This window comes from Rhizobium sp. Leaf453 (assembly GCF_001425605.1).
Lineage (GTDB): Bacteria > Pseudomonadota > Alphaproteobacteria > Rhizobiales > Rhizobiaceae > Pararhizobium.
In genome coordinates, this window is record NZ_LMRG01000012.1 from 889 (window position 1) to 58,559 (window position 57,671).

Here is a 57,671-nt window from a genome sequence, read left to right on the forward strand (position 1 = left end):
ATTCAACGTGTCGATACTCGTTAGACATAAGCCTGTCCTCAAGCCTGTGCTTGAGCCTTTCTGCTTATGCCGACTGTCCGGTCGAAATGGGGGGCAGTTCACCGAGCAAATCCGACCGGGACCCCTCAGCAAAAAAAAGTCGACCCTGTCCAGTCCAGAACAGGTTCCACAGTGCCAAGAGGCTGCTCTCAGCACTTGCCTAAAGGTCGCGGGGAAGGTCTTTCCGTGCACAAGCGGAAAGTCAGGCGTCGTGCTGCTGCACGCGTGCGCCGATCCTCGTCGAAACAAAGGCCCATGCGCGTCGGTTGCTGAAAGTTTGATTTAGGGTGCCTTCGACAATTGCCATGCGTTTTTAACATTATTGCGGCAACCGGAAATGGTCATCGATATTGCGGCGGTGGCGGGTCTCCTTGTGCCAGCCGATGGCCTTACGATAGCTACCGAAAAGCTGGCTTTCGCGAACGTCCTCGGCGGTCAGTCCATGCACGGCTTCGGCGTCAGGATCGACATAGAGCGCATCGACGGGGCAGTAGACTTCGCACATGAAGCATGTTTGGCAGGAGGATTGCCGCAGGATGACCGGCGGGCCTTCGGGCATCGCTTGGAAGACATTGGTGGGGCACACCTGGACGCAGAGATTGCAGTCGGTGCAGGTGTCGGTGTCGAGAACCTCGATCATTATTCGGCTGCCTCCCTGTAAACGCCCGGATCGATCGTCTCTCGCCTGACTGTGATCGTGTCGAGGCCGCTGACGACGAGGCGGTGATGCTGGGCGGGGTCCTGTTTCGGAAAATCCTCGCGGCGATGCATGCCGCGACTTTCGGTGCGCGACAGGGCGGCGCGGTACATGAAGCGGGCGGTAGCGGTCATTGCCTGGGCCTGCCTCAACTGGAGTGCCTGGCTTTCATCGGTGACAGTCGCCGAGGAAATGCTGTTCCACAGACGGTTAAGCCTTTCGAGTGCGGCCGAGAGAACGGCGTGGGTACGAAAATAGTTGACGTCGAGCGGGAAGACTTCCTCCTGCACGGCCTTGATGATGGCTTGCGGATCGACAGAACTGGTGCTTATCGCGGAAGCGGATTGCCGTTGCGTGACATCGGCCGTTGCCGTCTTTCCAAGGGCAAAGGAGGCGGCCGAAGCACCGGCAAAGGAGCCGGTCGAAATCGCCCAGGCGGCGTTGTGGCTGCCGCCTCCCGTGAAGCCGCCGCAGATCGGCTCGCGGGTGGCGTTATCGCCGGCCGCATAAAGACCGGGAACAGTGGTAGCACAGTCGAGGCCGGTGAGCCTGAGACCTCCGGTGCCGCGCACGGTGCCTTCAAGCCGCAGCTTGACCTCAAAGAAGTCGGTGAAAGGGTTGATGCCGCGCCGGTCGAAGGGCACGAAGAAATTCGGCTGGGCGCGACGCAGGATCGCTTTCACCTCATCCGTTTCAGCGAGATCGAGCCGGGCATAGACCGGCTCGGTGAGGAGCACGCGTGCGATGATCGAGCGGCCACGGGCGGAGCCTGCGCCTTCGATCAGGCTGTGATCCCTGCGGTAGAATTGCGCGAAGCGATAGAGCGCCGTCTTGGTGATTGAGGCGAAGGTCGGCGAGATGGCATAGGCCGAGGAGAATTCCATGCCGGAGAGTTCCGCACCCGCTTCCGCGCCCATCAGGTAGCCGTCGCCGGTCAGCACGTCGCAGCCGAGCGCCTTGCTCATGAACGCGCAGCCGCCTGTTGCCAGCACGACGGCGCCTGAATGCACGGTCCAGTGGCCGCCTTCCTGACGGCGCAGGCCGGTTGCGCCAACGACGGTGCCGCCATCCGTCAGAAGCTGCGTGGCTGGATGATGATCGAGAATGGTGATGCCGGCATTCTTCACCTTGCGGCGCATCAGCCGCATATATTCCGGCCCCTGAACGGAGATCCGCTGCTGCTCGCCCTTTTCATCGACGGGGAAGGGATAGCCCCAGTCCGCCAGCCGGTTGACGCTCTCATAGGTCTTGTCGAGAACGGGCACCATCCATGACCGTTCGGACAGATAGCCGCCCATCGCCTCGCGGCTCGCCATCGCGGCCTCCCGTTCGTCCGCATCCGGCGGCACGTACCAGATCTGAGTCCCGGCAGAAGCGGTCGCGCCGGAACTGCCGCAATAGCCCTTGTCGACGAGCACGACCGTTGCTCCGGCTCCGGCGGCTTCGAGTGCTGCCCAGCAGCCCGCCGGCCCGCCACCGATGACGAGGACATCGCAGTCGATCTCCGTTGCGTCCGAAAAAGATGAGCGGTTTTCCTGAAACGGCTGGTTCATGGCAGGTATCCTTTCAACGAAATCTCGTTGCGATTTAAATCTATGCATTGCATAGGTTTTTCCATTGTTTTGCCGGAGTGCTCCCGATGTCGCTTGCCAGCCTTGCCATGTATGTCAGCCCGCCCCCGGTCGAGCGGGCGACGCAGCTTTTCTGGGAGGCACTGGGGGAGCGTCTTCGTGGTTATGGGCTTGATGCGCCGGCGGCACTGGACGGCAATGTCCGCTACGATGAAGCCTGGCTTCGCCCGGATCTGTTGTTCGGCCAGACCTGCGGCTACCCTTATGTCCGGCATCTGCGCGGCAAGGTGCAGCTGGTGGCATCGCCGGTTTATGGGTTGCCCGGTTGCGACGGGCCGCTCAAATGCAGCTTCATCATCGTCAATTCCAGTTCGCTGGTCGCCTCGGTCGAGGAACTGAGGGGCAGCCGCGCGGCGATCAATGAACCTGGCAGCAATTCCGGCTACAATCTCTTCCGCCATTTCATCGCGCCGCATGCGGTCGAGGGACGCTTCTTCTCCTCGGTCATCGAGACTGGCGGCCATCGGGCAAGCATCGACGCGGTTTCGAGCGGCGAGGCGGATATCGCTGCGATCGATTGCGTTACGTTCGGCAACACGCTGCGCTTCGATCCCGAGCGCGTCGCCGGTGTGCGTATCCTGGCGGAAACCGCCAAGGGGCCGGGCCTGCCCTTCATCACGTCCGCATCGACCCCGGCCAAGGATCTCGTCATCCTGCGCCGCGCGCTGGACGAAACCATTTCCGACCCTGATCTGGCGCAAGTTTGCGACACGCTCTCGCTGCGCGGCATCAGCCTGCTCGGTGATGCCGATTACGAAGTGCTGGCGGAGCTGGATCGGGAAGCGGCTCGCCATGGCTACCCTGCAATCGCCTGAGGCGTGACAACAGGCGCCGTCGCCAGCGGGAAGTGGCAGGCGACGCTGCGCTCGCCGGAGGCCTGCAGGGTCGGGACGTCAACCGCACATTTCGGCTGGGCCAGCGGACAGCGCCTGTGAAAGCGGCAACCGCTCGGTGGATTGCTTGGGCTCGGCAGCTCGCCGGACAACACGATGCGCTCCCGCCTTCGGCTCACATCAAGTGTGAGATTGGCCGAGAGCAGCGCTTGGGTATAGGGATGGGCCGGCGCGCGAAACAGCGCCGCCGTCGGCCCGCTTTCGACGATTTGGCCGAGATACATCACTGCCACCCGGTCCGTGACCCGGCCGACCACATTGAGATTGTGGGAGATCAGCAGATAGCTCAAGCCTAGCCGATCCCGTAGCGCCCGCAAGAGGTTGAGCAGTTCGCCCTGCACCGAGATATCGAGTCCTGCCGTCGGTTCGTCCGCAACGATGATCGAGGGTTCGGCCGCAAGTGCCCGCACCAGCGCAACACGCCGCGCCTGACCGCCGCTCAGTTGGTGCGGATAGCGGGAGAGAAGCTGCTCGCCGAGCCCGATGCTTTCAGCGAGGTCCACGATCCGCGCCCGGCTTTCGGGCGTATAGGTTCCACGGATTTTCAAAGGCTCGGCCAGAAGCGAACGCACCGTCATGCGCGGAGAAAGCGAAGCGGCGGGGTCCTGAAACAGCAGCTGGATTTTTCGCTGCAACGCCTGCCGGCGCTGGTTCGAAACATCCTGTAGCGTCTCGCCTTCGATTGTAAGCGTGCCGCCCGCCAAGGGCTGTAGCCCGACGATGGCGCGGGCGACGGAGGATTTGCCGCAACCGCTTTCGCCGACCAGGCCCAGCGTCTCGCCGCGCCGCAATTCCAGCGAAACGCCATCCACGGCGGTCAACCGGTCGTAACGGATAACGGCATCCTTCAAGGTGAGGGCGGTCATCAGGCAGCCTCCAGCCAGCAGGCATAGGGGCGGCCATCGCCGGCGTGTCGCTGCGGCGGTTTCTCGCTGCAGCGGTCATGGCGGGCGGGACAGCGACCGGCGAAGATGCACCCTTTCGGGCGGCGGGACGGATCGGGCACGTTGCCGGGAATGGTCGCAAGATCCTGGGAGGGATCGAAGGCCGCGAAGGGATCAATCTCGCAGGCCAGCAGCGCGCGGGTATAGGGATGGCGCGGACGGTGCAGCACATCGGCCACCTTGCCGCTTTCCACCACCGTCCCCGCATACATTACGACCACGCTGTCGCAGAGCTCGGCGATCAGCCCCATGCTGTGACTGACCACCAGCATCGAGGCAGAAGTGCGCTGCCGCAGGCGGTGCAGCACGTCGACCACTTGCGCCTCAATGGTGGCATCGAGCGCCGTCGTCGGCTCGTCGGCGATCAGCAGCTTTGGCTCTACCAGCAGCGCCATGGCGATCACCACACGCTGGCGCATGCCGCCGGAGAACTCATGCGGGTACCGGTGCATCCGGGCTGCCGCATCCTGAACGCCGACATCGGCGAGCACGGCTTCCGCCCTTGCCCAGAGAGCCTTTCGGCTCGCCTTCTGAAAGCGGCGGCGCTGGATATCGACAAGCTGCGTGCCGATGGTGAACATCGGGTTCAGCGCCGTCATCGGGTCCTGGAATATCATGGCGATATCGGCGCCGCGCAGGCTCGCAGTCTCGCGCGCGGCAAAATCCTGCGTCCGTCCGTCGAAAGCGGCGTAAGCAGCGGAAACTTCGGCATTGTCGGCCAACAGGCCGAGCAGGGCGAAGGCGACGGTGGACTTGCCGCTGCCGCTTTCACCGGCAAGGCCGACGGACTGGCCATGGCCGATCTCGATATCGACGCCATCGAGAATATGGGCGGAGCGCCCGCTGCCGCGATAGGAGACGTTGAGGTTTTCAATGGTGAGGAGGGTCACAGGGTCTTCCTCAGTTTCGGGTCGAGCGTGTCGCGCAGCGCTTCGCCAAGCAGGGCGAAGCCGAGCGTGGCTAGGATCAGCGACAGGCCGGAAAAGGTGGCGAGCCAGGGAGACTGGTCGAGATAGGTGTAGCCATCGTTCAAGAGGTTTCCCCAGCTGGCGAGCGGCGGGCGCACGCCGAGCCCGAGGAAACTCAGGCCCGCCTCGATAGTGATGACGACGGGGATATCCATGCAGGCGAGCACGAAGATCGGGCCGATGATGTTGGGCATCACATGATGCAGGATCACCCGCCATGTCTGAGCGCCCAGCACCTTTTCCGCCTCGATGAACGGGCTGTTGCGGATGGCAATGGTCTGGGCGCGGGCAACGCGACCGAAATGGGGAATGAAGACGATACTGACAAGCAGCACGACATTGCCGAGACCGGGACCTAAGACAGCGACCAGCGCCAGCGCCAGAATGATGCTTGGAAACGAGGTCACAATATCGAAGATGCCGACGATGACGAGATCGACCGCGCGGGGCGAAAGCGCCGATATGATGCCAAGAACAACCCCGGCCGTCAGCGAAATGGCAATCACTGACAGGGAAATGCCGAGTGCCACTCTCGCGCCAAAGATCAGGCGGCTCAGGATATCGCGGCCGAGATGGTCGGTGCCGAGCCAGTGCTGCAGCGAGGGGTCCATGAGGCGGCTGGCGGGGGCGATCGCGTTTGGCCCGTAGGGCGCGATGACAGGCGCCGCGATCGCGACAAGACATAGGAGTGTTACCGCGAAAAGCGCAAACGTGCCGCCGGGGCGGCGGGAGAGATCGACAAGTGCCGTCATGTCACTGCCCCCGACCGGAAACGAGGCGGGCGCGCTCGCGCGGATCGATCAGGCTCTGGGAGAGATCGGCGATGAGGTTGGTCAGAACATAAAGCAGCACGATGATGAACACGCCGCCCTGAACCACGGGATAATTGCGGGTGCGGATCGCGTCATAGATCAGCGAGCCGAGGCCGGGGCGATTGAAGATCACTTCGGCGAAAACCGCGCCGCCGAGAAGCTCGCCAAACCCCATGCCTAGCACGGCAACGGTCGGGAGCACGGCCGGTTTCAGGGCATATTTCATCAGGATTTTCGCTTCGCTGACGCCGTAGGCGCGCAGCGTGCGGATATGGCTTTCGCTGAGCACTTCCAGCAGCGAGGAGCGCAACAGGCGTGCGATGTAGCCAACCCAGCCGGCGGCTAGGGCCGCAGTCGGCAGCACAAGATGCCAGAGTTGATCGGCGAGATCGCCGCTTTCGCCGGCGCCGAGAACCGGAAACCAGCGCAGCGTCACGGAAAACACCATCAGCAGGAAAACCGAAACGACAAAACTCGGCGTCGATATAAAGCCAACGCTCAGGAACGCGATGAGCCGGTCTACCTTGCCACCCGGCCAGCGCGCTGAAAGCAGCGCCAGCGGCACGCCAAGCACGACGGCTGTGACCATCGCCGAGATTGCGAGCGCCGCCGTGTTCGGCAGCGCGGCGAGAACGAGGTTGAGAACCGGTCGGCCGTTGAACACATCTTCGCCGAGATCACCGGAAAACAGCCGACCGAAGAAGGCAAAGGCCTGTTCGACCAGCGACCTGTCGAGGCCGATGCGGGCGTTGAGCGCGGCCACGGCTTCCGGCGTTGCGCGCGAGCCGAGGATGACAGTCGCGGGATCGCCGGGGATCAGCCGCGTCAGTGCCAGAAGAAGCACAACCGAGCCGGCAACGGCGAGAAGCGCCGTCGCCAGCTTGAAGGCGAGATGAATTTGGAGGGATGCGCTCCTCATCGCAGCGCATCCCGATTTTCAAAAGCTGTCACCGGATCAGGCCGTCGCTTCCGTAAACGCCGTGTAGAGCCAGTTGTTGCCGTTTGGCAGCACGCCGGGTTTCAGCCACTTGCGCGAGGCGAAGGCGTTGAGGTTGTGGGTGATCCAGATGAAGGCCGCGGATTCGTCGAGCAGCTTTTGCGCCTCGATATAGATCTTCTCGCGTTCGGCCGGATCGACGGTGACGCCACCCTTTTCATGAAGCGCGTCGAACTCGGCGTTTTTCCAGCGCTGCCAGTTCCACTGGCCGACCTGAGCGGACGTGAACCACTGCGTCTGGAAGCCCGGATCGAACTTGCCGTTGTACTTGATCAGCGACAATTCGAGATCCTTGCTGGCGTCGTTTTCGCCCAGCGCCCAATAGGCGGCCGATTCCAGCGCCTCGATCTCGACCTCGATGCCGACTTCGGCGAGGTTTGCCTGGATGATCTGGGCGATCGCCTCATAGCGGGCATTCGCCTCGATCGTCAGCTTGGTCTTGAAGCCGTCGGCATGGCCGGCTTCAGCCAGCAGGGCCTGCGCTTTTTCCAAGTCGCGAGCGTGAACCGGCGCGTCCTTCCAGTAACCAAGCAGGCTCGGGGCGAGCAGTGCATTGGCGCGCGGATAAAGACCGGAATAGGCGCCTTGCAGGATCGCGTCGATATCGACGGCATAACGCAGCGCCTGGCGCACGCGGATATCGTCGAACGGCGCCTTCTCGATGTTGGGGCCGAACCAGACGTAGTCGATGGCGGGGATTTCGGTGACGCTCGCATCCGGCAGTGCCGCAAGCGCCTTGCCGTTTTCCGGGTCGATGGCGGTGAAATCGATCTCGCCGGACTGGAAGGCGATTTCCGAGGTCTTCTGCTCACCGATCGGCTTGCCGACGATCTGCTGGAAGTGCGGCTTGATCGGCCCCTTGTAGTCCGGATTGATCTCCAGCACGAAGCTCTCACGCGGGGTCCATTCCTTGAGGATGTACGGTCCGCTGCCAACAAGCTTGGTAGCAATCGCCTTCTCGCCAAGTGCTTCGAAAGCCTTCTTTGAGAGAATGCGGCCGGAGCCGTCGGCAAGTGCGATGGTGTAAAGCGCGGGGGCCGGGTTCTTCAGGATGATGCGGCCTTCAAGCGGACCCGTGACCTCCACGCGATCGAGCGCCGACCAGTCCTTGGCATAGGTCACCGGCTTGCCTTCGCTATCCGGCTTGATGAAACGCTCGAAGGAGAATTTCACGTCTTCCGCCGTCAGGTCGCCATAGCCACCGGTGAAGGCGAGGCCGCTGCGCAGCTTGAAGCGGATTTCGGTGTCGCTCACCTGCTCCAGTTCTTCAGCCGCGTCGAGTTCCCACTCGGTCGAACCCGGCTTGAACGAGATCAGGCCCTGCTGCACCGACCAGATGACGTTAAGGTCGATGGGTCCGGAGCGGTTTGCCGGGTCGAGGTTGGACAGATCCTTCTCGACCCGGACGGTGATCTTGGTGTGGTCTTCAGCGGCAAAGGCGGGGTGAATGCCGCCGAGCGCGACAACGGTGGCGATGGAAGCGCTACCGAGCAGTACCTGCCGGCGCGTGGGGTTAAATGTCATGGGTTGTCCCTCCGGGTTCATGAACCCCGGCCGAGGGCAGGGGCTTCAATTCGATGGGACGATTAAAGCCAATAATCTATTAATTACATAGAATAAATATTTTCCGGTTGCGGGTTTCGGCGCAATCAGTTTTCCTTTTTTCACCGGCTCCCCGCAAAGCCATGCGGCGCGGGTGATTGCCGCTTCCATCTAATATTGGCGATTGAAATCAATCACTTTTTTCCACCGGAACAGCTTCATGTCACATCTGCCATCGCAGACAGATCTCTCCACCGTCGCCCGCATCGAATGGCAGACGGTGGCACTCGCGCTCGTCATCTATGGTGGCTTCTTCGCCGCCACCTGGTTCTGGCAGTCGCTGCCGCTTGTCGTCGTGATTGCTCTCGGCGGATGGCTGATCGCCTGGCATGGATCGTTGCAACATGAGGTGATCCACGGTCACCCGACCCGCCGCCGCGTCATCAATGACGCCATCGGCTGGCCACCTTTGTCTCTCTGGCTGCCCTATACCATCTATCGCGAGGGCCATCTCACCCATCACCGCGACGAGCACCTGACGGACCCGATCGAAGATCCGGAATCGTCCTACTTCACCCAAACCGCTTGGGAGCGGATGGGCAGCTTCGGCCGCCTGCTCGCCGCCTGGAACACGACGCTCTTCGGCCGTCTGACGCTCGGACCATTAGTGATGATCGTCAATTTCCTTGCTGAAGAGGCAAACTTGATCCTCAAAGGTGACCGGCAGCGCGCAGCATTGTGGACGCGGCACACGCTTGGTGTCGCCGCCGTCCTCTTCTGGGTGCTGTGGGTGTGCGTCATGCCGCTCTGGCTTTATCTCTTCGGTTTCGTCTATGTCGGCGCGGCGCTCAGCCGCCTACGCTCCTATGCCGAGCACCGCTATGCCGATCATCACGACGAGCGCACGGCCATCGTTGAAAACAGCCCGCTCTTCGGCTTGTTGTTTCTCTACAACAACCTGCATGTACTGCATCACCAGCGGCCGGCACTTCCTTGGTATCGCATCCCCGGCCTCTATCGCCGACACAGGAATACGCTGGTCGCGATCAATGGCGGGCTTGTCTATGACGGCTATTGGGAGATTGCCCGCCGCTTCCTGCTGAAGCCTCACGATGATCCACGTCATCCGCGATATCTGAAGGTGAAAGGTGAACCTGCGAATGAGATCGGAGGCGCTTGGCTTGTGGCAGGCGGCGAAGCTGGCGTCAAAAGCAGTCCGTGAAAACCATCCAAGGATACGATCTTTCTTGAAATGAAATTCCCTTTCGTTTCCGCAAATTGCTGTGAATCGCGATATCACGGAAGGGCAGGGGTAAATAATATCACGTCATGACGCCGATGATCGGCATCGATACAGGAGAGTGAAATGAGCCGTTCCAAAACCCGCAACCTCGTGCTGACGACGGCGCTTGCGGCTGCCCTTGCGTGGGTGAGCCCCGTTCTGGCTGCGGAAAGCGACCCGGATGCGACCGTGAACATCGGGTCGCTCTATGAGCCCCAGAACCTCGATAACACCGCAGGTGCTGGTCAGGGCATCAATGAAGCCTTCAACGGCAACGTTTATGAAGCGCTGTTCCGGCTGACGGATGCGGGCACGGTCGAGCCATCGCTCGCCAAGGATACGAAGGTCAGCGAAGACGGCCTGACCTACACTTTCACGCTGCAGTCGGGCGTGACTTTCCATTCCGGCGCGCCGCTCACCTCGAAAGATGTCAAGTTCTCGATCGAGCGCGTTACGGCCGAAGCGTCGAAGAGCTCACGCAAGAACAGCCTGAAAACCATCACCGGCGTCGAGACGCCGGATGACGCGACGGTCGTGGTGAAGCTCGCCTCGCGTTCGATCTCGCTGCCCTACAATCTCAGCTACGTTTGGATCGCCAACGACGAGGCAACGGACTTCCAGTCGAAGGAAGACGGCACCGGCCCGTACGCGTTGCAGGAATGGCGTCGCGGCTCCTCGCTCGCTATCGCCCGTTTCGATAAATACTGGGGTGAAAAACCGAAGAACGCGGAAGTGGTCTTCCAGTATTTCACCGAGGCGACCGCGCTGAACAATGCACTCCTGACCGGCGCGGTCGATATCATCACCTCTGTCCAGAGCCCGGATTCGCTAGCCCAGTTCAAGGACAATCCGGAATTTACCGTCAGCGAAGGCAAGTCCACGACGAAGCTGCTGCTCGCCTACAATGACCGCGTTGCCCCTTTCGACAACGTGAAAGTCCGCAAGGCGCTTGCCCGTGGCATTGATGATGCGAAACTGCTGAAGGCCGTCTGGGGTGATTATGGCACGCTGATCGGCTCCTTCGTGCCGCCGACGGACGCCTGGTACGCCGATCTGACCAAGGTCGATGCCTATGACCCGGAAAGCGCCAAGGCCCTGCTCAAGGAAGCCGGCTATCCCGATGGCTTCACCTTCACCATCGACACGCCGAACTACGACCCGCATCCGATCGCCGCACAGTTCATCCAGAGCGAACTGGCAAAGATCGGTGTAAAGGTCGAGATCAACGTCATCACGGCCAACGAATGGTACACGAAGGTCTACAAGGCCCATGACTTCCAGGCGACCCTGCAGGAGCACGTCAATCACCGCGATATCGTCTTCTACGGCAACCCGGATTTCTACTGGGGCTACAATAACCCGAAGGTTGTCGACCTGATCAAGCAGGCCGAAGCAAGCGCCACAGAAGCAGAACAGACGGAAAAGCTGAAGGAAGCCAACACGATCATCGCCGAGGATGCAGCCAGCAACTGGTTCTACCTCTATCCGCAGATCGTCGTTTCCAAGGCAACGGTGAGTGGCTATCCGCTGAACGGCCTCAACTCGCAGTTCTTCGCCTACGGCATCACCAAGGCTGAATAACTGCGGCGAAACCGGATGCTCGACACAGGACGCCGCCCGGCCTATATGCTCGGACGGCGTCCGCGCATGAGAGGTCAAGACCATACTTTCCTACATTCTCCGCCGATCCGTCATTCTGGCGTTGTCGGTCGTCATCACAGCCGTCATCCTGTTCGTCTTGCTGCGTCTTCTGCCGGGTGACCCTGCCAATGCGCTGGTGTCCGTCGGGGCGGACGCGGCGCAGATCGAGGCCGCGCGCAAGCAGGTGGGCTCCGACCTGCCGCTCTACGAACAATTCCTGCGTTTTGCCGGAAGCCTCGCGCGCTTCGATCTCGGCCAGTCCTTCGTGAGCGGTGCGCCAGTGCTGGATGAAATCGGCAAGCGGCTGATCGTCACCGTACCGCTGACGCTGATGGCCTTTGTCGTTGCGATCGCGATCGCTGTTCCGCTCGGCATCCTCTCCGTCATCCGCCAGAACAGGTGGTATGGCGCGCTAATTTCGGTCATTTCCCAGCTCGGTATTGCCATTCCCGTGTTCTGGATCGGCATTCTTCTGGTGACGGTCTTTGCCGTCAATCTCAGGCTATTTCCCTCAGGCGGCTTTCCGTCACGCGGCTGGCTCGTGCCCGGCAAAGCGCTTCAGTCGCTCGTTCTCCCGGTTGCCACCATCGCTATGGTGATGTCGGCATCCCTCATCCGCTATGTGCGCTCCGCGACCCAGGATGTGCTCGGCAGCGATTACCTGCGCACAGCCCGCGCGCTCGGCGCCACATTCACGGAAGCGCTGATCCGCCATGGCATTCGCAATGGCGCCGTGCCGGTTATTTCGGTTCTCGGCATCGAACTGGCCTCGACCCTGCTCGGCGCCGTCGTTGTGGAGCGGGTCTTTGCGCTGCCGGGGCTTGGCTCCATGCTGTTGCTCGGTATCGAGCAGCGCGACTATCCCAATGTGCAGGGCGTGTTGTTTGTTTCGACATTGCTGGTGCTGCTTGTCGGCTTCGCAGCTGACCTGATCCAGCGTCTGATCGATCCGCGTCTGCGCGGCCGGATTTCGGGAGGTGGAGCATGAGCGCTTCCGATCCCGTCATCTCAGCAGAAAATGCGCCTCGCCAAGCAAGTATTCCATGGCTGCTTGTGGCGGGCGGTATTCTCGCTGGCATGCACTTGCTAGTAGCCCTGCTTTCCCTCGTCTGGACGCCTTACGGTGTAGGCGACATGGTGGGCGGACGGCTCGAAGGACCGTCGCTCGCCCATTGGGCCGGCACGGACAGGCTTGGTCGTGATCTCATGAGCCAGATCATGGTCGGCTCGCGCATTGCGCTTGTCGTCGGTTGCGGAGCGGTCGCACTCGGGGCATTGATCGGTGTTACCGTCGGCGTTCTTGCCGCCTTTGCCACCTGCACGCTGGATGATGTGCTGGCGGCAGCCCTCGATATCCTCATCGCCTTCCCGACGCTGCTCTTGGCCATGCTGATCGTCGCTTCGGGAGATGGCGCCAGCCTTTGGACAGCGATCCTCGCTATCGGCATCGCCGGTTCGGCCATCGTGGCGCGTCTGTCGCGTATCCTTGCAAAACGTATTCTCGCCATGGATTACATCACGGCCGCGCGCATCTCAGGCACGTCCTGGCCGGGCATCGTGCGCATCCATGTGCTGCCGAACATCTGGCCGACGCTGATCGTCAACTTCGCGCTGCAATTCGGGCTTGCTGTCATCGCAGAGGCATCGCTCTCCTATCTCGGGCTTGGTGCACCACCGCCGAATGCCTCCTGGGGCCGACTGCTGCAGGAGGCACAGGCTTCCGTTTACACCGCTCCCTTTGGTGCCATCGCACCCGGCCTTGCGCTGGTGTCGCTGGTCATCGGCCTCAACCTCTTTGCTGATGGCCTGCGCGAGGTCGCCGATCCGACCCGCAGGAGGAGCCGATGAGCCCGCTGCTATCCGTCGAAAATCTGCACATCCGCACGCCCAATCGTTCGCTGGTTTCCGGCATCTCTTTCTCGATCGCCGCCGGTGAGCGGGTCGGGCTGATCGGCGAATCCGGTTCCGGCAAATCGCTGACCGCTCTTGCCGTGCTCGGCTTGCTACCGGAAGCGATGCGGGTCGGCGGTTCGATTGCGCTGGACGGTCATCAGGTGGTGGGCGCGCGCGACCGCGATCTCGTGCCTTTGCGGGGGACCACCATTGCCGCCGTCTTTCAGGAACCGATGACGGCGCTCGATCCGCTGATGCGGATTGGCCAGCAGGTGGCGGAGGTGGTGAAACGCAGGGCGCTGCGGGATGCAAAGCCTCTCGGCAAGACCGAGATATCGGAACGGGTGATGGCTCTGTTGGAACGTGTCGCGCTGCCGGAAGCGCACCGGATCGCCCGCGCGTTCCCACACGAGATTTCCGGTGGTCAGCGCCAGCGGGCAGCCATCGCCATGGCGCTCGCCTGCCGTCCAAAGCTGCTGATTGCCGACGAGCCGACAACGGCGCTCGACGTCACGACCCAGATGGAAATCCTGCAATTGCTCGAAGGGTTGGTCCGCGACGAGGCGATGGGCCTGCTGTTCATCAGTCACGACCTGCCGGTGGTCGCAAGCGTCACCACCCGCGCGTTGGTCATGCGCCATGGAACCCTAATCGAGGAGGGACCGGTTTCGACCCTTTTCAGCCAGCCGTCCCATCCCTATACCGCCGATCTGGTCGCCGCTGCCCGCGCTTTCGACAGAGCCCTGGAGATGACGCCATGACCCTTCTCGATGTCTCCGGCGTTTCGTTTGCCTATGGCGGCAGCAAGACGGTGCTGCAGGGCATGGACCTCTCCTTCCATGCCGGCAGCAACCTCGGCATTGTCGGTGAATCCGGCTCCGGCAAGACGACGCTTCTGAAGCTGCTGCTCGGATTGGAGCGCGCTTCCGCCGGCACGGTCTTCTTTAGAGGTCAAACCCTCGACACCCGTGATCGCGGTTTCATGCGCGGCTTTCGCCGCAGCGTGCAGGCGGTTTTTCAGGATCCCTATTCGTCGCTCGATCCGCGCCAGCGGGTGTTTGATATCATTGCCGAACCGTTACGCTCGCTGAAGATCGAAACCGACATCGCGGAAGCGGTTGCCGGAGCCTTGCGCGACGTCGATCTGCCCGCCGACGCTGCCCGCCGCTATCCGCACGAGTTTTCCGGCGGCCAGCGCCAGCGTATCGCTATTGCCCGTGCGATCGTTGCCCGACCCGAAATCATCATCGCCGACGAAGTGGTGAGTGCGCTCGATCTCTCCACCCGTACCCGTATTATCGACCTCATGCGCACATTGTCGTCGCGGATGACGTTTATCGTCGTCTCACACGATATCGCTCTCGTGGCCTTGCTTTGCGAGCAAATGGTGGTGCTGGAGAAAGGCCGTATTGTCGAACAGGGCGTGACGCGCGACCTGCTCTCCCGCCCTGCTCATCCTTATACGCAAAGACTGCTTGCGAGCATGCCGAGGATGCCTGTGCCAGGCTGAGGGTGTATGCGCCTTGCGACGTTGGCGGACGACCTCATTTGCTGATCTGACGCAGTGCATCACATCTGAAATCGCCGCTGAGATTGGCTTTGCACGTAAAGACTTCCCGACCTCAAGATTGCGAAAGAAGGCATCGACATCTCGCCGGTCCCGATGCTGGAGGAGCGTGGCCTTTTGCAAGATTGCATAGGGCAAGGAAGTCTGCTTAAGCCGTTTTTTTTGAGGAAAATAACCGCCCGCCGTCCCGACATCCACGCAATCTTGCATCGCGAGCGATCGATCGGAATCCGGCATGACATCAAGGCCGGTATAATTTTTCACGGCGCGGGATAGCTGACACACATATTGGTGCGAGGTCGAATGCGGCAATCTTGGCACTTGGCAGGACTGACGACGGACCAACGCGACCATTAGAGGTTAAAATGGTTCCTGATTTTAATCCGGAAGTATAGCTCGTGCCAACGAACTTATCCTATTGCGGCACCAAGTGAAGAAGTCGAGCTTTTCCCACACGAGGGTGCAGTGCGAAATAAATTTCTTTGCCTATAGAAATTATAGATAATACGTTCAAGGCCATTGAAAATCGTTCAATGGTTTTGCGACGTTATGGTCAATTCCGTCTTCGGTGCCGCAGGCACCTCCATTTTCGAAGAGATGTCACGGCTTTCCGCCGAGGCGGGATCGATCAATCTCGGTCAGGGTTTTCCCGAGGCCCTCGAGCCGGAAGAACTGATCGAGGCCGCCGTTGCAGCGCTTCGCGAAGGGCCACATCAATATCCGCCGATGATGGGTATTCCGGCGCTGCGAAAAGCTGTCGCGGATAATACCTTGCGCTTCTTCGGTGAGAGGGTCGACTGGGAGCAGGAGGTGCTGGTCACCTCCGGCGCGACCGAAGCTTTGACCGATGCCTTCTTCGGCCTGCTCGACACCGGTGACGAGGCGATTGTGCTGGAGCCGGTCTATGACGCCTACAATCTCCTGATCCGCCGGGCCGCCGCGGTACCGGTTCCCGTGCGACTGGAGCCACCCCATTGGCGTCTGACGGCTGACAAGCTGGAGGCGGCGATCACGCCCCGCACGAAAATCATCGTGCTCAATACGCCGATGAACCCCATTGGCAAGGTCTTCGACGACGAAGAGCTTGCAGGCTTGCGCGACGTGGTGCTGAAGCATGGCCTGACCATCGTTTCGGACGAGGTTTACGAGCATCTGGTCTTCGACGGTGCACACCATCGTTCGCCGTTTTTCCTGCCGGAGTTGCGCGGCCGCACCGTGCGCATCGGTTCGGCCGGCAAGACATTTTCCGTTACCGGCTGGAAGGTCGGTTACGTGACGGCGGAGCCCCATCTCCTGCGGCCGATCGCCCGCGCCCATCAGTTCATCACCTTTACGACGCCGCCTGCCTTGCAGGCTGCCGTCTCCGTCGGTCTCGCCTTGCCGGACAGCTATTTTGACGGATTGAAGAAAGGACTCGCGGAGCGCCGCGACCTCCTGGTGTCCGGCCTGCGTGCGGTTGGCTTCGCGGTCGATCCCGCCGAGGCCACCTATTTCGCCGTCGCCGATCGCAGCGATTTTGCGCCGGAGGAAGACGATCTTGTCTTCTCGCGGCGCCTGACGCTGGAGGCCGGCGTGACACCCGTGCCGATCTCCTCCTTTTACGGCAAACGCGACGTCACCAGCCACATCCGCTTCTGCTTCGCCAAGCGCACCGAGACGCTGACCGAAGCCGTGCGACGGCTCGTGGCCTGGCGCGATGGGCGCGGCTGGAAGGCGGCGTCCTGAGCCTGAATTCTTCTCGTCTCATCCACTGCATAAATGGGGAAACCAACTGATGAATCGTCGTTCCTTGCTTATCCTGCCGGCATTGGCCCTGTTTTTGGGAACAGTCGCTTCTGCTTCAGCTGAAAAGATCCGCTTCGGCGTCACTGCCGGCCCGCATGCGCAGATCGCCGACGCCATCGTGCCGATCGCCAAGGCCAAGGGCCTCGATATCGAAGTCATCGAGTTTTCCGATGGCGCGCTTATCGACCCGGCCACCAATGATGGCGACCTCGATGCCAACGGCTTCCAGCACACGCCTTATCTCGACCAGCAGAACCGCGACCGTGGCCTGGCGGTTGTCTCGGTCGGCAAGACGGTGCTGCTGCCGATGGCTGGGTATTCGAAGAAATACAAGACACTGACCGAACTGCCCGAAGGGGCTCAGGTGACGATCCCCAACGACCCGAGCAATCTTGGCCGCGCGCTGAAGCTGCTGGAGAAGGGCGGGCTGATCAAGCTCGCTGCCGGCGTCTCTTTCAAGGCGACCGAACTGGATGTCATCGAGAACCCGAAAAACATCAGGCTCATCCCACTCGAAACCGCGCAGTTGCCTCGTTCTCTGGAAGATGTCGATTTCTCCGTCATCACCTCGCATTTCGCCCTCAGCGCCGGTCTCGTGCCGACCCGTGACAGCATCCTCATCGAAGACCAGCTTTCAGATTATCATTGCCTGATCGGTGTTGCCGAGAAGAACAAGGGCGCCCCCTGGGTCAAGACGCTGGTCGAAGCCTATCAGTCGCCGGAGGTGAAGTCGTTCATCGAGGCCAAGTTTGGTGGCAACGTCATCCCGGTCTGGTAAGTCATGACGACGCTTGCTGTTTCACCCGCGCTTCGAACAGACCAGAAAGCGGTGCAGTCTGTGACGGCGGTATCCGTCGCGGCTCGGCGCCAAGTGGTTCGTGTCGAAGACCTGACCATGGTTTATGACGACAAGGCAGGCCCGGTGCTCGACAAGGTCTCGCTTTCCGTCGGCGAAGGAGACATCCACGGCATTATCGGCCGTTCCGGTGCGGGAAAGAGCACGTTGGTCCGTTGCCTCAACCGGCTTGTGGTGCCGACTTCGGGCCGGATCGAAGTCTCCGGCCACGAGATCACCAGCTTGTCGTCGGGTGCCACGCTGCGTGGCGCCCGGCGCGATATCGGCATGATCTTCCAGCATTTCAGCCTCATGTCGTCGCGCACGGCAGCAGGCAATATTGCCCTGCCGCTGGAAATCGCCGGGGTGCCGAAGGAGGAAATCCGCAAGCGTATTCCGACGCTCCTCGATTTGGTCGGCCTTTCCAAGAAGGCCGATGCCTATCCGGTCGAGCTTTCCGGCGGCCAGAAGCAGCGTGTCGGCATTGCCCGTGCGCTGGCGCTCGATCCAAAGGTGCTGCTGTCGGACGAGGCGACGTCCGCGCTTGATCCGGAAACGACCGAACAGATCCTGTCGCTCCTCAAGGATATCAACCGGCGTCTCGGCCTCACCGTCATCCTCATCACCCATGAGATGGACGTGGTGCGTGCCATCGCCAGCCACGTTACGGTTCTGGAGCATGGAAAGGTGGTCGAAAGCGGCGCGACCTTCGATGTCTTCGCCTTCCCGAAATCGCCGTTTGCGCGGTCCTTCCTGTCCTCCATCGTCGCGCACGACCTGCCGCCGCAGGTCGCTGCGCGGCTTCAACCTCAGCCGTCCGGTGACACCGCGCCTGTGTTGCGTATCGTTTTCACAGGGGAAGCCGCAGAAGAGCCGGTCGTTGCCGATCTCGCCGTCAAGTTCGGTATCCGGGCTTCGATCCTGCACGGACGCATCGACTACATCGATGAGCGGCCGCTCGGCGTTCTGAGCCTGCTGCTGCCGGAGGCGGGAGACCGCCTGCCTGCCATTCTCGCCCATCTGTCGTCCCTCGGTCTCCATAGAGAGGTCATCGGCCATGCTGTCCGATCTTCTGCCGCCGGCACTCGTTGCGCTGCTTCTTGATTCGATTCTGCAGACGGCGACGATGGTCGGTGTCGCAGCCCTGTTGTCCACACTCGTCGGGCTGCCGCTCGGCGTCCTGCTGGTTGTCACAAGTAAGGGCCAGTTCCTAGATCGCCCGGCGCTCAACCGCGTCATCGGCACCGTCGTCAACCTGATCCGCTCCACGCCCTTCATCATCCTGATGGTGGCGATCATTCCCTTGACCCGGCTGTTGGCGGGCACGACGGTCGGCACGGCCGCTGCCATCGTGCCGCTGACGATCGCGATCACACCGCTCTACGCCCGGTTGGCCGAGGCGGCGATGCGAGAGGTCGATCAGAGCCTCATCGAGGCCGCGCAGGCCATGGGCGCCACACCGTTGCAGATCATCCTGAAGGTGCTGCTGCCCGAAGCTCTGCCCGGCATTCTGGCGGGGCAGACCGTCACGCTGGTCAGCCTCGTCGGCTATTCGGCCATGGCTGGAACGGTGGGCGGCGGAGGGTTGGGCGATCTCGGTATCCGCTTCGGTTATCAGCGCTTCATGCCCGAGGTGATGGTCGCCGTCGTCATTGTGCTCGTTGTCATCGTCCAGTCGATCCAGATGGCCGGAGACTGGGCGGCGCGCACCGTCAATCATCGCGTTGCGCGCAGCCGCGACAGAGCCTGAATTTTCCTGCGAGGAGTATGAACATGACCATCCACACCAAGCCGACCCATCTGCCAACGATCGATTTTTCGCGTTTCTACGGCAGCCCGGCCGAGCGCGAGGCTTTCATCAAGGAGTTGACGCGCGTCCTGCATGATCACGGCTTTTTCTACCTGACCGGCCATGGAGTGCCGCAGAGCCTGATCGATGACGTGATCGCCATCTCCAAGCGCTTCTTTGCGCTGCCGGAGGAGGACAAGCTCTCGATCGAAATGGTGAAGTCGCCGCATTTCCGCGGCTATAACCGCGCCGGATATGAGCGCACCCGTGGCGAGCAGGATTGGCGCGAGCAGCTGGACGTCAACACCGAGGGCGAACCGGTCGAGGCTGGAACCGATACGCCGTGGAACCGGCTCTACGGTCCGAACCAGTGGCCGGAAGCTCTGCCGGAGCTGCGTCCGTTGCTGCTGCGTTATCAGGCCGAAGTCACCCGTATCGGCATCGACGTGCTGAAGGCGATCGCGCTCTCGCTCGGCCAGCAGGAAAACGCCTTTGCGGATATCTATGAACCGTCGCCGTCGCAACTCCTGAAGATCATCCGCTATCCCGGCCGTGATGCTGCCGGCAGCGATCAGGGTGTGGGTGCTCACAAGGATGGCGGCTTCGTCACCGTGCTCCTGCAGGATACGACGCCGGGCCTTCGCATCCGCACGGAAGAGGGTGTGTGGATCGAAGCCCCGCCGGTTCCCGGCACCTTCGTCATCAACTGCGGCGAGCTTCTGGAATTGGCGACCAACGGGTTCGTGAAGGCCGACGTGCATGATGTTGTCACGCCGCCGAGCGGCACGGAGCGTTTCTCCGTCGCTTTCTTTCTCGGCGCCCGCTACGACGCGACTATCCCGGTCATTCCGCTGCCAGAGGAACTGAAGCGGCGCGAACGTGGGGTGACGGTCGATCCGTTCAACCCGATCTTCCGTGAGGTTGGCATCAACCACCTGAAGAGCCGCCTGCGCTCACACCCGGATGTGGCGGCTGAACATCATCGGGATCTGCTGCACCTGCTGGAAAAGCCAGCCAAGGCATGAGGTTTTCCACCGCCTTTTCACGGGTCGGCGGGCTTACACGGTTTTTGGAGGGTACCCGGATGTCAGTTCAGGAAAGCAATGTCGTCACTCTTCCCGTCGAGGATGCCTCTCGTCGCGAGGTGGCGGTTCTCTGGGAAACCTTGCGGGAGGAAGCCAACACAGTACTGCATCGCGATCCGGCGCTTGCACGCGTAATGAACTCGGCCGTTCTTATGCATGCAGGGTTCGGGCACGCCCTGTCGCACCGTCTGTCGATCAAGCTGGCCGATCATGACGTCGATCGCGACGAACTGTTGGCCCTGATTTTCGGGGCCTATACCGACAAGCCAGGTCTTCTCGGCGCTGCTGCGGCCGATCTTGCCGCCGTGAAGGATCGCGATCCCAGCAACACTGAAGTGCTGACACCCTTTCTCTATTTCAAGGGCTTTTCTGCCTTGCAAGGCTATCGTGTTGCTCATTGGCTTTGGACGATAGGCCGACAGCATCTGGCTCGTCATGTGCAGAGCCGCATTTCCGAGGTTTTCGCCATCGATATCCATCCAGCCGCGGTGATGGGACGTGGCATTATGCTCGATCATGGCGGTGGCCTCGTTATCGGCGAGACAGCGGTGGTGGACGACGAAGTCTCCATCCTCCAGAACGTCACCCTAGGCGGAACCGGCAAGGAAACGGGAGATCGCCACCCGAAAATTCGCCGTGGTGTATTGATTGGAGCCGGCGCAAAAATTATTGGAAATATCGAGGTCGGCGTTGGTGCGAAGGTTGGTGCCGGCAGTGTGGTGGTTTCGCCGGTTGCGCCCTATACTTCCGTCGTCGGCATTCCGGCCCGACCTGTCGGGCGGCCCCACAAGGCTTTGCCCGGCGTGACCATGGATCAGGCGTTGAGCGAGCCGGAATACACGATATGAGCGATACGAGGAAACTGCATCTCGGTGCCTTCATGCGGCCCGTCAGCCTGCATACCGGCGCCTGGCGTTATCCGGGTGCCTATCCGGATGCCAATTTCAATTTCGCGCATCTGAAGTCCTTCGCGCAGAAGCTCGAGGCAGCGAAGTTCGACGCATTCTTCATGGCGGATCATCTTGCCGTCCTCAACATGCCCATCGAGGCGCTGCGCCGCAGCCACACGGTCACGTCCTTCGAGCCCTTTACACTGCTTTCGGCACTCGCTTCGGTAACCGACCGGATTGGTCTCGTGGCCACCGCCTCGACGACCTTTGACCAACCGTACCACATTGCCCGCCGTTTCGCCTCGCTCGACCATATCAGCGGCGGACGGGCAGGCTGGAATATCGTCACCACGGCAAACCCCGACGCTGCCCTGAACTTCGGGCTTGATGACATGGTAGAGCATGACGAGCGCTATTCGCGTGCACGGGAATTCTTCGATGTCGTGACCGGGCTTTGGGACAGTTTTGCCGATGATGCGTTCATTCGCGACGTTGAAAGCGGCATCTTTTTCGATCCTGCCCGAATGCATGTCCTTGATCACAACGGGCCGGGGCTTAAAGTGCGCGGACCTCTCAATATCGCCCGTCCGCCGCAGGGTTGGCCGGTGATCGTGCAGGCGGGCCAGTCCGAGGCAGGCCGGCAGCTTGCCGCGGAAACCGCCGAAGTTGTCTTCTGTTCGCCCCGCGATCTCGCCGCAGGCAAGGCACTTTATGCCGATATCAAGGGGCGTCTCGAGGCTCAAGGGCGAACACGGGACAGCCTGAAGATCCTGCCCGCGGCTTTTGTCGTCGTCGGTGACACCGTCGAAGAGGCGCGACAGAAGCGCCTGAAACTCGATAGTCTTGTTCACTACGATAGCGCCATCGCGTCTCTTTCTATCGCACTTGGACATGATGCCGCCGGCTTCGATCCTGATGGACCGCTGCCGCCGATCCCGGAGACCAATGCCAGCAAGACAGGCCGTGCCCAAGTTTTAAAGCTTGCGGAAGAGGAAGGGCTGACCGTCCGGCAATTGGCGCAGCGCTATGGCGGTTATGCCGGTCTGGCCTTCGTTGGAACGGTCGGGACAATCGCGGACGAAATGGAAACCTGGCTTGGACAGGAGGGTTCCGATGGCTTCAACATCGTCTTCCCTTATCTTCCCGATGGTCTCGATGATGTCACCGGCAAACTTGCGCCTGAGCTTCAGCGCCGCGGACTGTTCCGGAGTGACTACGAAGGCGGTACTTTGCGCGAGCATCTTGGGCTCGCACGTCCGGCAAACGCGTTCTTCTCCTGACCGCGTTATCCACACGGCAATGGTGCATTGCTGTACCTCCGTTTTCTAGCGTCAGATTGGAGCAGATATCGCTTTTATTGGACCTCGAGAATGAAACAATATTTCCCAATATCAGGTCTAAATAATCCATAAAATCTATATATTATATATTTTACTGTTATTCTGGTGTCCTCATCATGTGAGGGGACCCTATGAGTGACATTCCGCAAAACATCCGAGGCATTTCACGCCGCGGGCTCGTCAAGGCTGCAGGCCTGACCGCTGCTGCTGCCACCGTCGGCATCATCGGCGCGCGCTCGACGCGCTATGCCATTGCCGGCAATCTTATTCCCATCAAACTCGAATGGACCGAAGTTGCAGCCTGCCATTCGCCCGTCGGCTTCGGTCTAGCCAAGGGAATTTACGCCAAGCATGGCCTCGACGTCGAGCTTTTCTATCAGGGTGCTAGTGGCCAGACGCTGATCCAGGCGCTGGCAACCCGCAAGGCGGAAGCTGGTCCCGGCCTGCTCTATGATTGGCTGAAGCCCATTGAGCAGGGGTTTGATGTGCGGCTCTTCGCCGGTTCGCATGGTGGCTGCCAGCGCGTGCTGGTCAAGCCGGATTCCGGCATCAAGACGTTGACCGACCTGAAGGGCAAGACGATCGGCACTTTCGACGTCATGTCTCCATCGCGCGTCGCCTTCTCCGTTGCGCTGGCCAAGGCTGGGCTCAATCCGGAAACCGATGTCACCTGGAAAGTCTTCCCCTTCGACCTCGTGGCGGAAGGCGTGCTGAAGGGCGAGGCTGATGCCGTCGCCCATATGGACCCCTGGGCCTATTCCTATGAAAAGAAGCACGGCTTCACCCGCATAGCCGATACCCAGACCGGCACTTTCCAGGATCGCGTCTGCTGCGTGCTCGGCGTCAATGGCGACTATTACGAGGCCAACAAGGATGCGATCCGTCGCGTTGCGGCTGCCAATCTGGAAATCCACCAGCACACGGCCAGGCATCCGGATGAAGTGGCCAAGTGGTATTTCGATACGCTGAAGCCGGGCCTTTCGCTGGAAGACCTGACGGAAGTTCTGGCCTCCTTCACCTATCACGAGCACTGGTTTGGCAAGGAACTGCTGAAGGAAGTGCAGATCGGTTACGAGGATTTGAAGCTCACGGGCGTCATCGATGCCTCCACCGATCCGGAGGAAATCGCCAACCGCATCACAATCGATATCTTCGCGTGATGCCATGAGCGCTGCTGTCGAGGAAAGTTTCGGTGGGGCAGGGCGTCAAGCGCTCGCTTCGCCTTTCACTGGGATCTGGCGAAACGGGCTGCTTGCCGCCGGTACTTGGGCCTTTGCAGCGGCGCTCACCTATGGCCTGCCCGATGTCATCAGCTGGGGCGCGACAAATCTCTTCGCGCTCCTGACCCTGATTGGCGCCGGCATCTTCCTGCTCCTGTCGGTCTCCGTACATCGGCTCGGCAAGGCGGGGCAGACGCTGGTGCATTATGGTCCCTGGCTCATCGTCATCGGGCTCTGGTTCGCGGTCTGGGAAGTGGTGACGGCGAAACTCGGCTGGTTGCCGAAGCCATTCTTCTCGCCGCCGCAGGGCCTGTTGCATGTCTATGTGACGGATTGGGACAGGCTGCTCATTTGCGTTGCCTATACCGGGCGGCTTTGGGCGCTCGGTTTTTTCTCCGGTGTGGCCGTCGGTTTTACTGCCGGTGTCGCGCTCGGCTGGTCAAAGCGCTTCGCCTATTGGGGTATGCCGCTCCTGAAGCTCATCGGCCCGGTTCCGGCCAGCGCCTGGATACCCTGCACCTTCTTCATCTTCCCCTCGACCTTTCACGCTTCAATCTTCCTTGTGGCACTCGCATCAGGCATCCCCGTCGCGATCCTGACGGCGGCCGGCGTCGGTCAGGTCAACCGCTCCTATTATGACGTTGCCCGCACGCTCGGCGCCGACAATCGCTTCCTGATCTTCAAGGTGGCGATCCCGGCTTCGCTGCCGAACGTCTTCGTCGGAATTTTCATGGGGCTCTACTACTCTTTCGCTGTGCTCGTCGTGGCCGAAATGCTCGGCGCCAAGTTCGGCCTTGGCTGGTACCTCCAGTTCAACACCGCCTATTCCGCCTACGCCAATGTCTATGCGGCATTGATCATCATGGCGCTGATCTGCGCAGGTCTCGTGCGCTTGCTGTTCATCGCCCGTGACCGGCTGCTCGGCTGGCAGAAGGGAATTCTCTGATGGCGCTCGCCCTCTCTCAAGACGCACCCGCCAGCCGCAGCATCGCCATTGATGTCAAGAAGGTCTCGCATCGCTACGGGGGTGACGGCAAAGAGCTGCAGGTTCTGGATGACATCAGCCTCAGGATCGAACCCGGCGAGTTCGTCGCGCTGCTCGGCCCTTCCGGTTGCGGCAAGTCGACGCTTCTGCGGCTCGCCGCAGGGCTTGAAACGGCAACATCGGGTGATGTTCTGGAGGATGGACGCCCTATCCGCGCGCCCAATCCGGATCGGATCCTCGTTTTTCAGGAAGCGACGCTTTTTCCATGGCGCACGGTGCGGGCGAATGTTGCCACGGGCCTCGAGGCGCGCGGTCTGATCCGCGAGCGCGAGCACCATATCGATGAAGTCTTGAAGCTCGTGAAGCTGGAGGGCTTTGCCGATTTCTATCCGCACCAGCTTTCGGGTGGCATGGCGCAGCGCGCGGCGCTGGCCCGCGCTCTGGTCAACGACCCGAAGCTGCTGTTGCTGGATGAACCCTTCGGTAAGCTCGACTCCCTGACGCGGCTCAGGATGCAGAACGAGCTTCTGGACCTGTGGAAAAGCGCCGCATTCACGGCCCTTCTCGTCACCCATGATGTCGAGGAGGCGCTACTGCTGGCCGATCGCGTCATCGTGTTCTCCGATCGCCCGGCCTCGATCGTTGCGGAAGTGCGCGTCGAGCGGCCGCATCCGCGCCGTCGCGACGATGCGGAGCTGGTGGCGTTGCGCGGTTCGCTCCTGGAGACGTTGGGGATTTCCCATGACGTTTAACGGTTTCAGAACAGATCATGTCGTTGCCTTTGCCGGAGGATTCGTCGCGCTCGCGGCCCTTGGCTGGTGGTGGCTGATCTTCGGCAAGGTGGTCGAGAACGATTATCTCTCCCTTGGTCAGGCCGTAACCTGCATTGCGGGCGCAACCGACCTTTGCGCACTCGCCCAGGCGCTCTGCACCAACGACCATCTCTACGGCATCCGCTGGTATGCGCCCGAGGCCTTCTGGGCCGGGACCGCTGTGTTGGCGGTCGGCATGTTTCTCGCAGTTCGCCCACGTCAGGCCTGACACCACCCATTCAACAGGAGGAATTCCATGACCATTCATCAGTCTCCCGAGATCGTCGAGCAGCCAGCGGTTCCGAATGGTGCGCCGGCCTTCAAAAGCCGTCATCCGGAAACCATCGCGCTGCATGGCGGCAGCTTCCGCTTCGATCCCACGACCGGTGCAGTCGCCGTGCCGATCTACCAGACCTCGTCCTTCCAGCTGCCAGGCACCGACGGCGCCGACAAGCTTTTCGCGCTGGAAGCAGCAGGGCATCTGTACACTCGCGTTTCCAACCCGACGCAGGACGCCTTCGAGCAACGGCTCGCCGAGCTTGAGGGCGGGGCTGCAGCGCTCGCTCTCGGTTCCGGTCAGGCGGCATCCGCCTATGCGATCCTCAATGTCGCCCGCAGTGGCGACAACATCGTCAGCGCCGCCGGTCTTTATGGCGGCACTTGGGCGCTGTTTGCTGCGACGCTGAAAAGCTTCGGCATCGAGACGCGTTTCGTCGATGCTTCGGACCCTGAGGCTTTCGCACGGGCAACCGACGATCGAACCCGCGCCTACTATGCGGAATCCCTTCCCAATCCGAAACTCGAGGTCTTCCCGATTGCCGAGGTTGCCGCCATCGGACGAAAGCTCGGTATTCCGCTGATTGTGGATAATACGGCGGCACCGCTGATCATCCGCCCGCTGGAGCATGGCGCCGCCGTCGTCGTCTATTCGACCACCAAATATATCGGCGGCCATGGCACCTCCATCGGTGGCGCTATTGTCGATAGCGGCACCTTCCCCTGGGCCGAGCACGCTGCGCGCCAGCCGAACCTCAACGAACCCGATCCGAGCTATCAGGGCAAGACCTGGATCGAGAAGGCTGATACTATCGCCTTCCACCCCTACATCCTGCGCGCCCGCGCCGTGCTGCTGCGCGATCTCGGTGCCGCCATCAGCCCGCAGAATGCCTTCCAGTTCATTCAGGGGCTGGAAACGCTTCCGCTGCGCTTGCGCCAGCACAACGAAAATGCCGTCAAGGTCGCCGATTATCTGAAAGGCAATGCCAAGGTCCAGCGGGTGATCTTCCCGAAGTTTCAGGATGGGCAGGCGAAGGCTCGGGCGGACAAGTATTTCAAGCCCGACCATTTCGGGGCGCTCGTCGGCTTCGAGCTGAAGGGCGGGCGTGAATCCGGGCGTCGTTTCATCGACAATCTGCAGCTCTTCTATCACCTCGCCAATATCGGCGATGCCCGCTCACTGGCGATCCATCCTTCCACCACCACCCACTCGCAGCTCTCGATCGAAGACCAGCTCGCGACCGGCGTCACCCCCGGCTATGTGCGTTTGTCGATCGGTCTGGAGCATCCCGATGATCTGATTGCCGATCTCGACCGCGCCATCGCGCTGGCCTGACGACGGCACGATCCATCAGAAATTCAAGTATTATCAAAGGCTAACATGTCAAAGTCTCTCCAATACACTCTCGCAACCCTGATCTCGCTTGCGGCTCTCGCGTCCCAGGCTGAAGCCGGTGAAGTTTTTGATCGGGTCAAGGAAAAGGGGGAAGTCGTCAACGCGCTCGTCAATGACTATCCGCCCTTCGCCTTTATCAACGACAAGAACGAACTAGACGGGTTCGATGTCGATGTCGCCAAGGCCTTTGCAGAAAAGCTGGGCGTCAAGCTGAAGCTTGAAACGCCCGGCTGGGAAACCATCATCGGCGGCCGTTGGGCCGGGCGCTGGGATATCGCCATCACCTCGTCCACGCCGACGGAAGAGCGTGCCAAGGTCGTGAATTTCCCGGTGAATTATTACAGCGTTCCCGCTGTTCTCGTGGTCAACAAGGACGAGCAGGCGATCAAGTCGGTGGCCGATATCACCGGCAAGAAGGTGGGTGTCGGCACCGGCTCGTCCTATGAAGCCTATGTCAGCCGGAAGTTCTCCATTCCCGGCCAGCCGGCCATCTCCTTTTCGTTCGGAGAGGTTCAGGTCGTGCCGAATGACGAAACGGTCAACTTCCAGAACCTTGCGCTCGGGCCGGGCGTGCGGCTGGACGCGATCGTCGCGTCGCTGGGAACGGCGCAGGGGCAGATCGATGCCACCGGCAAGCTGAAGCTCGCCGGCGAGCCACTCTTTGCCGAGCCCAATGCCGTTGTCACCGACAAGGGTGATGCGGAATGGGATGCGGAAGTGAAGCGCATCATTACCGCCCTGAAGGATGATGGCACGCTCGCAAAGATTTCCGAGAAGTGGTTCAAGGTCGATATTACCAAATATGCCTTCTGATATTGCTCTTCCGGCGACGGAGAGAAGCGACAAAGCCCGTCCGCGGTTTTCCGTGGCCGGGCCTTCCGGCTTTCGCCTGCGCGTCCAACTGATCTGGCTGGGGCTCTTCGTTCTTCTCGTCAGCCTTCTCTACAATCTGGGTCTCGATTTCGGTCTGATCGGCGAAAAGCTGCCCTTCATGCTCGGCCTCCGATTGTCGCCCGACGGCTTTGTGCAGGGCGTTGTGCTCACCATTCTGATCACCGTGATCTCGATGATCGTCTCGCTCTTTGTCGCCGTGCTGACGGCGCTCGGACGGCTGTCATCGAACGCGCTGGCCTTCGGCGTGGCGACCTTTTACGCGTCCTTCTTCCGCGGCACGCCGCTTCTGGTGCAGGTGCTGATCATCTATCTGGCCCTGCCGCAGTTCGGCATCGTGCTGTCGGGCTTTTCTTCCGGCATTCTGGCGTTGTCGCTGAACTACGGCGCCTATCTTGCGGAAACGATCCGGGCAGGCATTCTTTCGGTACCGCGCGGGCAGGCTGAAGCCGCCAAGGCGCTCGGACTCGGACGCGGCGTGATCGCGTTCAAAGTCATCGCGCCGCAGGCGATGCGGATCATCATCCCGCCGGCGGGTGGACATTTCATCTCGATGCTGAAGGATTCCTCGCTCGTCTCGATCATGGGACTGTGGGAACTGAATTTCCTCGCCCAGTCCTATGGGCGATCAACCTATCACTACATGGAAATGCTGCTGACGGCGGCAGCGATTTATTGGTTTCTGTCGATCGGGCTCGAACTCGCTCAAAATCGGCTGGAACAGCGTTTTGGCCGCGGCTTCACTGCCGATCGGCAAGGAGGATAGCATGACAATCACCCCGAGTTTCACCATTCTCGATGGCGGTATGGGCCGGCTGCTCGAACGACTTGGTGCGCCTTTCCGGTTGCCGGAATGGTCGGCCCTGTCGCTGATCGAGGCGCCGGACTATGTGACCCGCGCCCATCAGGCCTATGTCGACAGCGGTGCGATATCATCACGACGAACTCCTATGGTCTTGTGCCGCATATGCTTGGCGAGGAGCGCTTTACCCGCGACGGTCGAGTTCTGGCCGACAGGGCAGGGCGTCTCGCCCGTGAAGTCGTGGATGGTGCAGGCCGCCGCGTTCTCGTCGCGGGGTCGCTGCCACCGCCGTTCGAAAGCTATCGGCCGGAGCGTTTCCAGGCGGATGACGCCCCCCGCATTCTCGAAACCCTCGTGGCCGGTCTTGGTCCGCATGTTGATTTCTGGTTGATTGAAACCCAGAGTTCGACGGTGGAGGCGCTGACGGCTCTGGAGACGGCGAAGGACAGCGGCAAGCCGATCTATGTTTCCTATACGCTGAAGGATGAAGACGGTCGTACCGGACCGCCCGAACTGCGATCGGGCGAGCGTGTCGAAGACGCGGTCAGGAAAACGCTGGAGGCAGGCGCAACCGGCATTTTCTTCAATTGCAGCCAGCCCGAAGTGATGAGCGACGCGGTGCGAGCCGCGCGGCAGGTGGTAGATGAAGCCGGTTCTTCAGCGGTGATCGGCGTTTATGCCAATGCTTTTGCGCCGGAGCCACCGTCGGATACGCCCTATGCCGGCATTTCGGACATTCGCGCGGATCTTGATCCTGAAAATTACCTGAAGTGGATTGACCTCTGGCGTTTGCAGGGCGCGTCCGTTGTGGGTGGCTGCTGCGGGATTGGCCCGGAACATATTCAGGCGATTGCACAACGGCGCTCAGCTCAAGGGATTGCGACGTAATTTTCTACTATTTCAACAAAAATAGTAGATTATTTCTCAGCAACGTGGCCTGCTCTCGTTACCTTTCTCCCACAATTTCTATTGAGGGAGACAATGATGAGCACTGTTCGCAGTTTGGTCTTTGGCGTCGCGGTCGCACTCGGTTTTGGCCTGAATGCGCAGGCCGCTGACCTTTCAGAAATCCGCATCGACTGGGCAACCTACAATCCGGTCAGTGTCCTTTTGAAAAAGGAAGGCCTTCTCGAAAAGGAGTTCGAGAAGGATGGCATCAAGGTAACTTGGGTGCAGTCGGCTGGCTCCAACAAGGCGCTTGAGTTTCTGAACTCAGAGTCGATCGATTTTGGCTCCACGGCAGGTGCGGCCGCGCTGATCGCGCGCGTCAACGGCAATCCGGTGAAATCCATCTACGTCTATTCGCGCCCGGAATGGACCGCGCTCGTGACGCGGCCGGATACAGGCATAACCAAGGTGGAGGACCTGAAGGGTAAGAAGATTGCGGTCACGCGCGGTACTGATCCCCATATCTTCCTGACCCGTGCTCTGGCCGATGCCGGGCTCACCGACAAGGATGTAAGCCTGGTGCTATTGCAGCATGCCGACGGCAAACTTGCCCTGCTGCGTGGCGACGTGGATGCCTGGGCAGGTCTTGATCCGCTGATGGCCTCTGCGGAACTCGAAGGCGGCGCCAAACTCTTTCATCGCAAGCCGGAGAACAACACGTGGGGTGTACTGAACACCACCGAAACCTTTGCCAACGAGCACCCTGATATCGTCAACCGCGTGATCGCGACCTATGAGGTCGCGCGTGCGGAAGCGATCAAGGATCCGGCTGCCCTGAAGGTGGCGTTGGTCGAAGCGGCGAAGCTTCCTGAACCGGTAATCGAAAAACAGCTGGAGCGGACCGATCTCACCCAGCCAGCGATTGGTGAGAAGCAGAAGGGGACCATCCTTGCGGCTGGCCTCGCGCTGCAGCAGGCGGGCGTTTTGCCGGCCGATATCGATGTCGAGAAGACCGTGTCGGAGCTGATCGACACGCGCTTTGCGATTACGCAATAAGGACAGGCCATGACTGAGGTGGTGGAAGAGAGGCTTGCGCTGCTGCAAAGCCACCCCGTCAAAGCGAAGCAATCCTGGCCTCTGGCCAGGATTGTGCTTTCGGTGGTCTTTCCGGTGGGAATTCTTTTGATCTGGGAAGTCGCCGCTTATGGCGGGCTGTTCAACAGCCGTCTGCTTCCTCCGCCTTCCCGTATTCTTGAAACCCTTGCCGGACTTGCCGCCTCAGGCGAGCTTGCCCTCCATATCTGGGCAACAACACTGCGCGTTGCCTTGGGGTTTGTCTTCGGCGCAGTTGCCGCAACCGTGATCGGTGCGATCGTCGGTTACTTTGCAACCATACGCCGGCTGGTCGATCCGACCTTGCAGGCGCTTCGCGCGATCCCATCCATCGCCTGGGTTCCGCTTTTCATTCTCTGGTTCGGTATTTTCGAGACCTCCAAGGTGGTGCTGATTGCCGTCGGAGTGTTTTTCCCGGTCTATCTCGGTGTCGTTGGCGCCCTTCTTTCCGTCGACCGGAAGATCGTTGAAGTCGGGCGCATTTTCCGTCTTTCGGGTTTCGATCTGGTGCGTCGTATTCTGCTGCCGGCGGTCCTGCCGACATTCATTATTTCCCTGCGCGCCGGCCTCGGTCTCGGCTGGATGTTCGTCGTCGCCGCCGAATTCATGGGGGCCTCGGAGGGGCTCGGCTATCTGCTTGTCGATGGTCAGCAACTGGGCAAGCCCGATCAGGTCATGGCGGCTATTCTGGTTTTTGCCATTGTCGGGAAACTGACGGACAGCCTGCTTGTCGCTGCCACAACGCCATTCCTGCACTGGCAGGACAATTTCCGGCGGGAGGCGTGACGTGCTGGAGATCCGGAACCTCACCAAGATTTACCCGAATGGCCAGCATGCCCTGGACCGTTTTTCGCTCTCACTGCCGCGTGGCGAAATCACCGCCGTCATCGGAGGCTCGGGTTGTGGCAAAAGCACCTTGCTGCGGCTGGTCAGTGGCTTGGAAACTCCAACCCAGGGTTCCGTCGTCATCGATGGCCAGATGATCGACAAGCCGCACCCGCTGGTCAACCTCATCTTCCAGGAGCCACGGCTTCTGCCCTGGCTAACGGTTGCCGACAATATCGGTTTCGGTCTTGCGGATCTGGATCGTCAAAAAAGGGATGAGATCGTATCGCATGGTCTCGAGAGGATCGGGCTTTCGGGATACGGCCATCGCTGGCCAAAGGAGCTTTCCGGCGGGCAGGCGCAACGTGTCGCAATCGCGCGTGCACTGGCAACCAGCCCTGAAGTGCTTCTGCTGGACGAGCCGTTTTCGGCTCTTGACGCCTTTACGCGCGCCGACCTGCAGGAGCATCTTCTTAACATCTGGACCGCATCGAGACCGACGATGATCATCGTCACCCATGATATCGACGAAGCGCTTTTCCTGGCGCGGCGGATCGTTGTCATGCAGCCTTCGCCGGGCAGGATTCTCGATGTGATCGATGTTGATCTTGCCGAGCGCCCCGACCGATATAGCGAAGCCTTCGCGAACGCTCGGAAAAATCTGCTTCAGCTTCTTCATCATTCGTTGCGGAGGACGATGGCTGTGAAGGCTTGACTCAAGAGCCGACCAGCTCCAGGCCGTAAACGATGCCACCCCGGTCGAAGCCCATTTCTCGCAGATCATCGTCCCGGAATTCACGCAGCGCGTCCGCAGCCTGCTGTTCAATGCGCTGAGCGACCGCTATCTGCGAGTCCCACGCCTCGATCGTCATTGGCACAATGCCATGACGATCTCGCCGCACAATCCGGTGGTCAATAAGGAATGGATTATCGACAACTGGCACATCGATGGCACAGCACCGCATATCGATCTTCTGGTCGATGCGCGCCGGAAGCTTCTCGGTCACGGCGCGTCCGTGACAGGTTGAAACTTATAGCTCGTTTCCCTCAAACGCTTTTGCGATGACAAGATCTATCTCCACGAGCGCTCCGCGGCCCAGTTTTGCAACGCCGACGGTGGTGCGGCCGGGAAGCGATAGATTGTTGTCGAAGTGCCGGTGGTAAACCGTGTTGAAGCCGACATAGTCCCGATCGAAATCCAACAGGTAGATGCGGACGAACACCGTGTTCTCAAGGTGATAGTTCGCGGCATCGGCAATGCGACGCAGATTTTTGAAAACCAGCTCGGTTTGCTGCCCTATCGTTTTTGGAAGCGGAGCTTCGGGTGCATCCGGGTCGACTGGGAGCTGTCCTGTAACATGCAGCAGGCCGCCGAATTCGACCGCATGCGCATAGCGGGCTGTTGGCGGCGGCGGTGCGGCATCGGAAACGAAGAAGCGGCGTGGAGTTGGCATCGTTGTATTTCCAGATGGGCAGGAGAGGGGTGCCGGACGGATGGACCGGCACCCCCAAGATGCGTCAGCTCCACGGATGGCGGGGAGGATTGATGTCGTTCAGGTAGAAGTTTCCGACATGGAAAAACTTCCAGCGCACCGGGTCGTGCAAGGTGTGGGCCCGGGCATTGCGCCAGTGCCGGTCGAGATTGTGCTTGGCGAGTGTCGATCGTGTGCCGGCAAGCTCGAACAGCTTATTCGTGGCGAGAATGGCAATCTCCGTTGTGAGCACCTTCGCTTCGGCCGTCTTGATCGTCGCGTCGGCAATCGCCTCTTCCGTCGGGTTTTTCAGGCCGCGATCAATGGCTTCGCCCGCAATACCAAGCAAAGCTTCAGCGGCATGCAGCTTGATTTTGAGGTCACCGATCGCGGCAATCGTGAATGGATCTTCTCCGGCCGTTTCCTTGCCGCTGTCGATCCACGGCCTGCTTTGTGTCTTGACGAAAGCGATGGTCTCCTCGATCGCGCCACGCGCAATGCCGACATCGACGGCGGCCTGGATGATCTGCGAAACGGGACCTGCGACGGTCGGCCGGTCAAAGGCCGCGACCGGCAGCAGCCGGCTTCTGTGAACCCTCACGTTTTCGATTTTGACCGACCCGGACGCGGTGGTGCGCTGGCCAAAGCTCGACCAGTTGTTGGTCACCGTGATGCCCGGCGCGTTGCGATCCGTGAAGACGAGGAAACCCTTGCCCTCTTCATCAACCGCGACAATCGGAATGATGTGCGAGAGCAGGGCGCCGGTCGTGTAAAATTTCTCGCCGTTCACAACAGCATGGTCGCCGTCATAAGCGACCCGGGTTTCGAACGCTGCCACCGTCTTGCTGCTCAACTCAGAGAAAGCATTGCCGAAGCGCAGGCCGGACAGTACCCATCCGAAAAATTCCTTCTTCTGCTCTTCCGTGCCATCAAGATCAATGTGTCCGTTGATGGCCAGATGGTTCTGCGTGATCTGTGCGATCGAAGGATCAGCAGCCGCAAGAATGGCGATTACCCGCGCCAAGGTTTTGTAGGATACGCCGGGGCCACCATAGGTCTTTGGAACATTGATGCTCCAGAGCCCACTCTGGGAATAGGCATCGATCTCAGCCAGCGGCAACAGACCTTCGCGATCCCGCAAGGCAGCCCCCACGGCGAATTCGCCGGCCAGGCGTTCGGCAATGGCAATGGCTTCCTCATCGGTGGCAATAATGTGCGCAGGCGTTTCGGGACGCGGACGAGGTGGAACCGGATCGCTGGAATTCACCCGCGGATGCAAGGTGTAGTCTATCGTCTGCTGGTCGATCACTCCCATGGGAAAACTCCTTGTTGATGACGTTTCAGCTTGGCAGACGCACAAAATAGTCTATAGAAATTATATATTATTAAATGTCTGCGACGTGAAAATCCTTGCCCCACAATCTAAAAGGCGCGCAAGTCCCAGACGGAACCTTCTGGAAAAGCGTGAGAGCATCGTCAAATGTTGGCGTGATATGTCCCCGATTGGTCCTTTATCTGCCTTTTTCGCTTGATTTTCAGTCGTTAGGCTTGTCTTCATCGAAACCGACGGAGACGAAAAAATGTCCTATTCAACAGCACTTCTCGTCATTGATGCCCAGGAATCCTTTCGCCAGCGCGACTATTTTCGCGATGAAGAGTTTGCGCACTACATCGCCAGGCAGCAGGAACTGGTCGATGGAGCAAAGGCTGCCGGAATAGCAGTGGTTCAGATTTTCCATGTCGAGGCCAAGGGTGTGTTCAGCGTGGCGTCTGGTTTCGTAAAGCCGATTGCCCCGCTGGCTATCACTCCGGATGCAGTTTTCCATAAACAGCGCCATAGCGCGCTGGTGGGAAGCGGGCTCGATGTCTGGCTGACCGAGAACGGCATCCGTCGCCTTCTCGTGTCGGGCATCCGCACGGAACAATGCTGCGAAACCACGACGCGCCACGCCTCAGATCTCGGCTATGCCGTCGATTACGTGAGCGAAGCAACGCTGACCTTCCCGATGGTTGATGCTGCCGGACGGCAATGGAGCGCGGCCGATATCCGTGCCCGGACGGAGCTTGTCCTTGCCGGACGCTTCGCCCGTATCGTCACCGTCCGGGAAGCTCTGGCGGGTCTTGAACCAGCGGTGGCAGCATGAACGGTAGCGCGGCGATGCGGCATATCCCCGTTTTCCTCGTCGTGCCGCCGCGCGCCCTGCTTCTGGATATCGCCGGCCCTATGGAAGTCTTGCGCCGGGCCAACATGGATCAGGCGAATGTCCGCTTTCTGGTAAATTATGTCGGGCCTTCACCGGAGGTAATGGCTTCGGTCGGGCTCGGCATTGCCGGCATCGGACCGCTTCCGGAACACTTGCCGGACGGCGCCTTCGTGGTCGTCGCCGGTGCAGTTGACGAACCCCTCGGCATCCGGCAGGACACGCGACCGGCCGATGCAGCTCTGGAGTCGGAAATCGTCGCATGGCTGAGGCGAACCATCCGCCCGGGCATCCGCCTCGTGACGATCTGCTCCGGCGCGCTGCTCATCGCCCGCGCCGGGCTACTCGAAGGCCATGAATGCACCACCCACCATTCAATGCTGGCTGATCTTGTTCGTCTCGCGCCGACGGCACGGGTGCGTGATAACCGCCTGTTCGTCGAGGACCGCGAGCGTATGACCAGCGCCGGCGTGACGGCCGGCATTGATCTGATGCTGGCGATCGTGGCGCGCGAAACCAGCCATGCGGTGGCACTTTCCATTGCCCGCAATCTTGTCGTCTATCTGCGGCGTGCCGGCGGCGATCCGCAGCTGTCCCCTTGGCTCGAAGGCCGTAATCATATCCATCCCGCTATCCATCGAGCACAGGATGCCGTAACGGCAGAGCCTTCCGCCGACTGGTCGGTCACATCTCTGGCCAACGTCGCGGTCACAAGCCCGCGTAACCTTTCGAGGCTCTTCAACGAGCATGTCGGTATGAGCGTCATCGACTATGTGAACGGTATGCGCATAGCGTTGGCGCGGGAACTGGTGGTGGGATCACAGATCGACATGGAGCATGTTGCCGAACGCTCGGGCTTCGCTTCCATCCGCCAGTTTCGCAGAGCCTGGAGCCGCATCCATCCCATGACGCCGTCGCGGCTTCGCGCAGCCTCAACCGGCGACGGGGAAATGCGGAAATTGTAGCGCTCCCATCTTGGTGGGAAAGTACGGCAGGCAACAATGAAATTTAAGAATTTCGCCCTCCGCTCTATAGTTTGGTAAACGCTCGCCCCACGCATCTGCGCAAGAACTGCGTCAACGGATCCCGTAGCGCGCCGTGAGGCAGAAACTGATATCCTTGTTTTTAGGAGCGAGCCAGCGCAGACGCAGCATATTGCCGTTGGCCACAGCCACGCCGGCGACATTCATACCCGGAGTGGCTGCAATCAGAGAACCCCATGCGTCCTGCGGCTGCTCAAACACCGCGGCGACAGGGAGAGGTAGGTCGACTTCACAATTGCCAGCCTCTACTGCCGTGGCGGCAAAGCGGCCGCCAATCTCGATCAGGTCATCGTCGACATAGATCCAGTCGAGAACAGTCGCGCTTATGTCCGCGATATTGGTCACTGGAATCAACTCTGGAGAATAACGTTGCCGCTTGCCGACGAGAACAATTGGAGAGCCTATCGTCCAAGGCGTGTCGTTACCGGTCTTTGACAGGTTGATCGCGCGGATGCGATTATTGCTAAAGTTGTTGCCTACGACACCTTGCAGGCGGTCGGCCCCCACAAGCTTTGTGTTCACGACCTCGATATCGGAATTCTGTGACCCGAAACTGAAGGCACGCGACGTTTCTGGGGCACTGAACCCGACATTGTGAAACGTGATGTCCGAAAATGTCACGCCTTCGAGGCATGTCGAATTGTCGTGAATTGCGTGTTCTTCGCAGTTTGACAGTGTAATATTTGAAAATCTGCCGGCGGTAAAAAGCCCATCAGTCAGTTTGATGAGGTTTGTCGGTGTCCTCGCGCCGTTCTTGGCGTTGCCCCCGCCCGTAATTCCGGAAACATTGAAATCAAGTCCACCCGTGAGTTCGAGAATTTCGGTTGCCGAGAGGGTCGACGTGGAGTTGGTGATCGACCCGTGTGTTCCCAGATGGCCATAGAATATGCGGCGACCGATATCGAGCGAGATATCGTTGATCTTCAAACCAACGATCTTCGCTGCATTCAGGCCAACGTTTGCGACAGCGGCGTAATTCAACGAGTGGAAGCGTGTGTCGGATATGGCGATCCCGCGGAAGCCCATGGGGTCATCAAAGACATCGTCGCCTGTTGTGTCACTTGGAACATAACTGCCTAAATCCGGCCAATCGAGGCTGATGCCGAAATGGCAGGACGCAAAATGGTTGCCGTGTGCCGAAAGCCCTCGTCCCTTGTGATAGACGCCCTGATAGAAACCGGCGATGCGGCAGCGACTGATCGTGACGTCGACATCGGCACGCTGGCCATCACCCCTGTCATTATGCAGGCCGTTCTTTTGGTCGTTCCAGTTGTCGGTGTTCGGTCGCGCGGAGAGCAGCGACAGGTCGAACATCTTGAATTCCTGGGATGCGTTTCGGATGAGCGGCTCGCTGCCGCCGTCGTGACACATGATGGTTGAATCCCAGAAGGACCGACCGTTAAAGGAGACGCCCGTGATCTCATCCGGGATGATGAGCTGCGAAACATTGTAGACGCCCCGCTCCCACGTCAATGCGCGGGATCTCAACGGATAATATTCCATCCAGTAGATGGCGTCCTGCAGCGCCGCGGTGTCATCAGCGCGTCCGTCCCCCTTGGCCTTGAAGCCGTCACGAACGCTTGGTTCGTCGCCTTTCAGCCGTCGATACCAGGCACCGAACGCCAGCGGCTTTTTGGGGTCCCTCACCAGAATATGTTCGTTGGGATCCAACCGTGCTGCTTCCGTGCTATCGACGTCTTTCCAGTCGAAGCCGGTGTCGTCCGGAAGGAATGCAAGCTTGGTCGTGTCGGTGTTGAGCGTTCTCAGCGCATCCATGTCGGGAACGCGGCGGATATCGATGCTTTCCGCGGCGGTTCTTGCTGCCTCTGCGGCTTCCTGAGCCAAATTTGCGGAGATTTCAGCACTTGATTGGTCTGTTGCCTTGCCGTCGGCGGCCGCTTGGCCATTCTCCGCGAGAAACGCGGTTGTCTCGGCGTGTCCCAGGCGAGCGATTCCGGTGTCGGCGGCAATCAGTGCTCCGGCACCCAGGAAAGAACGGCGGTCCATGCGGCCTCCCAAACAAAACGTGCCCGATATAGGCGAGTCGATATTTGCAAGTGCAACAAGTCTATGGTGAAAACGCGATGCCGAGATGGAATACCCGTTTTACCGGACAGCGATGAAGCGTGCATCGCGGCCCAGGGTTATCGGGTCGTCCTGACACGGCTTCACGCTGAAAATGCCGGATACCCGACTTGGTTCTACGCCTGAACCGAGTTTTCCGCTTCGCTTTGAGCGGCGCGCGTGTTCGCGCGTCTCTCCGCCACGAGGTCCGCCTTGAACGCGTCGAGGTGCTTCATGAACCTGTCCATATTCTCGACACAGGAATAGAGATTGAAGCGGTAATGCTGGCAATTCTGCAATTTTGTGTAGAAGGCGAAGTCATCGGGCTGCATTTCCCTGAATTCGCTCTCATAGATTTCAATGGTCTTGTTGTCCTCTATCTTCTTCCACAATGGATAGAGCGTGTTGTGCAGCCAGACAGGCATGCCGATGTAGTGGATGTTGTCACCCACGACCCGTTTGGCCAGTTGAGGCTCTCCCTGTCTCGATTTTTCGGGATAAAAGAGGTAAAGAAAGACATTCGGCTTGTTGACGAGACCACGCGCTTCGGCGCGACGGACAGCCTTTGGATTGTATTTTTCCGACTCCCAAAATGACTTGAGCGAGCCAGGTGCGCCGGCCTCGATTTTCCGGCGGATATAGACGTCCCTGTCTACGGTCGTATACGCCGAGAAAAGAAACAGGTTGAAGACGACGTTCGGAAACTTCGAGATGAGCTCCTTCGTCAGGATAATGGCGCCTGTACAGGATTTGCTGGTGCCGATGAAGTTGACGCGCTTGATGGCGTGTTTCTCGATGATTCCGGCCAGAAACTCCGTGTTGATCGAGATGTTGTTGAAATACCATCCGCCGATCAGTTTGACATTGTCTCGGTTGTATCCGCGCAGGATATGTTTGCCGTGACCAAGGATAACATCGACTTCGCCGCTGTTGCCGTTGATTTCGACTACAAACCTCTCACCCATGCCAGTTCCCTTTTTAAGGCCCAGTTTCACAGCAACCCGCCTTTCGCATACATTGATTCAAGGAGCACAAAATCTTCGGGGGTGTCAACGTTGACACCACGGCCCATCACATAGGCAACTGTCTTCGCGGGAAGGAATGTCCGATACTGTTGCAGTGCCGACGTGCGTACGACGTACAATGCGCCATTCAGCAGGTAGGCCGGCGGTAGCGCCTGGCGCGGCACCTCGGACGAGGTGCCTTCGATAAATGGGCGAATGAAGCCGTCATCGCTGATAGCCTTCAGCTTGTGGGGATGCGGTTCCTCCAGACGGGCAACGGATACGGCGGCATCCGCTTGTGCCTCCTGGACCTTCGCAATCATGGCTGCGATATCCTCCGCCTTCCTGATCGGCGAGGTGGGCTGCAGGAGCACGACATAGTCATATCGTGTGGGGAGTTGATCCAGGAGATCGAGAATGACATCGACCGTCTTGGCACTGTCGCTTGCCAGATGCGCTGGACGAAGCCCAGCGGATTTCGCGCCGGCAGCAAGGCCGATGCTCTCATAGGCTTCGCTGTCTGTCGATACATAGACATCGGACACGAGCGGGCAATCCTTGCCCACACGAACGGCCCACTCGAGCAGCGTGACCCCGCCGATCTTTGCAATATTCTTGTTTGGAAACCCCTTGGACCCCGCGCGCGCGGGAACGACCGCCAGAACCTTCAAATGCAATACTCCGTGCTGCCGGATTTTCCGCCGGGGGCGTCATTGGTATCGACGCGCTTGAGCAGGAAAGGGGTATCGAAATCGGAAATCTCGTTGATGCCCCGGAACATGGTCAGGCCGAACGAGAATCCATAGCCCGCGGAGATATCCGCGACGGTCTGCGAAACCGCCTTGGGGCCGCCAAAGGGGTAGGAAATCGAGTGCAGGCTGTTCCTGCCGCCATGCTCCTGCAAAAAACTCATGCAGGCTTCTGTGTCCTGCCGAATTCCATCTTCACTGAGGGTCGCCAGCGGCAAATGTGCGTCTCCGTGGACGCCGAGATAATCGAGGGAGCCCAGTTTCCGAAGGTCGTCGGTATTCATGTAGAGGCTCTTCGAATAAGCCTCTTCATCCGCAACCTCGTCGAAGAGCATTCCAACGATACGATCTTTTTCTGCGGCTGTGAGAATGAAGTTCAGGAGATACTTCAGGCGCTTGGATTCCGGCGGATCGTAGCGATAGAGGCTGTCGATGTTTTCGGGGTAGACGACTTTCGACAAGTCCATCCGCGTGCCGATGAAGTCGTAGAGATGCGCGTCCGGAACCGTGGAACGTATATGATGCAGTTTGTGAACATCGGCGACGGTGTTATCGCGAATGGGAGCGGTCGTTACATAGAATGCGGCGGGAACGCCCTTGCGCTGAAGCAGTTCAAGTGCGGCCATCTGCTCCTTGAGCCCGTCATCGAACGTCAGGAGGCAGAAATTGCCCCCCTTCCGATCGCCCGCCACCATCGAAGCGAGTTCGGCAGGTGCGATGAATTCATAGTGGCGCGACAGGGCATCGACCTGGTCGGACAATTCGCTGAAGGTCCGCGGATATATTCCGCCTTCATAGGTTTCGTCGCGGATGTAGTGGAAGTTGACGATCAGCAGCTTCATTTTTGAGCTCTCCCTATCTTCTCCAAATAGGTCGGGTTGGGTCTGTCCAGGTCGCAATCCGCCTTCGTGATATGCAAGCTATGGATGTCCAGCCCGCTTAGCGAAATGCTTTCATCGAGGTAGCTGATCAGCGAATAGGATTTGGAGGACTTCACCTCCAGCGGGTTATAGAGATAGGCAAGATCGACGAAATCACGCAAATCGAGGCATGGTATGAAGCCGGCCCTCGTCAGGGCGGCATTCATTGCACCGTTGGTTGAGAAGAAGTCGATCAGGTCGATGTCCTCAGAGCGGGCAAAGTAATCGAGTGCCGCAACGACGGGGCTTGTGGGTAATTCCGAGCACAGGATGTCGGTCGGAATCATGATCCTCACACCGGCGACTTCCTCGATCCGATAAATGAATGTGGTGTCCTCACCGATGCGCAAGGCCTGATATCGATAGACAGGATGGTTCGCGTAACGCCATGCCAGATTGGCGTGCGAGCGGTCGAACCGATCCTGCCACGCGCCGTCAATTTTCGCGATGTCGACAGCCGAAAAGGGTAGGGACGCTTCCGAATGTGCGGACGCTACCTTGAACACTTTCGGAATGACCGCATCCATGGTTCCAAGCGCGGTCACCTTGTTGAAGTCGTATATCCGCAAGAGCCGCGGCACTTCCCGAATGAACTTGAAGCCCATTCGAATATAAGCGCGCACGGCATCCTTGGTGATGTTGGCGCCGTACGCGATGTCGAAGTTCCTTTTCACCAGATCGAGCATCGCCTTGGCGACACCCGTCCCGCGGGCCTCCTCCTTGACGATCCATGTCGTGAGTTCTGCACCATTCAGATTTCTGCCTCCCGCATTGAACGTCCGCTTGTTCAATCCGAGGAAGCCGACGATCTCGCCGTCAAGCAGCGCGACGACGCAATGGTCCTTACCCTTGCCGCCGACAGGATCGACGAATTGCCATCGATAAAAGTCAGGGTCCGACAGGATTGTCGGCCTCAGCCAGTTTGCACCGATGAAATCCGTGACCCTTTCGACCGAAAGATCCAGATTACATGCGAAATCAACAGTTGCTTGACGGGACATGATGACTTCGTTCGTTATCAGTAGGCGAGCGTCTTGTGGAACTTCAAGGTGAAGTTGGCCAAGGCATCCGCCGCCTTCTTTCCGGCATGGCCGTCACCATAGATATGCTCGGAGGCGTAATGGCCGTGGGCAATCTGCTTGACGATTTGTGCCTTGATATCTTCGGCGTTATGACCGCAATCCACGACATTCTTGCCGCGTTCGCGCGCGGTTTGCCGGGAGCCGATATTGACGACAGGAACGCCCAGGAAGGCGCATTCACGAATGCCGACGCTGGAGTTGCCTATCAGGCAGGCCGAATTCTTGACGAGACGAAGGAAGTCTTCCGGTTCCATGTTCTTGAAGAAACGGGCCTTGCTGAGATCGTATTCTTCGCGGTGATGGCGAAGGCCACTTGAAATGCTTTCCCCGCCAAGATCGGCGTTCGGCCAGAACCAGAAGGTGGGCATGTTCAGGGCGTTGACAGCCTTGATGGTTTCCTCGATCTGGTCGCGCGCATGCGAATCTTCGGTGGTCACGGCGTGTTGCATGACAACGATATACTCGCCCGTCGGCTTTATCTCGGCGCCGACCCCACCATATTTTGCGGTCGGGTCGAAATCGATGGCCGGACTCTCGAGAACGGCACGGGCGATGTCCATCGACGGGCAGCCGGTATTCAAGATCGAGGCGGCATGCTCGCCCATCTTCAGAACCCGCTCCTTGGCAAGTTCGCTGGCGACCAGATGAAGATCCGCAAATTTCGTGTTCGCATGACGAACCTTCTCGTCAATGCTGCCGGTCACCTCGCCACCCTGAATGTGGGCAAGTGGAATATTCTGGTAGGAGGCGGCGATCGATGTCGCGATCGTTTCGAACCGGTCGGCGATGGTCACGACGATGTCGGGCTTCAGGTTCTGGAATGCCGTTGCCAGTTCCATGATCGCAAGGCCGGTCGTCTTGGCCATGGAAGTCTGCGCGGTGCCTGACAAAAGATTGTAAATCCGTTCGGAAATTTCAAAGCCGTCTTTTTCCGCGATCGGCCCCACATCACCATATTTATCCAGCAACGCCGATCCGGCAAGAACCAGTTGAAGCTCGAGATCTTCATGTCTCTGGATGGCGTGAAGCATGGTTCTAACGCGCGCGTAACTCGGCCGTGCTGTAACGACCACGCAAATTTTTCTCTTAGACACTTACATCACCTTCCTGCAAAAAATTCCACCGGTCCAGATCACGGGTGAGCGTTTTGCCCACGGCACGCTGATATTCCTTCGCCGGTATTCCATGACCTGCGGGCTTCTTCGCCTCAAGATCGTCAAATGTGAGAACGTCGCCCGCCTTCAGATTCCGGTTTACGGCAAGCGATTTGCCGAACACCTTCCTCAAGGCTTCGAACTTCGTGCTGTCCGCCTTCTCCGTACCCAATCCCATCGCGGCTTCGATGAAACGCACGCCCTGTGCTAGGCTCCGGACTTCGTCAACGTTGAGCGAAGAGGTGCTGTCCGGCCCGAACATTCTCTTATCAAAAGTGATATGGAACTCCAACACCGATGCCCCGAGCGCTGCTGCGGCGAGGCAGGGATAGATGACCCCAGAGTGGTCCGACAGCCCGACAGGCAGATCGTATCGTTTCTGGAGAACATCCATAACCCGCAATCCGACATCTTCCGCCTTGGTCGGATAGCTCGTGCAGCACTGCAGCACAGTGAGCTTGTTTCCAAAAGCCCGGAGGAAATTCACGGCGTTATCAAGTTCGTCGAGATCGCTCATGCCGCTCGAAAGGATGATGTCCTTGCCGGTACGGGCGATCTTCTCAAGCATGAGAAAGTTGGAAACTTCGCCGGAGCCAATCTTGTACTTGGCCACACCAACGTCTTCGAGAAGATCCACCGCAGCATTGGAGAATGGCGAGCTGATGAAATCCAGTCCCGCCTTGTCGCAATGCTCCTTGATCCCGTGCCATTGCTCGAGAGTGAATTCCATTCTCTTCCAATAGTCGTAACGCGTATTGTCCTCGTAGCTGAACTTCGTACGGAACGGTTCGTGAGCGCTGCTTTCCGCTTCTGCGATATGCGTCTGGAACTTGATGGCATCGACGTCGCTACCGACGAGAGAATCGATGAAAGAATGCGCCATTCCGAGGCTACCGTCATGGGCCTGGCCAACCTCGGCAATTATGTAACAACCTGCAACGCTCACCCAATTTTCCTTTCAGGTTCTGTCTCAAAGCCTTCATCGAGCAGGCCTTGGAATATCGCTTTAACATCCGTCTTCGCGTAGTTGCCGGTTCTGGACTCGCGAAGTGTGAAATCCAGCGTCTCTGCCTTTGAATACAAGGCAGCCGCATTCTTGACGTGGAAAAAGCTACCGTTGTCGACTTCCTGCGTGTAGTTCTGGTAACCCTTTTCCCCGAATACGAAATTGTAGAGGCCGGCATAGTCGGCTTCGATTGCCACCGTGGACCCTTCCGATATCGCGATGTCGGCATGCTCGAACAACTGCGCCAGAACGATCTGGTCGAAGTAGGTATCGAGCAACACGTTGTCGTGCGGGGCAGGCCCGAAATCTGCCAGCGTGAAGCGATTTCCCTTGGGATGGTGACGAACGACCCACAAGTAATCCGGGGGCGAGCGGCGGATCAACTCCTTATAGATATGCGGAACATCGCCCTGGTTTTGCATGATCAGCAAGCCCTTGACGCGATACTGAGAGAATTTCTGCTGATACTCCTCGGCCAAAGGTGGCGTGAGTTCCAGTTGTCGCGTGAGCCACGGAAAGCCGGTCACGACCGGGGCGTGCTTGGTGCCTCTGAAAACCTTCCGGATTGAATCGGCTTCCTTCTCGCCCCACACAAAGAAGGTATCGACCACAGCCTGGTAGCCTTCGGGCGGCATTTCTTCCCAATCATTGTACAGCGGATTGTACCCGACCTGGATGCCGTGCTGAATGTCCACCGTCTTGATCCCCAAATGGTGGGCGGCAGAAATCAAAGGTGCCTGGTAATGGAAGCCGTTGAGAAACAGCACTCGCGGATTTATCCGACGTAGGAGGTCGATGTAATAATCCCGTGTGTGCATTTCCCAGTTTATGAATTTTCGGAAAATCGGATGCGTGTATTCCAGCGATGGGATCCTGCGATTGAGCCGCTTCAGAAGCCCGACGGGATAACTCATCCGCGAATGATCATCGCGCTGTGTCGGAACAGGCGCCATCACATACTGGGCCTTGTGATGATACATCTTCGACCGTTCCAACTGCGGCGATTTCACCCTCAGCATTTCCATCTTCATCGCGGAGCCAACTTCCCCCGCAATCTCGTAGAATGGATCGGTGACACGATGATAGTAGCTGCCATCGGGCAGAAGCACCGTCTCGGAAGCATTGGTGACGACCATGAACAGGAAGTCGACATTGTAGCTGCCGGGCTTTATCTCATTGATATCCAGCGCGTTATATTTCTTCTTGAGCTTCGGACGGTCAGCAAGGGGCAAGTCCGAGAGGCGGCCTCGTTGCATCGCCTCCGGCGGAATCTTCGCCTTTTCCATCTTTCCCCGCCCGACGCCGTAGAGTTGGACCCACAATCGCTGGCGAAAGTAGGGCCAAAGGTATTCGTCACCCAGCTTCAAGCCGTTGACGTCCGCGAGGGCGGCAAACTTTGTAAGATCCTTGAAATGGCTCTGGAGGGTTTTCTCCGTGGTCGTCGGCTTCACGAGGAAGGCCAGCCAAGGAATGTTGCGGAGAAGCTTCCTGACATTCTTTCTGATGATTCTGTATAGTTTCACCGATCGGCCCCTTTTTTCTCCATCGATCCCTCTTTCGTGGCGGTTCTTCTGAAATAGAGGGACATTTGTGTCAAAATTGACATCCAGTTCCAAAATCTGCCTTGCGCTTTCTTTGTCAGATAAAGAGACGGAAAGCCGCTCCTGTCATAAAACAATTTCATCGGCGTCAGCGTGCCTTGCGCCCGTTGCTCATCCAGTTCGGCCAGTTTCGTTGTGAGGTCACTTGCAAAGGTGTCGGAGAAGGAAGCGTTCTCCTGCAACCATTCCTTTGCGACCTCCGGGATTTTGTCGTCTCTCAGATCCTGCAACGAAACAAACAATCCACTGCCGATAAATGCCGTGTTGCCAATATGTGTACCAATGCCGAAGTCGCTGATAACCGCGACCCTTATTCCCATTTCCAATGCTTCAAATAGTACCGTGGATGAAATGGATACACAAAGGTCCATTTTGGGTAAGATCTCTTCGGTGCCGTCATAGGAAAACACGACATTGGTTGGATGGGGTCTGACAGTATAGTGCCAGATTTTCCGGAAGCTGTGTTTCTCCTTGCTTGAGTTGGTGTGTCGAATACCCTCTACGCTGCGCAATTTGATGACAAGCTGCCTGGTGGGGTGCGCGCGCGCATATGCCGCCAGTTGCTCCATCAGCAATATCTTCTGCCGCAAATTGCTGGGGCGCCCAACCTGTTCGACGAAGAGGATGCTTTGTGGCGGCCCGTTCTGCGGCAGTGCAGGAAGCCGATCGTTTTGGCGAAGGTATCCCGCCAAGACCAGAGGCGATGCGTCCAGATGGAACTCCGTGATCAGTTCCTGAAAGAACGACATATCTCTAGTCGAGTTGACGCAGATGATGTCAGCGCCTTGCCGGCACAGGAAACCGTGTGGATCCCCTGGCTCCATAAGACCGTTGAATCCCGCGATGACCAGCGGTCTGGCAGGGAATTCGTGCTGGCGGTCAGCTATGGTGCTCATGGCTCTCACTGCTTGGCTGCCCCCAAGCGCGAGGATAACGTAGTCGTACTCGAACAACGCGGAACTGTTGAGGATCGGGTCGAGATCACGATACTGCCTTACGGTGTAATTCGGGAGAATATACCTCTGACGGATGGAGGACGGTATTTCTTCGAACATGACCGTAATTTCGCATGAGTGCTGAAAAAAGGCGGCCAGTGAGACACCCCATTTCACGCGGGAGTCGAAATCCGACAAGACGAGAAGCTTGCGTTGTTTTTCAGCGTTACCCGCCGTGTTCATAGTCACGGCGCGGTTCTCTGCACCTGTTTCGGTGCCGATAGTCTTGTTATGTCTGAGCATGTCGTGCTCGTCGTCCCGTATGATCAATCAGAATAACAAACGCATCTGATTTAGCGACTGCTTATGCGGAGAGAGAATTCGACATGTTGGAAAGGCTACCCGGCGTCGAAGTGCGTCTCGCGATCTGCTACCGGCAAGCGGCGCGGCGAGACACGCATTACATCGCTGTGTCCGGAAATGCAAATCCACCAACCGAACAACCAATATATGCTCAGGATTGAGACAGCGCGAACTGCGGCAGTTGCAGAATTCCCCCAGAAATGACGCGGCGCATCACGGCTTGAGTGCATCAAACCGCATTGACGCGGCGATGGACTTTGATCCACAAGGGTCGAATTTTGGTCTTCTCTAGTTGTTACATGTCAACTATGGATAGCGGCGCTGGAGAGCCAGAATTAGGTGGTGCTTGCATTCAATTGTCGTGAAGGATTTACACCGCCGCGCCACAACTCTAAAAGCAGCCGAAAGATCGATCACAATAAAAGGTCTCAAAAAATCTATTATGATGAAAGTGCTGACTGTTTTTGGAACTCGTCCCGAAGCCATCAAGATGGCGCCCTTGGTACTCGGTCTGGAGCGTGATGATCGGTTTCAAAGTGTTGTATGTGTTACCGCTCAACATCGCGAAATGCTCGACCAAGTCATCGATCTCTTTGGAATCAAGCCGGATTACGACCTGAATGTCATGCGCGACAAGCAGGACCTTCATAGCCTGACGGCAACGATGGTTCAGGGATTGCGGTCGGTGATCAGTGAAACCTCGCCTGATATCGTCCTGGTGCATGGCGATACGACAACCACGTTGGCGACGTCTTTGGCCGCGTACTATTCAGGTAAACCGGTCGGACACGTCGAGGCAGGTTTGCGGACAGGCGATATCTATTCGCCTTGGCCGGAAGAAGGAAATCGCCGTGTTGTCGGTGCGCTCGCGACCCTGCATTTTTCGCCGACGGACGGTGCGCGGGATAATCTCCTGCGCGAGAATGTCCCTGCTGATCGTATCATCGTGACCGGCAATACGGTTATCGATGCTCTCGTCGAAATATCCGGGCGTTTGCAGAGCGACGCACAGCTAAACGACAGCTTGCAGGCACGCTTCCCTTTTTACGTCCCGCATCGCAAGATCGTTCTTGTAACCGGCCATCGGCGTGAGAGCTTTGGTTCGGGCTTTGAGCGCATCTGCCTCGCCCTTCGCGAGCTCGCCACCAATTTCGGCGACGTGGACTTCGTCTATCCCATGCACATGAACCCGCAAGTGCGTGAACCGGTTACCCGGATTCTGGGCTCGACGACAAATGTCCATCTGATCGAGCCGCTGGACTATCTGCCGTTCGTTTGGCTGATGAACCAGTCTCATATCATTCTGACAGATTCGGGCGGCATCCAGGAAGAAGCCCCATCGTTGGGCAAGCCAGTGCTTCTGATGAGAGATACGACGGAAAGGCCTGAAGCGGTTGAAGCCGGCACGGTACGCCTTGTCGGAACCGACAATGACCTCATCGTCAAATGGGTCTCCACGCTTCTGACCGATGAAGCCGAATATCAGGCCATGAGCCGCGCGCATAACCCTTATGGCGATGGCAAATCCGTCGCCAGAATTTTAGATGCACTGCAGGAATTTGGAGTAAATCGATGAAACCGTTTAATTCCGTATGTATTGTCGGCCTTGGCTATATCGGCCTACCCACGGCGGTGGTCTTTGCCTTGCGGGCGATCAAGGTGATCGGGCTTGATGTCAATGCCAGTGCGGTCGAAAAGATCAATTCCGGCGAACCGCACATCGTCGAGCCTGGCTTGGCTGATGCTCTCCGGCGTTCCGTCACTGCCGGCTATTTGCGCGCGACAACCGTGCCCGAGTCGGCCGATGCGTTTCTGATTGCCGTGCCGACGCCGTTCCGCGTTGGAATCAATACGCACGACCCGGATCTTTCCTATGTTGAATCCGCCAGCCGGTCGATCGCCCCCGTGCTGAAGAAGGGAGACCTTGTCGTGCTGGAATCGACCAGCCCTGTCGGTGCGACCGAGCAGATGGCTGAATGGCTTGCTCAGGAACGCCCGGATTTGACATTCCCGCAGACGGCGGGTGAGGCCTCGGACATCCGGATCGCGCACTGCCCCGAGCGCATCCTTCCCGGCCACGCGCTGACGGAATTGATTACGAACGACCGTATCATCGGCGGCATGACCGACGCCTGCTCCTCGCGCGCACGGGATCTGTACAAGATGGTCGTCGAAGGAGACTGCATCGAAACCGACTGCCGAACTGCCGAACTGGCCAAGCTGACTGAGAACAGCTTCCGCGACGTCAATATCGCTTTCGCAAACGAACTCTCGCTCATCTGCGATCGTCTCGGGATCAACGTCTGGGAGTTGATCAAGCTTGCCAACAGGCATCCGCGCGTGAATATCCTGCAGCCGGGTCCCGGTGTTGGCGGACATTGCATCGCCGTTGATCCCTGGTTTATCGTCAGCCAGGCTCCGGAAGAGGCGAAAATCATCCGGACAGCACGTGAGGTCAACGACGGTAAGCCGGAATGGGTCTTGGCAAAGGTCAACGAAGCTGTGGCCAACTACACCAAGTCCAGTTCCGAGGCGCCGCGCATCGGTTGCTTCGGCCTGTCGTTCAAGCCGAACATCGATGACGTCCGCGAAAGCCCCGCAATGAAGATCGTTGCGCGTCTTGCCGAACAGTTTCCGGGACTGGTGGATGTCGTCGAGCCTCATCTGCATGAATTGCCCAAGAGCGTTAAGTCGCAGGCAAACCTGGTCAGCACTGCCGACGCCTTCCGGTCATGCAAGATTCTTGTGATGCTGGTCGATCACGATGACTTCAAGGCGATACCAACGCCCCTTACGAGCGATTACGCAATTATCGATACAAAGGGCATCTGGCTGAACAGGCCCATCTAAGCGACTTGGTAATACGTCCATTTTTGAATACCCCCTGCGCCGGAGTGGTGCAGGGGGTGTAAACAACCAAGTCTTCCAAGCGGCTCCGCCATGCTTGGGGACGATGGCGATCGGATGGTGCGGCCACCCTGTCGCAATAAATCCCAAGTGTGTTCGCTCGCAATCGCGCCCCCGGCAGGGCGCAGATCAATCGCGATGGGTCAACCTCAGCAGAGGGTTGATGCGAGCGACTCCGGCAAGTGCAAAGCCAGGCGTGATCGGCCATGCTGTGTCGAGCCATCTCCCGGATGCCCATGAAAGGCGAAAGCACACTGCTGCCCCTGACCCTGCTTGCGACAATTCGTCCACACGAGGCCTGGCGGCGATGTCCGGAAATCAAGTCTCTGGGTTCATTTACTTTTAAACCTGTCCGGCTCAGATGAATGTCCGTCGCGGCGTGGCCGCAATGAATGTGAAGTCTATCGCATCCCTATCTCGTTCTTGCTCCTCCGTAAAATGAATGCAACAATCCTGTGGGATTATGTCTCTTAATGCTTCGCTAATGTTGAAATTTTCTATTCATCTACCATAGCGCGAGTTCCGTTTAGCCTATTCGTTCCCTTCGTTCAGATTGCAAGAGGAGTGGACAGATGCCCGAACCATCCAGCGTAAAAACATTGCCCGTATTCGCCGACGCGGCCGCAGGGTATTCGATCGATGCGTGGCAGCGCTGGATCCTGTTCCTCGATGTGATGCGGCGCCGGGCGGAGCAGTATGAAGAACATGCGGTACAGAAAGCGCCGCATGTGCTGGATTATCAGGCTGAACTGATCGCCGATGCCCGTGCCTTCGACGAGCCGGTCAATTATGCACTCGTCCGCATCATACCGCCCGAGGGCGTGACGATCGATCCGCTCAAGCGACCATTCGTTGTTGTCGACCCGCGGGCGGGGCATGGCCCGGGTATTGGTGGCTTCAAGGCCGACAGCGAGATCGGCGTCGCGATGAAAGCCGGCCATGCCTGCTATTTCATCGGCTTCCTGCCCGAGCCGGTGCCTGGCCAGACGATCGAGAAGATTGCCCGTGCCGAGGCACGCTTTCTGGAGATCGTCATTGCGCGCCATCCCGAGGCGGATGGGAAACCCTGTGTCATCGGCAACTGCCAGGCCGGTTGGGCGGTCATGATGCTCGCTGCGCTGAGGCCTGCCCTTTTTGGTCCCGTCATCATTGCGGGCGCGCCGCTTTCCTACTGGGCCGGCGTGCATGGGCAAAATCCGATGCGCTACTCCGGTGGGCTGCTGGGCGGAAGCTGGCTGACCGCGCTGTTCGGAGATCTGGGTGCAGGCAAATTCGATGGCGCCTGGCTCGTGCAGAATTTCGAAAACCAGAACCCGGCCAATACGCTTTGGACCAAGCAGTACAATCTCTATTCCAAGGTCGATACGGAAGCGGAACGCTATCTCGGTTTCGAGCGCTGGTGGGGCGGACACGTGATGCTCAACGCAGAGGAGATGCAGTTCATCGTCGATGAACTCTTCGTCGGCAACAAGCTTGCTGCCGGAGAAATCCGCACGTCCGATGGAACTACGGTCGATCTGCGCACGATCCGTTCGCCGATCGTTGTCTTTTGCTCGAAGGGTGACAATATCACACCGCCCCAGCAGGCGCTCGGATGGATCCTTGATCTCTACGATAATGTCGATGAGATCCGATCTCTTGGCCAGACGATTGTCTACGTCGTGCATGAAAAGGTCGGGCATCTCGGAATTTTCGTGTCGGCCGGCGTCGCGCGCAAGGAGCACGATGAATTTGCGTCCAATATCGACCTGATCGACGTTCTGCCTCCGGGGCTTTACGAAGGTGTTTTCGAGCCCAAAGGCGAGGCTATCGAAAATCCGGACCTCGTGACCGGTGAATGGAATATGCGATGCGAACGGCGCACGCTCGATGACATCCGCGCGCTCGGCGGCAATGACATCCAGGATGACAACCGTTTTGCTGCTGCTGCGCGCCTGTCCGAGATCAATCTCGCCCTCTATCGCGCGTTCTTACAGCCGGCGGTGAAGGCTGCGGTCAATCCCGCCTGGGCGGAAACCATGCGGCGGATGCATCCGCTGCGGCTGAGCTACGAACTGTTTGGCGCGTCCAACCCCTTTCTCTCCTGGGTCGAGGGCGCAGCGGAACAGGTTCGCGGAAACCGGCGCGGCATTGAGGCGGACAACCCCTTCCTGGCTCTTCAGGAACAGATGTCCGACCGTATTGTCGAGAGCTTGGAGAGCTGGCGCAAAATGTCTGAGAGAGCCGCGGAGCAAACGTTCCTTGCTCTGTACGGATCGCCGGCACTGCAGGCCGCATTGGGAGGTGATCCAGAATCGAATCGGCCGCCGCGCCGCGCCCCCAAGAGCATCCTGACCAATACACTGGTCGCAGCCCGAACCTCGGCGCTGCGCGACAAGATTGCCCAGGGCGGACTATTGGAAGCGCTCGTGCGCTCTTTGCTGTTCGTCAGCAGGGCTCTCAACGGAGCCGATGAGCGTGGCTTCGAGGCAGTCCGCCGGATTCGCCGCGATCACCAAGGCGCCAATCGGTTGAACCTTGCCGAGTTCAAGGCAATGGTGCGTGAACAATACTACATTCTTCTCCATGACGAAGCGGAGGCGCTTGCAGCGATATCCGCCATGCTCCCGCACAACATCGAGGAACGGCGCACTGCGCACGCCGCCCTTCGCAATGTGCTGGAAGCGTCGGGTCCATTGAGCGATGCCGTTGATGAACGGTTTCAGCGGATCACGGAACTTTTCGATGTTTCGGAAAGGTCGGAAAGGCAGGTGCAGAGCGGCGAGCCGACCCCTTTGCCGGTGCGGACCAAGCCGCGCAACCGAAGCGCATAATCGAGACGGGAGACTTTGATTTGATTGATACGCTCACGACAGCACCCGGGCCGTCCAAATACGACCTCCTGATTGCGGCGGCACAGGAAGCGCCGTCGGCCGTGACGATCGTGGCGCATCCCTGCGATGAAACATCGTTGCGCGGGGCGCTGGAGGCGGCGGAAACTCGTCTGATCGTCCCGGTGCTGGTCGGTCCGGAGGCGAAAATTCGCAAGGTGGCGAGTGAGCATGGGCTTGATCTGCGCGATCACGAGATCATCGATGCGCCGCACAGCCACGCAGCCGCGGCAAAAGCGGTGGCTCTGATCCGTGAGGGCAAGGGCGATCTGCTGATGAAGGGCAGCCTGCATACTGACGAACTGATGCGGGAGGTGACAGCGTCGGCCACGGGCTTGCGGACGGATCGCCGTATCAGCCATGTCTTCGTGATAGATGTGCCGCGGCATCCAGACACGCTTTTCATTACGGATGCGGCGATCAATATTTTTCCCGATCTCGATGTCAAACGCGACATCGTCCAGAATGCGATCGACCTTTGGGTAACGATCGGCCTTGGCGAACCGCGCGTCGCAATCGTCTCGGCCGTCGAGACGGTGACGACCAAGATTCCCTCCACTATCGAGGCGGCCGCCCTCTGCAAGATGGCGGAACGCGGCCAGATCACCGGTGGTGTGCTGGACGGCCCGCTGGCGTTCGATAACGCGATCAGCCCGGAGGCTGCCGAAATCAAGGGACTAACCTCCCCGGTGGCCGGTCGCGCGCAGATCATCGTCGTACCGGATCTGGAAGCCGGCAACATGCTGGCAAAAAACCTGACCTTCCTCTCGGGTGCCGATGCGGCCGGCATCGTGCTGGGAGCACGCGTGCCGATCGTCCTGACCTCGCGCGCGGACTCCGTGCGTAGCCGGCTTGCCTCCTGCGCCGTCGCGAGCCTTTATGCGGCGGCTCGGCGCCGGCTGGCGCAAGTCGCGGCGGCCTGACACATGGATGTGCTGCTGGTCGTCAATGCTGGCTCATCAAGCCTCAAGTTTCAGATTTTCGAGGTGTCCGGAACGGCGCTTGAGCGCCGTTTCCGGGGACAAATGGATGGTATCGGCACACGCCCGCGCTTGAAGGCGGCGTCCGCTGACGGCACCGTGCTGGTCGATCGCACCTACGAGCCGGCGGCGATAAAGGACCTGCCCGCGGCTATTGCCGAAACGCGGGAATGGTTGCAGTCGCTGGGTGGCATGAGCCTTCGTGCGATCGGTCACCGCGTGGTGCATGGCGGTCCGGACTATGCGCAGCCGATGCTGATCGACCATGAACTCTTGGACAAGCTGGCCACGTTTCAGGATCTGGCGCCGCTGCATCAGCCCAACAATCTGGCACCGATCCGGCTTGCCATGGACATCAATCCGGATGTGCCGCAGATCGCCTGTTTCGATACGGCCTTCCACCGGGGGCATGAGGTGCATACCGATTGCTACGCGCTGCCATGGGCGTTTTATGAGGCAGGGGTCCGGCGGTATGGCTTTCACGGCCTGTCCTACGAATATATTGCCGAGAGACTGGTTGAAGTTGCACCCGCGATCGCTGGCGGTCGCGTGATTGTCGCCCATCTGGGAAGCGGCGCTTCGATGTGTGCGTTGAAGGATGGGCGCAGCCTGGAGACGACCATGGGCTTCACGGCCCTGGACGGATTGCCGATGGGGACCAGACCGGGACAGATGGATCCGGGCGTCGTCCTCTACCTGATTGATCAGAAGGGAATGAGCAGCAGCGAGGTGACAGACCTGCTCTACAGGTCGTCCGGGCTCAAGGGCTTGTCGGGAATATCCGGCGATATGCGCGATCTTCTTGCCAGCGGGGAACCGCAGGCAGCGCTTGCGATTGATCACTTCATCCACCGCTGTGCGCTCAACGCCGGCATGCTCGCCGGTGCGCTGGGCGGTCTCGATGCCTTCGTCTTCACGGCCGGTGTGGGGGAAAATGCTCCGTTGATCCGGGCGCGTATCGCCAAGCGGCTGGAATGGTTGGGCGCCGAGCTGGATTCCGATGCCAACGAAAATGGCGCAACACTGATTTCTACCGGGGCGAGCCGCGTCGCACTCTATGTCCTGCCCACGGACGAGGAGTTGATGATCGCCCGCCACACGCTTGCATTGATCCGATCCTCTTGAAAGTCAGACAGCGGGAGAAGCAATCATGTCCCTACCAGTCGTCAGCGCGCAGCTTCTCAAGGGCAAAAAGGGGCTGATCGTCGGGATCGCCAATGATCGATCCATCGCCTGGGGCTGCGCGCGTGCTTTTCGGGCCTTCGGTGCCGAACTTGCGATCACCTATCTCAACGACAAGGCCAAGCCACATGTCGAACCGTTGGCGCGGGAGGTCGAAAGCCCGATTTTCATGCCGATGGACATGGCTGTAGAGGGGCAACTCGAGGCGGTCTTCGACACCATCGAGAAGACGTGGGGCGAACTGGATTTCGTTGTCCACTCCATCGCCTTTTCGCCGAAGGAGGCGCTGGCCGGGCGGGTTGTGGATGTGCCGCGCGATGGATTCCTGAAGACGATGGACATCTCCTGCTGGTCGTTCCTGCGCATGGCGCATCTTGCCGAACCATTGATGAAGAATGGCGGCGCCCTTTTCACCATGACCTATTACGGCGCACAGAAGGTTGTCGACAATTACAATATCATGGGCGTCGCGAAGGCGGCGCTCGAGAGTGCCGTGCGATACCTGGCTGCCGAGCTCGGCCCTAAGAACATCCGGGTCCATGCTATCTCTCCGGGAGCGCTGGCAACACGCGCAGCCTCCGGCATTCCGGAATTCGATGAATTGTTGGAAAAGACCAAGACTAAGGCCCCGGTCCGGGAACTGATCAGCATTGACGATGTCGGCGTTGCGACTGCCTTTCTTGCCCATGACGCGGCGCGGCTGATCACAGGACAGGTTCTTTACGTCGATGGCGGGTACCATATCATCGATTGATCGAGGTGCCGACCCGGCGATATCCGGGATTTCGACTGCGATATCATGATCCCAGCGTCACCCGACTGTTGGCGGGTGACGCTATTTGCGATCAACTGTCGTCAACTTATCTGCGGCGGCAGAAGATATAGCGTCATCGCCAGGATGACATAGACCATCAGCAACAGAACGCCGACGAACCACGTCGAGCGCCCGTTCGAGGTGACAAGAACCACCGTCATCGCGGCAAGGAACATCATGACGACAGCACCCGGCCAGAACTGAAGGTCCATTGGGGCCGGACCGAGGACGTAACTCAGGAGAACAAGGACCGGTGCAACGAAAAGAGCGATCTGTGCGGCGCTGCCGAGCGCGATACCGACGCTGAGGTCAAGGCGGTTCTTGCGTGCACCGGAAAACGCAGAGGTCATTTCCGCTGCGCCGCCGACCAATGCGACTATGATGAAGCCGACGAAAGCCGGTGTCATGCCGAAAGAGACAGCCGCGTGCTGGACAGATTCGACGAAGATTTCGCTGACCAGAGCGACCAAAACCGTTGCGCCGGCAAGTGTCGCCAAGGCAGCCCCCAATGGCGTGTGCTCTCCCGCGTGACCTTCATTGTCGCTGAAGAATTCCCGGTGGGTTTTCAAGGAAAACAGAAGACCGAAGCCATAGACAATGATGAGCAGGATGGAGAGGCCAACACTCAGTTGATGGGTGAATTTCGACATTGCGAGGGAGTCTGCAGCGGTCACGGCTGATGGGATGAGAATTGCGATCGTGGCAACGAAAACCAGGCTGGCCTGAAATCTGGCGTTGACCCGATTGAACTCCTGTACACGGTGCTTCAGTCCGCCAAGCAAAAACGAGGCGCCCAGCATGAAGAGCGTATTGGTGACGATTGCGCCTGCAATCGATGCCTTGACCAGTGCATATTCGCCGGCGCGCAGCGCCGTCAGCGCAATGACCAGTTCCGTCAGATTTCCAAGGCTCGCATTGAGCAGTCCGCCTGTGGCGTCGCCCATCCGGCTGGCGACGGCCTCCGTCGAATGACTGAGCAGAAAAGCCAGCGGGAAGATTGCCAGCACCGACAGCATGAACAGCACTGTATGGGCTTGCGGCACCATCTGATTTGCGATGAACAGGACCGGCACGAAAACAAGCAGCCAGAGCTGGCGATTGTTCCGGATGTCTTGAAGGAGATTGCCCATTGTCAGCTCCAGGGTGGTGGTCAGCGCCTGTCATCTCGAATTTGCCCACAGCTCCGCGAGGCTGTGTCGGCGTCCAAAGCGTGCCGCGATCTGCCAGATTGCGCTCACGCTTTAGCGCCCTGTTTTATCGCATGTCGTCGCCGCAAAACCGTTGCACACTTTGCGCGACATGCCTTTAGCCCCCGAGCGCGATGGTCACGGCAACAAGGACTGAGCCAACCGAAGCCATTGCAAGTGCCATGGGCAGGGGCCGGCCGCCGGAGAACCTGCCGAGTTGTGCTCCGATCACGAAAAGCATCAGCAGGGCTACCGCGTTGGAGCAGCGCATCGCCACATGCAGGTTCTCAATGAACAGG

Annotated in this window: 53 protein-coding genes and 1 pseudogene (1 of these 54 running past the window's edge); 33 read left to right on the forward strand and 21 right to left on the reverse strand. The window is 59.2% G+C overall.

Annotation, left to right across the window (positions count from 1 at the left end):
- Positions 1-358 precede the first annotated feature (358 nt).
- Both ASG68_RS13625 and ASG68_RS13630 read right to left on the reverse strand, forming a co-directional pair.
- Positions 359-679 (reverse strand): 4Fe-4S dicluster domain-containing protein, encoded by a 321-nt coding sequence (locus ASG68_RS13625; protein ID WP_062583725.1) that lies wholly within the window; start codon positions 677-679, stop codon positions 359-361.
- Positions 679-2,289, reverse strand: coding sequence for an FAD-dependent oxidoreductase (locus tag ASG68_RS13630; RefSeq protein ID WP_062583726.1), 1,611 nt, complete (start codon positions 2,287-2,289; stop codon positions 679-681). Before ASG68_RS13630 ends, ASG68_RS13625 begins: the two co-directional genes overlap by 1 nt.
- Positions 2,290-2,375: 86 nt before the next feature.
- Here ASG68_RS13630 and ASG68_RS13635 point away from each other — a divergent pair, with 86 nt between their 5' ends.
- Positions 2,376-3,182, forward strand: a complete 807-nt coding sequence (locus tag ASG68_RS13635; RefSeq protein ID WP_062583727.1) for a phosphate/phosphite/phosphonate ABC transporter substrate-binding protein — start codon at positions 2,376-2,378, stop codon at positions 3,180-3,182.
- Here the strand turns inward: ASG68_RS13635 and ASG68_RS13640 are convergent.
- The 5 genes from ASG68_RS13640 to ASG68_RS13660 are packed head-to-tail and all read right to left on the reverse strand — an operon-like array spanning position 3,164 to position 8,505.
- Positions 3,164-4,126 carry an oligopeptide/dipeptide ABC transporter ATP-binding protein gene (locus ASG68_RS13640; protein WP_062583728.1) on the reverse strand — a complete coding sequence of 321 codons (963 nt, stop codon included), beginning with the start codon at positions 4,124-4,126 and terminating at the stop codon, positions 3,164-3,166. The two genes, ASG68_RS13635 and ASG68_RS13640, sit on opposite strands and share 19 nt — an antisense overlap.
- Entirely contained in the window at positions 4,126-5,094 is a 969-nt protein-coding gene (locus ASG68_RS13645; RefSeq protein WP_062609870.1) for an ABC transporter ATP-binding protein, read from the reverse strand. Before ASG68_RS13645 ends, ASG68_RS13640 begins: the two co-directional genes overlap by 1 nt.
- Complete coding sequence (locus ASG68_RS13650) at positions 5,091-5,924, reverse strand: ABC transporter permease (RefSeq protein WP_062583730.1); 834 nt, start codon at positions 5,922-5,924, stop codon at positions 5,091-5,093. Before ASG68_RS13650 ends, ASG68_RS13645 begins: the two co-directional genes overlap by 4 nt.
- 1 nt (position 5,925) lies before the next feature.
- Positions 5,926-6,903 (reverse strand): ABC transporter permease, encoded by a 978-nt coding sequence (locus tag ASG68_RS13655; RefSeq protein WP_062583731.1) that lies wholly within the window; start codon positions 6,901-6,903, stop codon positions 5,926-5,928.
- A 36-nt stretch (positions 6,904-6,939) separates the two neighbouring features.
- Positions 6,940-8,505 (reverse strand): ABC transporter substrate-binding protein, encoded by a 1,566-nt coding sequence (locus tag ASG68_RS13660; protein WP_062583732.1) that lies wholly within the window; start codon positions 8,503-8,505, stop codon positions 6,940-6,942.
- A gap of 238 nt (positions 8,506-8,743) precedes the next feature.
- Between ASG68_RS13660 and ASG68_RS13665 the strand changes: the two genes are divergently transcribed.
- From ASG68_RS13665 to ASG68_RS13785, 24 genes and pseudogenes are all read left to right on the forward strand, one after another.
- Positions 8,744-9,745, forward strand: coding sequence for a fatty acid desaturase (locus tag ASG68_RS13665; protein ID WP_082478422.1), 1,002 nt, complete (start codon positions 8,744-8,746; stop codon positions 9,743-9,745).
- Between the two features lie 144 nt (positions 9,746-9,889).
- A complete protein-coding gene (locus ASG68_RS13670) occupies positions 9,890-11,386 on the forward strand; it encodes an ABC transporter substrate-binding protein (protein WP_062583733.1) in 1,497 nt (498 codons plus the stop codon).
- 94 nt (positions 11,387-11,480) lie between these two features.
- Complete coding sequence (locus tag ASG68_RS13675) at positions 11,481-12,434, forward strand: ABC transporter permease (RefSeq protein WP_062583734.1); 954 nt, start codon at positions 11,481-11,483, stop codon at positions 12,432-12,434.
- A complete protein-coding gene (locus ASG68_RS13680) occupies positions 12,431-13,294 on the forward strand; it encodes an ABC transporter permease (protein ID WP_062583735.1) in 864 nt (287 codons plus the stop codon). Before ASG68_RS13675 ends, ASG68_RS13680 begins: the two co-directional genes overlap by 4 nt.
- Entirely contained in the window at positions 13,291-14,100 is an 810-nt protein-coding gene (locus tag ASG68_RS13685; RefSeq protein WP_062583736.1) for an ATP-binding cassette domain-containing protein, read from the forward strand. The genes ASG68_RS13680 and ASG68_RS13685 overlap by 4 nt, the downstream gene beginning before the upstream one ends.
- Entirely contained in the window at positions 14,097-14,849 is a 753-nt protein-coding gene (locus ASG68_RS13690) for an ABC transporter ATP-binding protein (protein WP_062583737.1), read from the forward strand. The genes ASG68_RS13685 and ASG68_RS13690 overlap by 4 nt, the downstream gene beginning before the upstream one ends.
- Before the next feature lie 606 nt (positions 14,850-15,455).
- Positions 15,456-16,631, forward strand: a complete 1,176-nt coding sequence (locus ASG68_RS13700; RefSeq protein ID WP_062583739.1) for an aminotransferase — start codon at positions 15,456-15,458, stop codon at positions 16,629-16,631.
- A gap of 49 nt (positions 16,632-16,680) precedes the next feature.
- Positions 16,681-17,469, forward strand: a complete 789-nt coding sequence (locus tag ASG68_RS13705; RefSeq protein WP_062583740.1) for a MetQ/NlpA family ABC transporter substrate-binding protein — start codon at positions 16,681-16,683, stop codon at positions 17,467-17,469.
- A gap of 117 nt (positions 17,470-17,586) precedes the next feature.
- A complete protein-coding gene (locus ASG68_RS13710; RefSeq protein ID WP_062583741.1) occupies positions 17,587-18,630 on the forward strand; it encodes a methionine ABC transporter ATP-binding protein in 1,044 nt (347 codons plus the stop codon).
- Positions 18,584-19,276, forward strand: coding sequence for a methionine ABC transporter permease (locus tag ASG68_RS13715; protein WP_062583742.1), 693 nt, complete (start codon positions 18,584-18,586; stop codon positions 19,274-19,276). The genes ASG68_RS13710 and ASG68_RS13715 overlap by 47 nt, the downstream gene beginning before the upstream one ends.
- Before the next feature lie 23 nt (positions 19,277-19,299).
- Positions 19,300-20,340 carry an isopenicillin N synthase family dioxygenase gene (locus ASG68_RS13720; RefSeq protein WP_062584022.1) on the forward strand — a complete coding sequence of 347 codons (1,041 nt, stop codon included), beginning with the start codon at positions 19,300-19,302 and terminating at the stop codon, positions 20,338-20,340.
- 59 nt (positions 20,341-20,399) lie between these two features.
- A complete protein-coding gene (gene cysE / locus ASG68_RS13725) occupies positions 20,400-21,248 on the forward strand; it encodes a serine O-acetyltransferase (protein WP_062583743.1) in 849 nt (282 codons plus the stop codon).
- Positions 21,245-22,570, forward strand: a complete 1,326-nt coding sequence (locus ASG68_RS13730; protein WP_062583744.1) for an LLM class flavin-dependent oxidoreductase — start codon at positions 21,245-21,247, stop codon at positions 22,568-22,570. Before cysE ends, ASG68_RS13730 begins: the two co-directional genes overlap by 4 nt.
- Before the next feature lie 191 nt (positions 22,571-22,761).
- Complete coding sequence (locus tag ASG68_RS13735) at positions 22,762-23,790, forward strand: ABC transporter substrate-binding protein (protein WP_062583745.1); 1,029 nt, start codon at positions 22,762-22,764, stop codon at positions 23,788-23,790.
- 4 nt (positions 23,791-23,794) lie between these two features.
- Positions 23,795-24,796: an ABC transporter permease gene (locus tag ASG68_RS13740; protein ID WP_062583746.1), complete on the forward strand. Its 1,002-nt coding sequence runs from the start codon at positions 23,795-23,797 to the stop codon at positions 24,794-24,796.
- On the forward strand, positions 24,796-25,587 hold the full coding sequence (locus ASG68_RS13745; protein ID WP_082478425.1) for an ABC transporter ATP-binding protein: 792 nt from the start codon (positions 24,796-24,798) through the stop codon (positions 25,585-25,587). Before ASG68_RS13740 ends, ASG68_RS13745 begins: the two co-directional genes overlap by 1 nt.
- The gene (locus ASG68_RS13750; protein WP_062583748.1) at positions 25,577-25,876 is read left to right on the forward strand and encodes a hypothetical protein; all 300 of its coding nucleotides are present in this window, start codon (positions 25,577-25,579) and stop codon (positions 25,874-25,876) included. The genes ASG68_RS13745 and ASG68_RS13750 overlap by 11 nt, the downstream gene beginning before the upstream one ends.
- Before the next feature lie 27 nt (positions 25,877-25,903).
- Positions 25,904-27,259 (forward strand): O-acetylhomoserine aminocarboxypropyltransferase/cysteine synthase family protein, encoded by a 1,356-nt coding sequence (locus ASG68_RS13755; RefSeq protein WP_082478426.1) that lies wholly within the window; start codon positions 25,904-25,906, stop codon positions 27,257-27,259.
- 45 nt (positions 27,260-27,304) lie between these two features.
- Positions 27,305-28,132, forward strand: coding sequence for a transporter substrate-binding domain-containing protein (locus ASG68_RS13760; RefSeq protein ID WP_062583749.1), 828 nt, complete (start codon positions 27,305-27,307; stop codon positions 28,130-28,132).
- Between the two features lie 52 nt (positions 28,133-28,184).
- On the forward strand, positions 28,185-28,976 hold the full coding sequence (locus ASG68_RS13765) for an amino acid ABC transporter permease (protein WP_200943294.1): 792 nt from the start codon (positions 28,185-28,187) through the stop codon (positions 28,974-28,976).
- Between the two features lie 40 nt (positions 28,977-29,016).
- Positions 29,017-29,900, forward strand: a pseudogene (locus ASG68_RS13770) (homocysteine S-methyltransferase family protein).
- Positions 29,901-29,996: 96 nt separating this feature from the next.
- Entirely contained in the window at positions 29,997-30,956 is a 960-nt protein-coding gene (locus ASG68_RS13775) for an aliphatic sulfonate ABC transporter substrate-binding protein (RefSeq protein WP_062583751.1), read from the forward strand.
- Positions 30,957-30,965: 9 nt separating this feature from the next.
- Positions 30,966-31,799 (forward strand): ABC transporter permease, encoded by an 834-nt coding sequence (locus ASG68_RS13780; RefSeq protein WP_082478427.1) that lies wholly within the window; start codon positions 30,966-30,968, stop codon positions 31,797-31,799.
- Position 31,800: 1 nt separating this feature from the next.
- Positions 31,801-32,553 (forward strand): ABC transporter ATP-binding protein, encoded by a 753-nt coding sequence (locus ASG68_RS13785; RefSeq protein WP_062583752.1) that lies wholly within the window; start codon positions 31,801-31,803, stop codon positions 32,551-32,553.
- A 1-nt stretch (position 32,554) separates the two neighbouring features.
- Here the strand turns inward: ASG68_RS13785 and ASG68_RS31410 are convergent, their stop codons facing one another.
- From ASG68_RS31410 to ASG68_RS13795, 3 genes are all read right to left on the reverse strand, one after another.
- Entirely contained in the window at positions 32,555-32,845 is a 291-nt protein-coding gene (locus ASG68_RS31410) for a hypothetical protein (protein WP_156373854.1), read from the reverse strand.
- A 24-nt stretch (positions 32,846-32,869) separates the two neighbouring features.
- Positions 32,870-33,292, reverse strand: coding sequence for a RidA family protein (locus tag ASG68_RS13790; protein WP_062583753.1), 423 nt, complete (start codon positions 33,290-33,292; stop codon positions 32,870-32,872).
- Between the two features lie 64 nt (positions 33,293-33,356).
- Positions 33,357-34,625, reverse strand: a complete 1,269-nt coding sequence (locus ASG68_RS13795; protein ID WP_062583754.1) for an SfnB family sulfur acquisition oxidoreductase — start codon at positions 34,623-34,625, stop codon at positions 33,357-33,359.
- A 265-nt stretch (positions 34,626-34,890) separates the two neighbouring features.
- On the opposite strand from ASG68_RS13795, the gene ASG68_RS13800 reads away from it, so the two are divergent.
- Positions 34,891-35,454, forward strand: coding sequence for an isochorismatase family protein (locus tag ASG68_RS13800; RefSeq protein WP_062583755.1), 564 nt, complete (start codon positions 34,891-34,893; stop codon positions 35,452-35,454).
- Positions 35,451-36,476: a GlxA family transcriptional regulator gene (locus tag ASG68_RS13805; protein ID WP_062583756.1), complete on the forward strand. Its 1,026-nt coding sequence runs from the start codon at positions 35,451-35,453 to the stop codon at positions 36,474-36,476. Before ASG68_RS13800 ends, ASG68_RS13805 begins: the two co-directional genes overlap by 4 nt.
- Positions 36,477-36,587: 111 nt before the next feature.
- Here ASG68_RS13805 and ASG68_RS13810 read toward each other — a convergent pair whose 3' ends face one another.
- From ASG68_RS13810 to ASG68_RS13850, 9 genes are all read right to left on the reverse strand, one after another.
- A complete protein-coding gene (locus ASG68_RS13810; RefSeq protein ID WP_062583757.1) occupies positions 36,588-38,561 on the reverse strand; it encodes a hypothetical protein in 1,974 nt (657 codons plus the stop codon).
- 194 nt (positions 38,562-38,755) lie between these two features.
- A complete protein-coding gene (locus ASG68_RS13815; RefSeq protein ID WP_062583758.1) occupies positions 38,756-39,583 on the reverse strand; it encodes a hypothetical protein in 828 nt (275 codons plus the stop codon).
- A gap of 26 nt (positions 39,584-39,609) precedes the next feature.
- Positions 39,610-40,293, reverse strand: a complete 684-nt coding sequence (locus ASG68_RS13820; RefSeq protein WP_062583759.1) for a cytidylyltransferase domain-containing protein — start codon at positions 40,291-40,293, stop codon at positions 39,610-39,612.
- Complete coding sequence (locus ASG68_RS13825; protein WP_062583760.1) at positions 40,290-41,213, reverse strand: polysaccharide deacetylase family protein; 924 nt, start codon at positions 41,211-41,213, stop codon at positions 40,290-40,292. The genes ASG68_RS13820 and ASG68_RS13825 overlap by 4 nt, the downstream gene beginning before the upstream one ends.
- Positions 41,210-42,292 carry a GNAT family N-acetyltransferase gene (locus ASG68_RS13830; protein ID WP_062583761.1) on the reverse strand — a complete coding sequence of 361 codons (1,083 nt, stop codon included), beginning with the start codon at positions 42,290-42,292 and terminating at the stop codon, positions 41,210-41,212. The genes ASG68_RS13825 and ASG68_RS13830 overlap by 4 nt, the downstream gene beginning before the upstream one ends.
- 17 nt (positions 42,293-42,309) lie before the next feature.
- On the reverse strand, positions 42,310-43,467 hold the full coding sequence (neuC, locus tag ASG68_RS13835; protein ID WP_062583762.1) for a UDP-N-acetylglucosamine 2-epimerase: 1,158 nt from the start codon (positions 43,465-43,467) through the stop codon (positions 42,310-42,312).
- On the reverse strand, positions 43,460-44,473 hold the full coding sequence (locus tag ASG68_RS13840; RefSeq protein WP_200943296.1) for an N-acetylneuraminate synthase family protein: 1,014 nt from the start codon (positions 44,471-44,473) through the stop codon (positions 43,460-43,462). Before ASG68_RS13840 ends, neuC begins: the two co-directional genes overlap by 8 nt.
- Entirely contained in the window at positions 44,470-46,056 is a 1,587-nt protein-coding gene (locus ASG68_RS13845) for a hypothetical protein (protein ID WP_062609872.1), read from the reverse strand. The genes ASG68_RS13840 and ASG68_RS13845 overlap by 4 nt, the downstream gene beginning before the upstream one ends.
- The gene (locus tag ASG68_RS13850) at positions 46,053-47,372 is read right to left on the reverse strand and encodes a DUF6716 putative glycosyltransferase (protein ID WP_156384877.1); all 1,320 of its coding nucleotides are present in this window, start codon (positions 47,370-47,372) and stop codon (positions 46,053-46,055) included. Before ASG68_RS13850 ends, ASG68_RS13845 begins: the two co-directional genes overlap by 4 nt.
- Positions 47,373-47,874: 502 nt before the next feature.
- Here ASG68_RS13850 and wecB point away from each other — a divergent pair.
- The 6 genes from wecB to fabI all read left to right on the forward strand — a co-directional run bounded on the left by wecB (position 47,875) and on the right by fabI (position 56,125).
- Entirely contained in the window at positions 47,875-49,008 is a 1,134-nt protein-coding gene (gene wecB / locus ASG68_RS13855; protein WP_062583765.1) for a non-hydrolyzing UDP-N-acetylglucosamine 2-epimerase, read from the forward strand.
- The gene (gene wecC / locus ASG68_RS13860) at positions 49,005-50,282 is read left to right on the forward strand and encodes a UDP-N-acetyl-D-mannosamine dehydrogenase (RefSeq protein ID WP_062583766.1); all 1,278 of its coding nucleotides are present in this window, start codon (positions 49,005-49,007) and stop codon (positions 50,280-50,282) included. The genes wecB and wecC overlap by 4 nt, the downstream gene beginning before the upstream one ends.
- Positions 50,283-50,911: 629 nt before the next feature.
- Entirely contained in the window at positions 50,912-53,152 is a 2,241-nt protein-coding gene (locus ASG68_RS13865) for a DUF3141 domain-containing protein (protein ID WP_062583767.1), read from the forward strand.
- 20 nt (positions 53,153-53,172) lie between these two features.
- Complete coding sequence (locus tag ASG68_RS13870; RefSeq protein WP_062583768.1) at positions 53,173-54,132, forward strand: phosphate acetyltransferase; 960 nt, start codon at positions 53,173-53,175, stop codon at positions 54,130-54,132.
- A 3-nt stretch (positions 54,133-54,135) separates the two neighbouring features.
- Positions 54,136-55,314: an acetate/propionate family kinase gene (locus ASG68_RS13875; RefSeq protein WP_062583769.1), complete on the forward strand. Its 1,179-nt coding sequence runs from the start codon at positions 54,136-54,138 to the stop codon at positions 55,312-55,314.
- Positions 55,315-55,339: 25 nt separating this feature from the next.
- Positions 55,340-56,125 (forward strand): enoyl-ACP reductase FabI, encoded by a 786-nt coding sequence (fabI, locus tag ASG68_RS13880; protein WP_062583770.1) that lies wholly within the window; start codon positions 55,340-55,342, stop codon positions 56,123-56,125.
- A gap of 101 nt (positions 56,126-56,226) precedes the next feature.
- On the opposite strand, the gene cax is transcribed toward fabI, so the two are convergent.
- Together cax and ASG68_RS13890 are read right to left on the reverse strand one after the other, a co-directional pair.
- A complete protein-coding gene (cax, locus tag ASG68_RS13885; RefSeq protein ID WP_062583771.1) occupies positions 56,227-57,315 on the reverse strand; it encodes a calcium/proton exchanger in 1,089 nt (362 codons plus the stop codon).
- Positions 57,316-57,490: 175 nt separating this feature from the next.
- Positions 57,491-57,671, reverse strand: the 3' end of a protein-coding gene (locus tag ASG68_RS13890) for a VIT1/CCC1 transporter family protein (RefSeq protein WP_162243582.1). Its footprint extends 425 nt past the window's final position; the window shows 181 of its 606 coding nt (coding positions 426-606); its start codon lies beyond the right edge, outside the window; it ends in the stop codon at positions 57,491-57,493.

Bases quoted from the DNA above. Each gene is read 5' to 3' on its own strand.
- ASG68_RS13625 (WP_062583725.1), bottom strand. From the start codon at position 679: ATGATCGAGGTTCTCGACACCGACACCTGCACCGACTGCAATCTCTGC.
- ASG68_RS13630 (WP_062583726.1), bottom strand. From the start codon at position 2,289: ATGAACCAGCCGTTTCAGGAAAACCGCTCATCTTTTTCGGACGCAACG.
- ASG68_RS13635 (WP_062583727.1), top strand. From the start codon at position 2,376: ATGTCGCTTGCCAGCCTTGCCATGTATGTCAGCCCGCCCCCGGTCGAG.
- ASG68_RS13640 (WP_062583728.1), bottom strand. From the start codon at position 4,126: ATGACCGCCCTCACCTTGAAGGATGCCGTTATCCGTTACGACCGGTTG.
- ASG68_RS13650 (WP_062583730.1), bottom strand. From the start codon at position 5,924: ATGACGGCACTTGTCGATCTCTCCCGCCGCCCCGGCGGCACGTTTGCG.
- ASG68_RS13655 (WP_062583731.1), bottom strand. From the start codon at position 6,903: ATGAGGAGCGCATCCCTCCAAATTCATCTCGCCTTCAAGCTGGCGACG.
- ASG68_RS13660 (WP_062583732.1), bottom strand. From the start codon at position 8,505: ATGACATTTAACCCCACGCGCCGGCAGGTACTGCTCGGTAGCGCTTCC.
- ASG68_RS13665 (WP_082478422.1), top strand. From the start codon at position 8,744: ATGTCACATCTGCCATCGCAGACAGATCTCTCCACCGTCGCCCGCATC.
- ASG68_RS13670 (WP_062583733.1), top strand. From the start codon at position 9,890: ATGAGCCGTTCCAAAACCCGCAACCTCGTGCTGACGACGGCGCTTGCG.
- ASG68_RS13680 (WP_062583735.1), top strand. From the start codon at position 12,431: ATGAGCGCTTCCGATCCCGTCATCTCAGCAGAAAATGCGCCTCGCCAA.
- ASG68_RS13685 (WP_062583736.1), top strand. From the start codon at position 13,291: ATGAGCCCGCTGCTATCCGTCGAAAATCTGCACATCCGCACGCCCAAT.
- ASG68_RS13690 (WP_062583737.1), top strand. From the start codon at position 14,097: ATGACCCTTCTCGATGTCTCCGGCGTTTCGTTTGCCTATGGCGGCAGC.
- ASG68_RS13700 (WP_062583739.1), top strand. From the start codon at position 15,456: ATGGTCAATTCCGTCTTCGGTGCCGCAGGCACCTCCATTTTCGAAGAG.
- ASG68_RS13705 (WP_062583740.1), top strand. From the start codon at position 16,681: ATGAATCGTCGTTCCTTGCTTATCCTGCCGGCATTGGCCCTGTTTTTG.
- ASG68_RS13710 (WP_062583741.1), top strand. From the start codon at position 17,587: ATGGTTTATGACGACAAGGCAGGCCCGGTGCTCGACAAGGTCTCGCTT.
- ASG68_RS13715 (WP_062583742.1), top strand. From the start codon at position 18,584: ATGCTGTCCGATCTTCTGCCGCCGGCACTCGTTGCGCTGCTTCTTGAT.
- ASG68_RS13720 (WP_062584022.1), top strand. From the start codon at position 19,300: ATGACCATCCACACCAAGCCGACCCATCTGCCAACGATCGATTTTTCG.
- cysE (WP_062583743.1), top strand. From the start codon at position 20,400: ATGTCAGTTCAGGAAAGCAATGTCGTCACTCTTCCCGTCGAGGATGCC.
- ASG68_RS13730 (WP_062583744.1), top strand. From the start codon at position 21,245: ATGAGCGATACGAGGAAACTGCATCTCGGTGCCTTCATGCGGCCCGTC.
- ASG68_RS13735 (WP_062583745.1), top strand. From the start codon at position 22,762: ATGAGTGACATTCCGCAAAACATCCGAGGCATTTCACGCCGCGGGCTC.
- ASG68_RS13740 (WP_062583746.1), top strand. From the start codon at position 23,795: ATGAGCGCTGCTGTCGAGGAAAGTTTCGGTGGGGCAGGGCGTCAAGCG.
- ASG68_RS13745 (WP_082478425.1), top strand. From the start codon at position 24,796: ATGGCGCTCGCCCTCTCTCAAGACGCACCCGCCAGCCGCAGCATCGCC.
- ASG68_RS13750 (WP_062583748.1), top strand. From the start codon at position 25,577: ATGACGTTTAACGGTTTCAGAACAGATCATGTCGTTGCCTTTGCCGGA.
- ASG68_RS13755 (WP_082478426.1), top strand. From the start codon at position 25,904: ATGACCATTCATCAGTCTCCCGAGATCGTCGAGCAGCCAGCGGTTCCG.
- ASG68_RS13760 (WP_062583749.1), top strand. From the start codon at position 27,305: ATGTCAAAGTCTCTCCAATACACTCTCGCAACCCTGATCTCGCTTGCG.
- ASG68_RS13775 (WP_062583751.1), top strand. From the start codon at position 29,997: ATGAGCACTGTTCGCAGTTTGGTCTTTGGCGTCGCGGTCGCACTCGGT.
- ASG68_RS13780 (WP_082478427.1), top strand. From the start codon at position 30,966: ATGACTGAGGTGGTGGAAGAGAGGCTTGCGCTGCTGCAAAGCCACCCC.
- ASG68_RS13790 (WP_062583753.1), bottom strand. From the start codon at position 33,292: ATGCCAACTCCACGCCGCTTCTTCGTTTCCGATGCCGCACCGCCGCCG.
- ASG68_RS13795 (WP_062583754.1), bottom strand. From the start codon at position 34,625: ATGGGAGTGATCGACCAGCAGACGATAGACTACACCTTGCATCCGCGG.
- ASG68_RS13800 (WP_062583755.1), top strand. From the start codon at position 34,891: ATGTCCTATTCAACAGCACTTCTCGTCATTGATGCCCAGGAATCCTTT.
- ASG68_RS13805 (WP_062583756.1), top strand. From the start codon at position 35,451: ATGAACGGTAGCGCGGCGATGCGGCATATCCCCGTTTTCCTCGTCGTG.
- ASG68_RS13810 (WP_062583757.1), bottom strand. From the start codon at position 38,561: ATGGACCGCCGTTCTTTCCTGGGTGCCGGAGCACTGATTGCCGCCGAC.
- ASG68_RS13815 (WP_062583758.1), bottom strand. From the start codon at position 39,583: ATGGGTGAGAGGTTTGTAGTCGAAATCAACGGCAACAGCGGCGAAGTC.
- ASG68_RS13825 (WP_062583760.1), bottom strand. From the start codon at position 41,213: ATGAAGCTGCTGATCGTCAACTTCCACTACATCCGCGACGAAACCTAT.
- ASG68_RS13830 (WP_062583761.1), bottom strand. From the start codon at position 42,292: ATGTCCCGTCAAGCAACTGTTGATTTCGCATGTAATCTGGATCTTTCG.
- ASG68_RS13850 (WP_156384877.1), bottom strand. From the start codon at position 47,372: ATGCTCAGACATAACAAGACTATCGGCACCGAAACAGGTGCAGAGAAC.
- wecB (WP_062583765.1), top strand. From the start codon at position 47,875: ATGATGAAAGTGCTGACTGTTTTTGGAACTCGTCCCGAAGCCATCAAG.
- wecC (WP_062583766.1), top strand. From the start codon at position 49,005: ATGAAACCGTTTAATTCCGTATGTATTGTCGGCCTTGGCTATATCGGC.
- ASG68_RS13865 (WP_062583767.1), top strand. From the start codon at position 50,912: ATGCCCGAACCATCCAGCGTAAAAACATTGCCCGTATTCGCCGACGCG.
- ASG68_RS13875 (WP_062583769.1), top strand. From the start codon at position 54,136: ATGGATGTGCTGCTGGTCGTCAATGCTGGCTCATCAAGCCTCAAGTTT.
- fabI (WP_062583770.1), top strand. From the start codon at position 55,340: ATGTCCCTACCAGTCGTCAGCGCGCAGCTTCTCAAGGGCAAAAAGGGG.
- cax (WP_062583771.1), bottom strand. From the start codon at position 57,315: ATGGGCAATCTCCTTCAAGACATCCGGAACAATCGCCAGCTCTGGCTG.